Below are 57,408 nucleotides of genomic sequence, written 5' to 3' on the forward strand. Positions count from 1 at the left end.
ACAAACCCGCTGGTTAGTTGGAGAATCTCGAGTCGCGGTACACCACGGTGCGCGCCCTCGCCACCGACGCCCGGCCGCCGCTGCGGTGCTTGGAGAATCTCCAGCACCGGACGCCGCCCTCGCCTTCGGCGCTCACATCGGGGCGCCGCACGAGCGGAGAATCTCTGGACTAATACGCGTTGGCGATGGAGCATGCCGGTGGAACGCCGAGCGCCCGCTCGTTGTACGGATTGGAGAATCCCCAACCCGGCCACCGCACACCCGCCACCCCCGACACTCAATGCTCGGCCGGGAGTGCCGGGGCCCGGAGGATACCCGCACACCTGCCACCCCTGAGACTCAATGCTCCGCCGGGAGTGCGCGGGGCCTGCCTGTGCCGTCGCAGGAGCGAGCCACCGTGCTCACGCCTGGACCGTTGGGCGCAATGAAGGGCCCCAGGGGGTGGGTCGTTGGTACCCCACACCTTTTGGGTTGCGGGGCGGGGCCGGAAGGGGGTGTTCGTCGGCGAGAGCGGTCCAGCCCGGGAAAGGGGTGGACCGCACACCCCGAGGCGCCCTGATCAACCACACAGAACGCCGACGCACTCGCACCCGACCAAGACTGATGGGGGTGGCGCCGATGCGGGTTGCGGGGAGCCCCGGCCGGGCTACGCTCGACGCGACGACGAACACCACCCACCTCAACCACAGGCCCTGACCCGCAGCCGTGCCGCAGGTGTCGGTACCGCCCCACCCTCCGACGTCACCCGCAACGACTCGGGCTCAGCGTCTGTTCGGGTCCAGCGTCTGTTCGGGTCCAGCGTCTGCTCGGGTCCAGCGTCTGCTCGGGTCCAGCCTCTACTTGGGCCCAGCATCTGCTCGGGCCCAGCATCTGTTCGGGTCCAGCCTCTACTTGGGCTCAGCGTTTGCTCGGGCCCAGCGTCTGTTCGAACTCACCCGTCCACCGCCCCGGACGCGGGACCCCCGGCATACATGCGGGGCACCGCCGGGCTCCGCAGCTGTGGACCACGCTCGTCGAAGGCTTGCGCGAAGCGGTCGAAGGCCGCGGTCAGGTGCGCGCGCATGGCCTCCTCCGCCCCGTCGGGATCGCAGCGCTCGATCGCGTCGCGGATCCGCCGGTGCTCGGCCACCGTGGCGCGTCCGTCGGCATCGGCGGCGTAGAGCCGGAACGTGTGCAGGTGGCTGTGGGTCTGCTCGTAGGCCTTGCGCACCGCTTCGTTGTCCAACGCCTCCAGGATGTGCCCGTGGAAGCACATGTCGTGGCGCACCAGCTCGTGCCGGATGTCCCCGGAACCGCCCGTCCCGGCGCCGCCGACCTCCGAACCGTCTGCCCCGGAAGCGTCCGTCCCGGAACCGTTCACCGCGGCACCGCCTGCCTCCGAACCATCCACCCCGGAGTCACCCACCCCGGTACTGCCCGCCCCCGAATCCTCCACCCCGGCACTGTCCACCCCGGAACCATCCACCCCGGAACCACCAGCCCCAGCACGGCCCACCCCGGCCCCACCCATCACCGACTCGAACGCAGTGATCTCCGCGCCCATCTTCCGCGACGGGTTGCCCAGCCGGTTCACGGCCGCCGACCGGGCGGCCCACACCTCCACCAGCAGCCGGAACTCGAACAGCTCCCGCAACTGGCGCAGGTCCAGCAGCGACGTCGTGCGGTACCCCTTGCCCGGCGACTTCACCACGAGCTGGTCGCCCTCGAGCTGCCGGACGGCCTCCCGGATCGGGGTCTGGGACACCCCGAAGTCCCGGGCCAGCGCGTCGATGTTGAGCCGCTCGCCCGGGGCGATCCGGTTCTCCAGGATCAGCGCGCGCAGCCGGTCGTAGACCTCTTCGGTGGTCCGCCTGCCCCGCGGGCCCTGTTCCTCCGGCCGCGTCATCGTCCGCCCTCATCCGTCGAGCGGCGGGGCCCGATCGCCCCGCCGCAACACCGCCTGCTTGTCGTCGGGAGTGTATCGGCGCGCCCCGCCCGCGTCGGGGTCAGGCAAGCGCACCCCGCCCGCGCCCGGGTCAGTCGGGCGCACCCCGCGCGGGCGCGGGCATCCGCAGCCCTTGCATCCCGCCGTCCACCGGTAGCGACACCCCCGTGGTCGAGCCCGACCGCGGTGAGGCCAGGTGGGCCACGGCCGCGGCGACCTCCCGCGCGTGCACGAGGCGGCCGTGGGGTTGGCGCGCCTCCAACGCCCGCCGTTCCGCCTGCGGGTCCGGTGCGGCCTCCAGCAGCCGTGCCACCCACGGGGTGTCGACGGTGCCGGGGCTGACGCAATTGACCCGCACCCCCTCGGCGAGGTGGTCGGCGGCCATGCTCCGGGTCAGCGCCAGCACCGCCCCCTTGGTTGAGGAGTACAGGGCCCTCGCGGGCAGGCCGGCCGTGGCGGCGATCGAGCAGGTGTTGACCACCGACGCCGCGGACGAACGCCGCAGGTACGGCAGGGCCGCCCGGCTCACCCTGACCGTCCCGAGCACGTTGACCTCCAGCACGGCCCGCCACTCGTCGTCGCCGTTGTCCTCCACGGTGCCGCGTGCGCCCATGCCCGCGTTGTTGACCAGGATGTCGAGCCCGCCGAGCTCTCGCGCTGCCCGGTCGACCGCTTCGCGCACCGCGGTGTCGTCGGTGACGTCGCACCGCAGCACCAGGTGGCGCGGGTCGGCGCCCTCCGGTCTCGCGTCGAGCACGGCCACGCGTGCCCCCTCGGCCGCCAGCAGGTCGGCCGTGGCCGCGCCGATGCCCGAGGCCCCGCCGGTGACCAGCGCGGTCAGTCCCCGCAGTTCGTCGCCCATGTTCCCGCCTCCCTCTCAGCCCTGCTCGAATCGTTGCCGTTGGCGGCCCAGCCCCGAGATCTCGGTCTCGACCACGTCGCCTGCGCCCAGGTACGGGAACTTCCCGGACAGCGCCACGCCCTCCGGGGTCCCGGTGAGCACCACGTCGCCCGGTTCCAGCGCCATGTACCGGCTCAGGTGGTGCACCAGCACGTCCACGCCGAAGACCATGTCCGCGGTGGTGGAGTCCTGGCGCGGCTCACCGTTGACCCAGCTGCGCATCGACAGCCGGTCCGGATCCACTTCGTCGGCCGGCACGAGCCAGGGCCCCAGCGGAGTGAACCCCGGGGCGCACTTGCCCTTGGACCACTGCCCGCCCGAGTCGTCGAGTTGGAACGTGCGCTCGGACAGGTCGTTGGCCAGCACGTATCCGGCCACGTGGTCGCGGCTCTGCCACGGCCCCTCCAGGTAGGAGGTGTGGCGGCCGATCACCACACCGAGCTCGACCTCCCAGTCGGTGGTGCGCGACCCGCGGGGGATCCGCCCGGTGTCGTAGGGGCCGGTGACGGTGTTCGGGGTCTTGAGGAAGACCACCGGCGAGGCGGGCGGTTCGGCCCCCGACTCGGCGGCGTGCGCGGCGTAGTTCATGCCGATGCACACGACCGCGGAGGGCCGCTCCACCGGCGCACCCACCCGGAGCCCGGAACAGTCGGTCTCGGGCAGGGCGTCCTCCGCCAGCGCCTGCCGCGTGCGTTCCGTACCGCCCGAGGCCAGGAACGCCCCGTCGATGCGGTCGGTCAGCGGCCGCAGGTCGTAGGTACGGCCCGGTCCGGGGCCGTTGCCGGCGCGCACCACGGGCCGTTCGGCGCCGGGTTCGCCCACTCGCAGGAATTTCACGGTCGGGCCTCCACGGGGTGGTGGGTGGTCAGGTACGACAGCAGGGCGCCGACGCCGAACTCCCACCGGGGCAGGGTCTCGGCGGGGCCGACGGTGTTGCAAAGGCTGCCCAGGTGCGGGCTGCTGATGGTGACGCGGTCGCCGTCCGCGTGGGTGAACCCCTCGCCGGGCCGGTCGCGGTCCTGCGTGGGTGCGAAGAGGGTCCCGGTGTAGAGCACGAACCCGTCGGGGTACTGGTGGTGGTCCCCGGAGGCGGCCGCGACCAGTTCCTCGAAGGGGCGGCTCAGCCGGCCGACGTGGTTCTCGCCCTCCAGCGCGAACCCGTCCCGGGCGCCCTCCACGCGCAGTCGCACCTGCTCCTCGCGCACGGAGTCGAGCGTGAAGGCGTCGTCGAACAGGCGCAGGAACGGCCCCAGGGCGCTGGAGGCGTTGTTGTCCTTGGCCATGCCCAACAGCAGGGCGCTGCGGCCCTCCACGTCGCGCAGGTTCACGTCGTTGCCCAACGTGCAGCCGCGCGGCCGTCCCCGGGAGTCCACGGCCAGCACGAGCTCGGGTTCGGGGTTGTTCCACTGCGAGAACGCCGGGATCCCCACGCGCGCCCCGTACCCGACCGAGGCCAGCACCGGCGCCTTGGTGAAGACCTCCGGGTCCGGGCCCAGCCCCACCTCCAGGTACTGCGACCACAGGCCCCGTTCGACCAGCACCTCCTTGACCGCCCGGGCCCGTGCGGAACCAGGTTCGACCCCGCCGACCGCGCCGCCCACCGCCTCGGTGACGGTGGCACGCACCTTCTCGGCGCGGGCCGGGTCCCCGGCGCAGCGTTCTTCGATGACGCGCTCGACCATGCTGTCGGCGAAGGTCACCCCGCACGCCTTGACCACCTGCAGGTCGACCGGGGCCAGCAGCCGGGCCGACCCCGGCTCGTCGGGCGCCGCGGCCAGCTCCGCCAGGCTCCAGCGCGCAGGTCCCCGCACCCGCCGCAACCGCCCCATGGCCTCCTCGGATTCCAGGAGCGCCGAGACCGTCGGTACCAGGGGGAAGAGGTCGTGCACCTCGTCGCCGCGCACCAGCACCGGGCGCGGGCCCCCGCTCTCCGGGTCCCACACCCGTCCCACGAGCAGCGCCCGGTCGGCGTCCTGGGGCAGCAGGTCAGCGGCGGCGCCCGTCCCGTGTGCGCTCATCGCCCGGCCCCTTCCCGGTGGAGGCCGGACCGGTCGGCCTGCCACCCGTCCCCGTCGGGGTACTCCCACGTGTCCAGGGACTCCGCGTGCATGCCGGCGCCGATGCCGGGGGCCTCGGGTGCCGCGTACCGCCCGCCGACCACCCGCACCGGGTCGGTGAAGTGCTCGTGCAGGTGGTCGACGAACTCGATGGAACGCCCCTCCATCGACCCGCTGACCGCCGCGTGGTCGAAGAAGGAGAAGTGCTGCACGAGTTCGCACAGCCCCACACCCCCCGCGTGCGGGCACACCGGCACCTCGAACTTCGCGGCGAGCAGCAGGTTGGCGAGGTTCTCGTTGACCCCCGCCACCCGGGTCGCGTCGATCTGCATGACGTCGATCGCCCCGGCCGCGAGCAGCTGCTTGAACACGATCCGGTTGGCGACCGCCTCACCCGTGGCGACCTTCACCGGGGCCACACCCCGGCGGATCGCCGCATGGCCGAGGATGTCGTCGGTGCTGGTGGGCTCCTCGATCCACCACGGGTCGAACTCGGCCAGCGCGCGCACCCGTTCGACCGCTTCCCCGGACTCCCACCGCTGGTTGGCGTCGACGGAGATCCGCACGTCGGGTCCGACCGCCTCCCGTGCCAGGCGCAGGCGCCGCCGGTCGTCCTCGGGGTCCCCGCCTACCTTGAGCTTGATCATGCCGAACCCGTCGGCCACCGCCTGCCGGCTCAGGCGCACGAGCTTCTCGTCGCTGTACCCCAGCCACCCCGGGGTGGTGGTGTAGGCGGGATAACCCTCCCGCCGGAGCAGGCCGATGCGTTCCTCCCGCCCCTGCTGTCCCGCGCGGAGCAGGTCCAGGGCCTCCTGCGGTGTCAGGGTGTCACGCAGGTGGGTGAAGTCGACGGCGTCGACGAGCTCCTCGGGTGCCATCCGGCTGAGCAGCAGCCACAGCGGCAGGCCCTCGCGCCGGGCCCGCAGGTCCCACAGGGCGTTGACCAGGGCCCCGCACGCCATGTGCGAGACGCCCTTCTCCGGGCCGAGCCAGCGCAACTGGGCGTCGTGCACCAGCAGGCGCGAGGCCCCGCCCAGGTCGTGGATCAGGGCGTCGGTGCTGTGCCCGGTGAGCAGCTCGCCGTAACTGCGGATCGCCGCGGCCACGACCTCGTTGCCGCGCCCGCACGTGAAGACGAGCGCCTGCCCGCTCTCGCCGTCCGAGGTCGTGACGGTGACGTGGGCGGCGGAGTAGTCGGGTGCCACGTTGACGGCGTCGGAACCGTCGAGCTGCCTTGACGTGGGAAAACGGACATCGCGTACACGGACTGAGGTGATACGGGACAACGCAGGTCCTCCCTGGTCGGGGTCGGTACGGGGTCAGAGGAAACCGAGCGCGCTCGGCAGCCAGGTACTGAGGGACGGGACGAGCACCACGAACAGCAGCACCGTCACCATCGGGACGAAGAAGGGCAGCACGCCCCTGATCACCGTGGGCACGGACTCACCGGTGACCCCGGACAGCACGAACAGCACGAGGCCGACCGGGGGAGTGAGCAGGCCGATGATCAGGGTCAGGATCACCACGACCGCGAAGTGCAGCGGGTCGATCCCGTACCCGTCGGCGATGGGGGCGAGCACGGGAACGACGATGAGGATCGCCGCCCCCGGTTCCAGGACCGCGCCGACCACGAACAGCAGCACGCAGACCAGCGCCAGGAACGCCAGCGGGTGGTCGGTCAGGCCCAGCATCAGGTCGGCCGCGGCCTGGGGTGTGCGCTCGCGGGCCAGCACCCAGCCGAACAGCGCGGCGGAGGCGATGACCAGAAGCACCGCGCCCGAGGTCTCCACGGTGCGCAGCAGCACGGTGTAGAGCGCGCGCCCGTCGATCGCCCGGGTGACGAGAGCGACCACGAACAGGTAGAGCACACCCGCGGCGGAGGCCTCGGTCGGGGTGGTGACACCGCTGAGGATGCCGCCCAGGATGATCACCGCCGCACCGGCGGCGGGCAGCGCCGCCAGCAGGGCCCGCATGCGCGCCGGCCATCCGGACCGGGGCTCACGCAGGTGCTCCTTCTTGCGCATCTGCCACCAGACCATCAGGCACAGCGCGGCGACCAGCAGCAGCGCGGGCAGGATCCCGGCCACGAACATCGCCCCCACCGACACCCCCGCGGTGGTCGCGTACAGGATCGCGGGGATGCTCGGCGGGATCAGTGGGGAGATGAGCGAGGACGCCCCGGTCACGCCCAGGGTGAAGGGCGCCGGGTACCCGCGTGCGATCATCGCCGGCGCCTGGACCCGGCCCATGGCGGCGGCGTCGGCCATCGCCGTGCCGCTCATCCAGGAGAACCCGAAGCTCGTGGCGACGTTGACGTATCCCAGGCTGCCGCGGATGTGGGCGAGGAAGGCCAGGGCGGCCGCGTAGACCCGGTCGGTCATGCCCGAGGCGTTGGCCAGGTTCCCCAGCAGGATGAACATCGGCACAGCGAGCAGGGGGAAGGTGTCCACGCCCGAGACGGTCTGCTGCACCGCGATCCGGAGCGAGGCCGTCGGGTCGAACACGACGTAGGCCAGCGAGGGCACCAGGAGCGCAAAACCGACCGGGACGCGCAGGGCCAGCAGCGCCAACAGCCCCAGTGTCATCCAGAGCAGGATCATCTCAGGCCCCTTCCTTCGCCGCGGGCCCCATGGCCCCCGGTACGTCCTCGGGGTGGCGCAGGCTGACGGCGATGTTGACCAGGCCGTGCAGGGAGGTCAGCGCGAACCCGGCCACCGCGGCGGTGTGCACCGTCCACATGGGCAGCTGCGTGGCCGGGGCGCGCAGGTCCCCGCTCATGTGCGCCAGGGACGCCGCCGCCACGGCCATCACCGCGGAGGCGGCCACCGCCACGGCCGTGGCGCCCACGTCCACGGCGACGGCGGACCGCGGCCCCAACCGGGCCACGAGCAGGTCGACCGAGATGTGCAGGCGACGCGACATCAGGTACCCGGCGCCCAGGAAGGTCAGCCACACCAGCAGGAAGCGGGCGGTCTCCTCGGTCCAGGACAACGGGGTGCCGAAGACGTAGCGCGTGGTGACCTGCAGGACGAGCAGGCCGAACACGGCCACGAGCACCGCGCACAGCCCGATGCGTTCGGCGTTGACCGCGAGGCGGTAGCCCCGGCTGCGCCGCTCGAGCCGGTCCGGGGCGTCGGCGTCTTCCTCCGGGCGGGCCATCAGCGGCGCTCCAGGGCGCTCAGGTACAGCTCGCCCCAGGAGACCTGCGGCGGCAGGTGTTCGTGCACGCGCTCGGCGAAGGCCTCCCGGTCCACCTCGTCGTTGACGGTGATGCTGCCGTCGGCCCGCCAGCGCTCGAGCGTCTCGGTCTCCTGGGCCTCGATGCAGGCGCGGGCCTGTTCGGCGCCCTCGTCCGCGGCCTCGGCGAACCGTTCGCTCTGCTCCGGCCCGAGGCGGTCGGCCAGGGTGTTGGCGGTGACCAGGTGCACGGCCTGGACGATGTGCCCGGTGAGGTTGATGTATTCCTGGACCTCGAAGAGGTTGGCCGACTCGATCGTGGGCACCGGGTTCTCCTGCGCGTCGAGGGTGCCCTGCTGCAGGGCCATGTACAGCTCGCCGAGCGCCATCGGGGTGGCGGTTCCGCCCATCGCGGCGACGTTGTCGAGGTAGAGCTGGGCGTCGGGGGTGCGCACCTTGATCCCGGCCAGGTCCTCGGGGGTGTTGATCGGTTCGTCCGAGGTCAGGTGGCGGGTGCCGTAGTACCAGTGGGAGACCGGAACGAGCGGGGTCTGTTCCTCCAGGCCCTCGAAGGCCTCCACGACCGCGGGGTCCTCGAGCGCGCCGGCGAAGTCCTCCGGGCCGTCGAGCAGGTAGGCGCCGTCGAGGATCTCCGCGGGGCGGTGCCAGGTGCCCAGGAACGAGGGGCCCGCGATCGCGGCGTCGAGACTGCCGTCGGCGACCTGTTCCAGCGATTCGGCCTCGCTACCGAGCTGCCCGGCCGGATAGGTCTCGATGGTGATGCCGCTCCCGGCGAGGGCGTCGCGCATCGCGGCCAGCCCGCACGTCTCGACGGGGTGCTGGTCCTCGTAGACGTGGGCCACGCGCAGCACGCTCCCCTCGTCGGGGGTGCACGCGGTCAGGGGCAGAGCCAGGGCGGCGCCGGTCGCCAGACAGCGGAGCAACGGGTGTGGGGGACGGTACGGGGGGTCGGGGTGCATGGGCGTCCTCCCGGGGGGCGAGGGATCAGGGGTGGTGCGGCCCCACACGGTCGGTGAGGGGGACCAGACCGTGCTCGCGGGCGAGTGCGTCCAGCGACGCCACGGTCGAGGGGGCGAGGCCGGCGCGGTCTCCGGAAGCGCGGGCGGTGTCGTGTTCGACGTCGCCGGGGGCACGGACGGCACCGTCGGCGGGGGAGGAGCCGCGGATGCGCTGTTGCAGGTCGCGGACGCGCTGTTCGGTATGGGCGCGACCGGTGAAGGCGGCGGTGTCCAGGGCGACGACCAGGTGTCCGGTGTTCATCCGCGAGGACCGGTCGGCCCAGATGTCGCGGGTGCGGTGGGCGTAGGCGGCGTCGGTGAGGGAGGCGGAGAGCGCCTCCACCAGGACCGCGACCGCGGATCCCTTCGCCCCGCCGAAGGGCAGGAGCGCGCCGTCGATCGCCTCCTCGGGGTCCTCGGTGGGCCGGCCCGCGGCGTCGACCGCCCACCCGGGCGGGATCGGCCTGCCTTCGTTTCGGGCGGCCACGACCTTGCCGTAGGCGCCGGCGCTGGTGGCCAGGTCCGCGGTCAGGTGGGGCTCGTCGGAGCTGGGGACGGTGATGCTGAGCGGGTTGGTGCCGAGCAGGGTCTCGGTGCTGCCGTGGGGCGCGACCACAGGGCCGGTCGTGGAGGTCAGGACGGCGGCCAGGCCCTCCTCGGCCAGGCGGTGCGTCCAGTGCGCTCCGGCGCCGTAGTGGGTGCTGTTCTGCACCGCGACGGCGCCGATCCCGTGGTCGCGGGCCAGGCGGGACACCCGGGTGACGGCCGCCTCCATGGCGACCTGGCCCAGGGCCCCGTCCGCGTCCAGGACCGCCACGGCCTGCGACCGGTGGGTCCAGGAAAGGGTGGGACGCGGGTTGATGCCCCCGGAACGGAGGGCGGCGTCGTACAGGGGAAGGCGGAGGAGCCCGTGCGAGTGGGTTCCCCTCCGGTCGGCCTCGACGAGGGACTGGGCGGTCAGCCGCGCCGCGTCGTCGGCCACCCCGGCCCTGACCAGGACCTGGGCGGCGAAGTCGGTGAGGAGAGTGCAGGGAAGGGGGCGTGTTTCCATCAGGCCGTCTCCGTGTCCTATAGGAACATCGGTGATCGTATATGTAGCCTGTGTCACACGACAAGGGGTGGAAAGCGCAACGGGCCCCGCACCGGTGCTTGGGTTCTAGCGGTGGGTGCGGGGCCCGTTGCGTTCCCGTGGTTCCGGGGCCGGTGGCTCAGCTGCGGCCGGTCACCTGCGAGGGGATGTCGTCCAGGTCGTCCTTGCTGGTCTCGCGGCTGATGATGAGCGCCGCCAGCGTCAGGACCGCCACGAGCACCAGGTACCCGCCGACCCACGCCAGGCCGAACGTGCCCGCCAGCCAGGTCGCGATGTAGGGCGCGAAGGACGCCCCCAGCAGGCTCGCCAGGTTGTAGGCGGCCGAGGCGCCGGTGTAGCGCACCCGGGTCGGGAACAGCTCCGGCAGCACCGAGGCCATCGGCCCGAAGGTCAGCCCCATCAGGGACAGCCCGATGATGAGGAAGGCCATCACCCCGACCGTGCCGCCGCTGCCCATCAGCGGGCCCATGACCAGGCCGAAGACGATGATGGCCACGGTCACGGTGATCAGCGTGGGGCGCCGTCCGAAGCGGTCGGCCAGCAGCCCCGAGATCGGGGTGAAGAAGGCGAAGAACAGCACGCCGATCAGCAGGAACACCAGGAACTGCGAGCGCTCGTAACCCAGGCCGGTCTCGGCGTCGGTGCCGAAGCCCAGCGAGAACACGGTCATCAGGTAGAAGAGCACGTACGTGGCGACCATGATCATCGTGCCCAGCACCACGGCGCGCCAGCTGGTGCGGAACACCTCGACCATCGGGGCCTTGGAGGTCTCACCCGAGGCCACGACCTTGGCGAAGGCCGGCGTCTCGTGCAGGCTCAGCCGCACCCACAGGCCCACGGCGATCATCACGGTCGAGAGCAGGAAGGGGATGCGCCAGCCGTAGGCGAGGAAGGCCTCGTCGCTCATGGCCTGGCTCAGCACCAGGAACACCCCGTTGGCGAGGAAGAAGCCGATGGGCGCGCCCAGCTGCGGGAACGTGCCGTAGAAACCGCGGCGCCCGGCGGGGGCGTTCTCGGTGGCCAGCAGCGCGGCCCCGCCCCACTCGCCGCCCAGGCCCAGGCCCTGGCCGAAGCGGCACAGCGCCAGCAGCAGGGGGGCCCACACGCCGATCTGCGCGTAGGTGGGCAGCAGACCGATCGCGACGGTCGCGACGCCCATTGTCAGCAGGGAGGCCACCAGGGTCGCCTTGCGGCCCACCCGGTCGCCGAAGTGGCCGAAGACCCAGGAGCCCACCGGGCGGGCCACGAACGCGATCGCGAAGGTGGCCAGCGACTGCAGGCGGGCGGCCATCATGTCGCCCTCGGGGAAGAACAGCAGGGGGAAGACCAGAACCGCTGCGGTGGCGTAGATGTAGAAGTCGTAGAACTCGATCGACGTGCCCACGAGGCTGGCGGTGAGGACCTTCCGCTTGGGGTTGGTGGGAGGGTCCTCCGGCGCGGTTTGTGGCCGGCCGGCTGCCGGTGAGGGTCGGGCGACGTCCGTCATGGGATTCTTTCCAGGTCAAAGCAGGAAACGATGCGCTGGATGCTAACCCCGGTGGACACCATGTGGAACATTTGTCTCAGGATGTGGATGCCTCGGGCGTCCGTTCCGAAGCCCCTCCGGACACACCGAAGGCGCGCACCCCCCGCACCGCAGGGGCTGCGCGCCCTCATGTCTGCTTGGTCACCCCCGGTGGTCCGGACCCGCGTTCCGGCCGTCCCCCACCGGCCCGTGTTCACCCTCCCCGGCGCAGCTGCCGCCACCACCCCCGCGGTACCTGGCCCCCGGCCACCACACGGTCGCAGCGCTCCCGCACCGCCTTGACGAGCTCCCCGTTGGGCCGGTCGCTGCGCTCCACCCAGGCCCGCGCCTGCTCCGCGTCCGCGCCCCCGCGCATCTGGCGGCGCACCAGCCGGTGCTCCCGGTCGGCGTCGGGCACCTCGACGTACCAGAGTTCCGCGTACAGCCCCCGGGCCGAGGACCACGGCTCCTCCTCGGAGGCCAGGTAGTTGCCCTCGGTCACCACCAGCCGCGTGTGCGGCAGGACCACGTGCCGAGCCGCCACCGGCTCGTGCAGGGTCCGGTCGTAGTCGGGCACGTAGACCGGGTGGCCGGTCTCCACCGTCAGCCTGCGCAGCAGCGCCGTGTACCCGTGGGCGTCGAAGGTGTCGGGGGCGCCCTTGCGGTCGCGCCGGCCCAGGCGTTCCAGCTGGGCGTTGGACAGGTGGAACCCGTCCATGGGCAGGTACCCCGCGACCCCGGGGCCCAGCTCCTGCTCGACCTGGTGGACGAGGTAGCGGGCCAGCGTGGATTTCCCGGCGGCGGGCGGCCCGGTCAGTGCCAGGACCGTGCGCCGGCCCTCGCTCGAGGGGACCAGGGACAGTGCGTGAGCGACGAGGGACTCCGGCATGGACGAAAGACTACGGCCCCGGGCACACGCGTGCGCCCGGGGCCGGTCCGCGGCGTGTGAGCCTCAGGGGACCTGGCCCACGTGGGCCAGCGCCTGGCGCACCAGGGCGCCCTGGCCGCCGGTCATGTCCTCGCGCGCGGCCTCCTCCGGGGTGAGCCACACCAGGTCCAGCGCGTCCTGGCGGGGTTGGCAGTCACCGGTGACCGGAACGACGTAGGCCATCGCCACCGCGTGCTGGCGCGGGTCGTGGAAGGGGGTGATGCCCGGGGTCGGGAAGTACTCGGCGACGGTGAACGGCTGCAGCGACGCCGGGATCCGGGGCAGGGCCACCGGCCCCAGGTCCTTCTCCAGGTGGCGCAGCAGCGCGTCGCGGATGCGCTCGTGGTAGAGCACACGCCCCGAGACCACCGACCTGTTGAAGTCCCCGCTCTCGTCGGCGCGCATGAGCAGCCCGATGTGGGTGACCATGCCCGCCTCGTCGACCCGGACGGGGACGGCCTGCACGTACAGCACGGGCATGCGCCCGCGGATGCTCTGGAGTTCCTCGGCGGAGAACCAACCCGGTTGGGTGTCGGTGGTTTCGGTCATCGGGTGCGCGGCCTTCCCGGAGCGGGAACGCCGCTCCCTCCCTTCATGGGGCGCCGGATGTGCCCTACCGCTTCTATCGCACCTGTCGGGTGCGCGCACAGTGCGGGGACCGGTCCGGAGTGTCCGAGAGAGGACAGTGAGGGAACCGTGACCGTGCGCAGCCCCATGTGTCCGAGTGGTGAGACCGGCCTGACTTGCGGGCCGGAGGACTCCCGCAACCTCTCTGGAGAGGTTACGATCTCAGGCGCGGTCGCGTAGTGGAAAGGTTACGTCCAGTGAGAGGTGGCCCAGTGGCGAAGGATGGCAGGTTCTCGAGCCCGGAGCGCTTCCGCTGCACAGGGGTGACGGTGGTACCCGTCCACGGTGAGATCGACCTGGCCACCGCCGACGCCCTGCGCGACCACCTGCTGAGCACCGCCAGGGCCTGTGGACACGACTGCTTGGTCGTGGACCTGTCCGGGATCGGCTTCTTCGACGCCAGCGGTGTGCGCGCCCTGATCGCGGTCCACCACGAACTCACCCGCCAGGGCCGCCATCTCGCCCTGGCCGAGCCCACCACGGTCACCGCGCGGGTCCTGCAGACCCTGGAACTGGAACGCGTCTTCGAGGTCTACCCCGTGGTCGAGATGGCCCACTCCCACGCCGACGGGCGCCCCGTCCACCACGTGCCCGGCGGCCGCACGGTGCCGGGCACACACTGAGCGGAGCGCCCCGGCCGAGTCAGGGCAGCACCGAGCGGCCCTGACCGGAGCCCTCGTCCTCGCCCTCGACGCGCTCCACGAACGGCGCCAGCAGATCGGGCACGGACCCCTCGGCCCAGGCCACGCCCTCGCCCAGCCCCACGTCGGTCGCGGTGTAGAGGCCTTCGCCGGCCGCGGTCGTGGCCGAGACGTCGGCCAACCCCAGCCGGCGCTGGAACGGCGAACGGGTGATGCGCCAGCCGATGACCGCCGAGCGCTCCAGCGCCACCGTGGTGCGCACCGCCATGCCGCGCCGCACCACCAGATGGCGCGGGTGCAGCCCGTGGCCCAGTCCCCGGTAGGACCCGACCGCGTACCAGAACGCCACCACGCCGAAGAGCGCCGCCGCCGCGAACCACCCCCACACCGGGGCGGCCTCCGCCGTCCCGGACGTCAGAGGCACGGCCATGACGTCGATCTCCACCGAGGACAGCGTCTCCGCCCAGGCCTCGCGCACCTGGACGTGCACCCACGTCAGGGCACCGGCCACCACCACGGCCCCCAGGGTCGCGAACCCCGCCCGGGTGAACCGGCGGCGCAGCGCCGCACGCGGGTGCACGCGAGGGGCGGGAGAGAAGGGCGAGTCGGAGGTCCGCAACAGGGTCGCGGCCAGGGCCCGGGCCCCCTTGCCGGGCATGGCCGGGGACAGGCGGCTCTTCGCGGCGGTCTTCTGCTCGTCGCCGGCCGAGAGCCCCGTGGCCACCGCCCGGATCTCGGCGCCGCCCACCGAACGCAGCACGAAGGGTTCGCGCAGGGCCACACCGTTGAGGCGGCGGCCCTCCACCGACAGGGACACGCTGGTCAACAGGCCGCGGGTCAGGCGCACGGTCCCGTCGTCCTGCCGGGCCAGCCGGTAGTCCCACCAGGTCTCCACCGCCACGGCCAGCGTCACGACCACACCCAGGAGCAGCAGGGCGAACAGCGTCAGCGGGATCAGCAGCAACAGCTGCGCCAGGATGAACGCGCCGATCTCCGCGCCGCTGGGCAGCCCGAGCCACTGCGAGAGCCACTCCCAGCCCTGGCCGCCCATCTGCGCGTTGATGCCGACCAGGGTGGCGAGCACACCGAAACCGATACCGAGCGTGGCACCGGTGGCGGGCGCGTACGCGAACCAGCGCGGGTTCAGGCGGGCCAGTTCCTCCTCGCCCTCCTCGGCGGGGGCCTCCTCGCCGCTGGAGCCCGGGGCGGGGCCGCGCTGCAACAGGTCGCGCCGCAGCTCCTCACCCTGCTCGGCGGTGACGAACTGCAGCTGCAGCTGGTCGGAGCCGCCCGCACCGGCCGACTCACCGGTGCCGACGGTGACCGTGCACAGCCCGAAGACCCGCGCGTACAGGGGCGCGGCCACGTCGACGCTGCGCACACGCTCACGCGGAATGGAGCGGTGGGCCTTGGCGATGATCCCCGAGCGCATCTCCATGCGCTCGTCGGTGACCCGGTAACGGATCCTGCGCAGCCGCAGCAGGTCCACGTAGGTCGCGCCCGCGATGAAGAGCACGGCGGCCGGCACCGGCAGCAGCGCCCACCACCAGGCCATGGGAACGAGCGCGAAGGTCACCGTCACGGCGATCGCGATGGGGATGATGACCAGCGCGCCGCCGACGGTGTTGGCCCACACGCTCAGCCGGCTCAACCCCTGCCAGTGCCCGGCCTCGGTGTCCTGGGTCTCCTCGATCTCCTCGTGCCCGCTCATGTGGCGTCCCCCGGGGTGGCCTCGGTGGTCTCGGTGAGCTGGTCCACCACCTCGGTGGCCAGCGTGTGGTCCAACCCGCTGATCTCGATCGGTCCGGCCGCCGACGCCGTGGTCACCGTGACGCTCGAGAGCCCGAAGACGCGCTGGAGCGGCCCGCGCGCGGTGTCCACGGTCTGGATGCGCGACATCGGCGCCACCCGCCACTCCTGCCACAGCCATCCGCTGGAGGTGTAGACGGCGGTGTCGGTGACCTCCCACCGGTGCACGCGGAAGCGCCATTGCGGCATGACCACGGTGACGCCCAGCCCCGCCAGACCCACGACCACCGTCACGAGCAGGAGCCAGAAACGGATCGGTTCGACGAAGACCGCCGTCACGCCCGGTACCGCCGCGGCCGCCACCGCCGTCAGCAGGGACCGGGTGGTCCACCACCAGATCGCCCGCTTGTCCACACGGTGGCGGGGTGGGCGCAGACGTAGAGCGTTGCTGATCATCGTGGCCTCGTCTCCTCTCGCTGGGGCCCCGGGGGTGGGCCGTTCATTAAAAGTGATATCACAATGCTATGCTCGAGTCATCATCCGAGCGGAGGAGGAAACCGTGCCCGACACACCGTCCGTCATCAACACCGCACCCCAGTACCGCGAACGCCAGGCCTTCGGCGCCGGCGGCGTCCCGATGTTCTTCGCCTCCCTGGCCGTCACCCTGGCCGGGGCCGCGATCGCCTTCGGCCCCCTCTACGGTCTGCCCGGTCTCTTCGTCTGGGTCGGCATCGTGGTCGCCGTCATCGGCGCGTTCCTCTTCCTCGGGCTGACCATGGTCGCCCCCAACGAGGCCCGCGTCGTGCAGCTCTTCGGCCGCTACACCGGAACCGTGCGCACCGACGGCCTGCGCTGGGTCAACCCGCTCACCGAGCGCACCAAGATCTCCACGCGCATCCGCAACCACGAGACCTCCGTCATGAAGGTCAACGACGCCTCCGGCAGCCCCATCGAGATCTCCGCCGTCGCGGTCTGGCAGGTCGAGGACACCGCCCGCGCCTCCTTCGAGGTCGACGACTTCGTCGAGTTCGTCTCCATCCAGACCGAGGCGGCCGTGCGCCACATCGCCGGCAAGTACCCCTACGACTCGCACGACGCCGCCCACGACTACTCCCTGCGCGACAACGCCGAGGCCATCACCGAGGAACTGTCCGCCGAGGTCGTGGCCCGCGTGGAGTCGGCCGGCGTGCGCGTGATCGAGACCCGCTTCACCCACCTGGCCTACGCACCCGAGATCGCCCAGGCCATGCTCCAGCGCCAGCAGGCCAGCGCCGTGGTCGCCGCCCGCCGCGAGATCGTCGAGGGCGCCGTGGGCATGGTCGACCGCGCCCTGGACATCCTCGCCGCCGACGACGTCGTGGACATGGACGAGGAACGCAAGGCCACCATGGTCAGCAACCTGCTGGTCGTCCTGTGCTCCGACCGTCCCGCCAGCCCCGTCGTCAACACCGGGACCCTCTACCAGTAGAGGCGGAGGCGCCGTGCCCGAGCGCAAGAAGGTGCTGCTGCGCCTCGACCCGGCCGTCCACGACGCCCTGGCGCGCTGGGCCGGTCAGGAACTGCGCAGTACCAACGCCCAGATCGAGTTCGTCCTGCGCCGCGCCCTCGACGAGGCCGGGCGCATGCCCAAGGACGCCGGGGACGTGCCCCGCCGCGGGCGGCCCCGCAAGCGCCGCCCCGACGATGAGGAGAGCGGCCCCGACGAGCAGAACCCGAAGGAGGAAGGGCCGTCCGAGGACCGGTGAACGCCGGGCCCGGGCGGCCCCTCCGGCCCACGGGCGCGTCAGTCGCGGTCCTTCGGTGTCTCCTCGGCTGCTGTTCCGGCCGGGGTGGCCATCGCCCGCCGGGTGGAGAGCTTGGTCAGCACGATCGCGGCCACGATCACCGCCATCACCGCGATCGGGATCGGGCGGGCCAGCCAGTCCAGGCTTCCCCCGGAGATGATCAGCGACAGCCGCAGGTTCGACTCGGCCATCGGCCCCAGGATGAGCCCGATGACCATGGGCGCCAGCGGGTAACCGCCCCGGGTGAGCACGAACCCGAGCGCCCCCGCTGCCAGGGCGATCGCCACGTCCACCAGGTTCAGCCGCAGAGCGAACGCCCCCACCAGCGACAACAGCACCACCGTCGGCCACAGCACCGTGGTCGGCGCGGCGGTGAGCCGGGGCCACAGACGGATCCCCAACAGGCCGATCGGCAGCATCGCCAGGTTCATCAGCACCAGGCCGATCATCGTGCCGTAGACCAGGTCGGGCGCGCCCTCGAAGAGCTGCGGGCCCGGCTGCAGCCCGTGCACGGTGATCGCGCCGATGAGGATCGCGGTGACACTGTCGCCGGGGATGCCCAGCACCAGCGTGGGCGCCATCGACCCCGACGTGGAGGCGCTGTTGGCCGACTCCGCCGAGGCCACACCGGCGGGCTCGCCCTTGCCGAAGCTGCCCTTGCGCGACCAGCGGCGGGTCTCGTTGTAGGCGAAGTAGGAGGCCACGTCCCCGCCGGTCCCGGGCAGCAGACCGATGAGGAAACCCATGAGCGAGGACCCGCCCGTGGCCGGGCCCAGGCGGCGCAGCCACCCGCGCCCCAGGGAGAAACTCCCCACCGGCGGGCGCTCCGCCCCGCGCCGGCGCCGGTTGCCCGCGATCTGCGTCAGCGCCTCGGAGACCCCGAACAGGCCGATGAGGACCGCGATGAAGGGGATGCCCGCCGACAGCTCGGTCGTGCCGAAGGTGAACCGCGGGAACCCCTCGATCGGGTCCATGCCCACCAGCCCGATCGCGACCCCCAGGAACCCGCTGACCAGCCCCTTGGAGAGCTTGCCCGCGCTGATGGAGGCGATGACGGCCAGCGCCAGCACCGACACCATGAAGTACTCCGGCGGGCCGAAGGTCAGCGCCACCCCCGCCAGCTGCGGGGCGAACAGCGCCAGCAGCACCGTTCCGGTCAACCCGCCCACGACCGATGCCACCAACGAGATCGACAGCGCCTGGCCCGCCTTGCCCTGGCGGGTCATCGGATAGCCGTCGATCACCGTCGCCGCGGCCGAGGGTGTGCCCGGGGCCCGCAACAGGATCGCCGGGATCGACCCCGCGTACAGGGTCCCGCCGTACACACCGACCAGGAGCATCATGCCCGGCAGGGGATCCAGGGTGAAGGTGACCGGCAGCAGCAGCGCCACCGCCATCGTGGCCGTCAGGCCCGGGAGTGCACCGACCACGATGCCGGTGCCCACACCCAGCACGATCATCAGGATCGCGTCCGGGCTGAGCACGGCGTCGAGCCCGACGAGCCATCCGCTCACAGCAGCACCGCCTCCAGCGGTCCGGTGGGCAGACGCAGCTCGAAGGCCCACATGAACAGGGCGTAGACCACGGGTGGGACCAGCACGGCCAGAAGGGCGATGCGCGACCAGCGGCGCTCACCCGAGAGGAGGGCGCCGCCCACCAGCAGCAGGGCGGCGCCGAGCACGAAACCGACCCAGCTCATCGCCCAGACCGAGACGGCACCCACCGCGAGCATCCCCAGCACCGGGAGCACCGGGCCGGGTTCCTCCTCCGGGCCGCCGTCGGCCTCCGGCGGGGGAGGGGCCGACCGGACCACCAGCGGGGCGAGCACACGGGTGGCGCCCAGCACCGCCAGGACCGCGGCCAGCAGCAGCGGCAACAGGGCCGCACCCGGGTCGCCGTCCTGTTGCCCGGCGGGGAAGGTCAGCGCGGTCGCGGCGATCGCGGCCGCCAGGGCCAGGGTCGCGCCGGCGATGCCCAGGTCGGAGCGGCGTTCAGCCGTCATCGCCGCCCCCGTCCCCGCCGAAGGCCGCGAACTCCTCGGCCATGAACGTGTCGAACTCCTGCGCGCCGCGGTACTCGACGCCGAACCCGCCGGTGTCCATGAAGTCGGTGAACTGCTCGGAGCGGGCGGCCTCGGAGAAACAGGACTCCAGCTCGTCGACGGTCTCCTGAGGGGTGCCCTCCGGCAGGGCCAGACCCCGCCAGGTCCCCAAGACCCAGTCGATGCCCTCCTCGCGCAGCGTCGGCGCCTCGGGCAGGATGTCCAGGCGTTCCTCGCCCATGACGGCCAGGCTCGTCAGCTCCCCGGACTCCACCTGCGGCAACACCTCGGCGCCCGAGACGGTGACCGCGTCGACCTGCCCTCCCAGGACCGCGGTGATGGCCGGGGCGGCCCCCTCGAAGGGCGCGTAGGTCATCTCCACACCCTCCTCGGCGGCCATGCCCTCGGCGGCGAACTCCCAGACCGAACCGGCGCCCGAAGTGCCCACGATGACCCCGTCGCCGTCGCGGGCCGCGCCGATCACCTCGTCCACGGAGGAGTAGGGGCCGTCGGAGGACACGGTGAGCGCGGAGGGGTCGAAGTTGTACTGGAGCAGGCCGCTCACGTCGTCCGGGGTGACGTCGGTGACCCCCTGGTGGGCGAGCATGGCCAGCTCCACCGAGACCACACCCACGGTCGAACCGTCCGGCGGTGCGTCGGCCGCGGTCCGGAAACCGATGGCGCCCCCGGCGCCCTCCTGGTTGCTGACCACGGTGGACACCCCGCAGGTGTCCTCGGCCGCGGCCGCCAGCTGCCGGGCGGTCTGGTCGGTGCCGCCGCCCGCCGCGTAGGGGACGATGATCTCGATCGGCCCGCCGGGCCCCGTGCCGCCCCCGTCGGCGGCCGGTCCGCACGCCGCCGCCAGCAGCACGAAGGATGCGGCCAGGGCCGGTCCGCGCACGTGCATCGCCTGCACCTCCCTCGGCCGCGGGGCGGTCCGTGTGAGCTGGATCGCACAAGATTAATATGGCGTTTCAAAAGTGGTCAATGGGTTCAGGGGGACTCACATGCCGCACACCGAGAAGGTCGGGCCCAAGGCCCTGGTCAAGGGGGTCCAGCTGCTGCAGTTGCTGGCCGACCACCCGCCCGGGCTGAGCCTGGACGCGCTGTCCGAGGGCGCCGGGATGCCCAAACCGACCGTGCACCGCCTCGTGGCGGCGCTCGCCGAGAGCGGCCTGACCCGCTACGACGCCACCGAGGGGCGCTACCGCCTCGACCACGGCGTGCTGCCCCTGGCCGGCGCCTTCCTGGAGGGGGTGGACGTGCGCCGGGTCTGCCTGCCCCACCTGCGCGAGCTCGCCGAGGCCTCGGGGGAGACCTGCCACCTCGGTGTGCGCGACGGCCTGCAGATCGTCTACATCGACAAGTGCGAGGCGCGCTGGCCCGTGCGCATGTACTCCCGGATCGGCGCCACCAACCCCCTCCACTGCACCGGGCTGGGCAAGGCCGTCCTGTCCCGGTCCGACCCCGCCCTCGTCGACGAGGTCGTCGCGGCGGGCCTGACCGCCCGCACCCCGGCCACCCTCACCGACCCCTCGGAGCTGCACGCCGAACTCGAGCGCGCCCGTACCCGGGGCTGGGCCGTCGACGACGTCGAGAACGAAGCCGGTATCCGCTGCGTGGCCGCCCCGGTCCTGGACTGGGAAGGCCAGGTCGCCGCCGCGATGAGCGTGGCCGGCCCCGCGACCCGGATGGACGACGGCGCCCTCGACCGCCTGGGCCCCCTCGTGCGCGATGCCGCGCGCGCCGCCTCCCGCGACCTCGGTGCCGGGCCCTGAGGAAATCCGGCTCGATCGTCGCGCTGGTCGCGGGCGTGCATGTGGACGAACGCCGCGCCGGCCTCGGCGGCCCCCAGAGCGGCGTCGGCGATCTGGGTGGGGGTGACCGGCAGGTGGGGGCATCGACGGGGTGTGGATCGCGCCCGTCACGGCGCTGGTGATGACGACCTTGCGAATGGTGGCCACGAGGGAACCGTCCTAGTAGAGCTTCTCGGTGTTGCCGTCCACGGCGAGGGCCTGTCCGGAGACCATCGCCGCGCCCGGGCCGGCCAGGAGGAGCGCGGTGGCCGCCACGTCGTCGGCGGTCACCAGCCGCCCGAGCGAGGCCTGGCCGGTGTAGAGCGTCTCGACCTCCTCGACCGGGCGGTCGAGCATGCGGGCCTTGTCGGCGATCACCCGCCGGATCCGGGGGCCGTCCACCGCGCCGGGGCAGATCGCGTTCACCCGGATCCCTTCCGGACCGAGCTCGGAGGCCAGGGTCCGGGTCAGGCCCACCACGGCCCACTTGGAGGCCGAGTACGCGCTCCTGCCGGCCATCCCGAGCCGGCCCGCGGCCGAGGACATGTTGACCACCGACGCGTGTTCGGAGCGGCGCAACAGGGGCAGGGCGTGTTTGACCGCGTAGAACTGGCCGTGGATGTTGACGTCGAAGGTGGCGCGCCACGCCTGCCCGTCGAGTTCGCCGACCGGGCCCGTGGGCCCCGCGACCCCGGCGTTGTTGACCAGCACGTCCAGCCCGCCGAGCTCCTCACCGGCCGAGCGCATGAGCGCGGCGACCTGGTCCTCGTCGAGGTCGCCGACTGGGCAGATCGGCCCCGGCCCGCGGGCGGTGGCCCATCTCCTTGGCCAGCGTGAGGATCCGGCGGCGCAGCCCCGGCGACACCCCGGGCCTGCCGTTCATCACGTAGGAGACCGTGGCCGTGGAAACACCGGCCGCGCGTGCCACGGCCGCCGCCGAACACGCCGACCGCAACGGCGCTGCGCTGTGGTGCACGGTCCCTCCTCGAGTCCTGTTCGGAAGGGCCGACGCTAGGCGAGCGCCGAAGCGTTAAGCAATGTTAAGTACCGCGGCCGGCGGCACGGTCAGGACGGGTCCGCAGGTTGAAAGGTTGCTCCCCACCCTTTATCGTTCACACGTCACATCAATCGTTCACTGAACGATTGTCTGTGTCCCACCGTCGGACGACCCCGTTGGAGAGGAAGACATGCCGCGTTCACCGGGTGAGGAGAGGATCCCGCCACGGATCCGGCGCAGGACCGCGCTGCTGGGCGGGGCCGCAGCCGTGGGCGCGGCCACCCTGGCGGCCGGTTGCTCGCGCACGGGGGCCGAGGCAGCGCCTTCGATCCCCGAAGGGGCCGCCACCGGCACACCCGCCGACGGGGGAGTCCTGCGCATCGCCCGCCCGCCCGCGTCCCAGGCCGAGACACTGGACCCCGCCGACTCCCTGTCGGCCTACGAGTACCTCGGCGCGCTCTACAACCGCCTCGTGCGCATGGACGAGGACGGTGAGGCCGTGCCCGACCTGGCCACCGAGTGGGAGCCCGACGACGAGGGCTCCACCTGGACCTTCCGGCTCCGCGACGGGGTCGAGTTCCACGACGGCACCCGGTTCACCTCCGCCGACGCCGCCTACACCCTGCGCCGCATCCTCGACCCCGACCTCGCCTCGCCCCAGGCCACGGTGCTGTCCCCCCTGCTCTCACCCGAGGGGGTGCACACCCCCGAGCCGGGTGTGCTCCGGGTTGAACTCGACGCCCCCAACTTCGAGTTCCCCGCCCTGCTGAGCAACTACCACTGCTACGTGGTCCCCGACGGCAGCGGCGACAGCATCGGCGAGACCGGGATCGGCACCGGCCCCTTCCGCCTGGAGGACTTCTCCCCGGGAGGCAGGGGCCGCGTCGTCGCGTACGACGGGCACTGGGAGGGCCGGCCCGTGCTCGACGCCATCGAGATGTTCGCGATGACCGACATCCAGGCACGCACCAACGCCCTGCTCGCCGGCCAGGTCGACCTGCTCTCCCAGACCAACCTCGACTTCGCCACGGCGCGTGTGGTGGCCGCCTCCGGCAACGCCACCATCGCCCGGTCGGTCAACGCCCAGTGGTACGTGCTGCCCATGCTCACCACCGCCGAGCCCTTCACCGACAGCCGGGTGCGCCGGGCGATGAAGCTCGCCTACGACCCCGTGCACCTCCTCGAGGTCGCGCTCCAGGGCACCGGCGTCGTCGGTGAGGACAACCCCGTACCGCCCGACACCCCTTACTGGACCGACCACACCCTCGAACGCGACCCGGACCGGGCCCGCGCCCTGCTCTCCGAGGCCGGCCACGACGGACTGCAGGTGGACCTGTACACCTCCACCTACGACCCCGTCTTCACCCCCATGGCCCTGGCCTACCGCGACTCCGTCGCCGACGCCGGCATCGACGTGCGCGTGCGCAACGCCTCCGCCGACTCCTACTACACCCAGGTCTGGATGCAGCAGCCCCTCATGGCCACCTACTGGTACACCGGACGCCCCGCGGACCAGCTGCTCAACCAGATCTTCCGGACCGGTTCCTCCTACAACGAGACCGCCTGGTCCGACCCCGACTTCGACGACCTGCTGGACTCGGCGCGGGGCACCGCGGACGAGGACCGGCGCCGCCGCCTCTACCAGGAGGCCCAACGCCTGGTCGTGGAGGAAGGGGGCGCGATGACACCCATGTTCGCGGACCGCCTGGTCGGGCTCTCCCGAGAGGTCCTCAACTACCGCGAGTCCGGGTTCGAGTTCGACTACCTCAACATCGGATTGAGGCCCTGATGCTCCTCTACACCTGCCGGCGCCTGGCGTCGGCGGTCCTGACCGTCCTGCTGTCCGCGGTGCTGGTCTTCGCCGCCGTGCAACTGCTGCCCGGGGACGTGGCCACCCAGGTCCTGGGCCAGGACGCCACCCCCGAGGCGGTGGCCGCGCTCAGGGACCAGATGGACCTCAACCGCCCCGCCGTGGTGCGTTTCCTCGAATGGATCGCCGGCGCCGCGCGCGGCGACTTCGGCCTCTCACCGGTCTCCGGTGAACCCGTCGCCGACACGCTCTGGCCGCACCTGCGCAACACCATGCTCATCGCCGTGTCCACCGTCGCGGTCGCCGTGACCGCCTCCGTCGTGCTCGGCGTGGTGGCGGGCCTGTACCGCGACCGCTGGCCCGACACGATCATCTCCACGCTCACGCTCATCGGCATGAGCGTCCCGGAGTTCGTCATGGCCACGCTGCTGGTGCTGCTGCTGTCCATCACCGTGCCCGTGCTCCCCGCCGTGGTGCTCGACGAGGCCACCGCGCCCGTGGCCGACCTGCTGCCGGCGGTGGTCCTGCCCACCATCGCCCTGTCCGTGGTCATGACCGCCTACATCGTGCGTATGACCAGGACGAGCGTCATCGACGTCATGGCCGGCGAGTTCGTCACCACCGCGCGCCTCAAGGGGATCAGCACCCCGCGTGTGGTGGTGCGCCACGCACTGCCCAGCGCACTGCTGCCCACGCTCAACGTCATCGCCATGAACGTGGCCTGGCTCGTCGGCGGCGTCGCGGTGGTCGAGAACGTCTTCAACTACCCCGGGATCGGTCAGCTCATGCTGGAATCCGTACACAACCGCGACCTGCCCGTCCTGCAGGCCATCGCCGTGATCAGTGCGCTGGTCTACGTGCTGTGCAACCTGGCCGCCGACCTGGGGGCCATGGCGCTCAACCCGCGCCTGCGCACCGGTGGGGGGAGCCGGCGATGAGCGAGCTCGAACGCGGCAACCCCTCCACCCCGAGCCGGGCCCGCGCGCAACACCCCGTGGGCCGGACCGTGCGAACCCTGCTGCGCTCACGCACGGCCTGCGTGGGCCTGGGCCTGGTCGTGCTCCACCTGGCCGTGGCGGCGCTCGCCCCACTGCTGACCTCGGCCTCACCCACGGCCAACGCGCCCGACGAGGCCCTGCTGGGCCCGAGCGGCGAGCACTGGCTCGGCACCGACGCCCTCGGACGCGACGTCCTGACCCGCGTCGTGTACGGCGGCCAGTACGCCCTGACCGTGTCCTTCGCCGCCACCACCTGCGCCGTCGCGCTGGGGACCGTCCTGGGGTGCGCGACCGCTCTCAAGGGCGGCCGCCTCGACGGGGCGCTCATGCGTGTCCTGGACGCGGTCCTGGCCATCCCGCCGATCCTGGCGCTCCTGGTGGTCGTCACCGTGCTCGGCGCCGGACCGGCCGTCATCGTCCTCGCCGTCACCCTGGTCTACACACCCCAGGTCGTGCGTGTGGTCCGTGCAGCCGCCCTCGGGGTGGTCCCGCTCGACTACGTCACCGCCGCACGGGCCCGCGGTGAACGCACGCTGCCGATCCTGCTGCGCGAGGTCCTGCCCAACATCGTGCACGTGGTCGCCGTCGAGTTCGCCATGCGCGCCTCGTGGGTGGTCCTGCTCATCAGCTCACTGTCGTTCCTGGGCTTCGGCGCCGATCCGCCCACCCCCGACTGGGGCCTCATGATCTCGGAGAACCGCACCGCCATGGTGGTCCTGCCCTGGGCGACCCTCGCCCCGATCATCGCCCTGGCCACGCTCGTCGTGGGCCTGAACCTCTCGGCCGACGGCCTGTCCCGGCTCTGGAACGTGGACCGAACCGAGGAGGCCTCGTGAACACCGAGAGCAACGACAACACCGGGAGCACCGACCCGCTGGTGAGGGTCGAGAACCTGTCGGTGGCCTACACCTCCGAGGGCCACGACGTCCCCGTCGTGCGCGGGGTCTCCTTCGAGGTCGAGACCGGACGCACGCTGGCCGTGGTCGGCGAGTCCGGCAGCGGCAAGTCCACCGTCGCCGCCACCCTCCTCGCCCACCTGCGCCACGGCTCCCGGATCACCTCCGGCCGGGTCGAACTCGCCGGGCAGGACCTCTTCGGCCTCGACCGGGCCGGTGTGCGCCGGTTGCGCGCCCACGACGTGGCCCTGGTCGGGCAGAACGCGGGCCACTCCCTCACCCCCTCCATGCGGGTGGGCGCGCAGATCGAGGAGTCCCTGCTGCCCCAGCGCCTGCCGCGCCGCGAACGCCGCGCACAGGTCCTCACCCTGGCCGAGAAGGTGGGGCTGCCCGACCCCGAGCGCCTGCTGCGCCGCCACCCCCACCAGCTCTCCGGCGGACAGCAGCAACGCGTCGCGATCGCCATGGCCCTGGCCGCACGCCCCCGCGTCCTGGTCCTGGACGAGCCCACCACCGCCCTGGACGTGGTCACCCAGGCGCGCATCCTGGACCTGGTGGCCGGCCTGAGCCGCGAACTCGGCCTGACCTCGATCCTGGTCAGCCACGACCTGGGCGTGGTCTCACGCATGGCCGACGAGGTCCTCGTCATGCGCGACGGAGCCGTGGTGGAACAGGGCCGCGCCCAGCAGGTCCTGACCGCCCCCGAGCACCCCTACACTCGGCTCCTGCTCGCCTCCGTGCCGCGCCTGGAGGACCGCGGGCTCGCCGAGGTCGACCAGGACGGAACCCGCACCGTGCGCCCCCGCACACCGGTGCCCGAGGACGCGCCCGACGCGGTCTCCCTGCGGGACGTGACCGTCGACCACGGATCCACCCGCGCCGTCGACGGTGTCACCCTCCGCCTGCGCCGCGGCGAGGTCCTGGCCCTGGTCGGAGAATCGGGCAGCGGCAAGTCGACCCTGGCCTGGTCCCTGGCCGGGCTCCACGCCCCCTCGGGCGGACACATGCTGCTGCACGGCGGTACCGAGGGGGACCTGGCCGCCACCGCACGGCGGCGCCCCCTCGACGTGCGCCGCCGTGTCCAGCTGGTCTTCCAGAACGCCGACACCTCCCTCAACCCGCGCCGCATCGTCCGGGAGGCGGTCCGCCGCCCGCTGCGCTTCTTCGGGGGCCGCTCCCGCCGCGACGCCGACCGGGACGCCCGCACCCTGCTGTCCGACGTCGCCCTGGACCCCGACCTGTCCGGACGGTTGCCCGGACAGCTCTCCGGCGGCCAACGCCAGCGGGTCGGGATCGCCCGCGCCCTGGCGGGGGACCCCCAGGTGGTCGTGGCCGACGAGGTCACCACCGCCCTGGACGTGTCGGTGCAGGCCTCGGTACTGGCCCTGCTCGAACGGCTGCGCGAGGAGCGGGACCTGGCCTTCGTTTTCATCAGCCACGACCTGGCGGTGGTCCGCGGCATCGCCGACCGGGTCGCCGTCCTGCGCCACGGCCGTGTCGTGGAGGAGGGCCCGGTGGAGGCGGTCTTCTCCGGACCCAACCACCCCTACACACGGAGCCTCATCGACGCGGTCCTCGACCCCTCCGACCCCTCCGACACCGGCGGCCACGGACCCGCCCGGTCGCAGCGGCCACCGGACCCGCCTTCGGACACCGGAGACGACCCCGTATGGCACGACCTGGGCGGGGGCCACCGCATCCGCCGGTGGGAGACCGGGCCCGAGACGGCCCGGGACACCTGAACACCGCAGCACCGACACACACCGGCACCGACAGCACACACCACGAACGGGGGGCCATGCGCCACAGAGAACACTTCGACAGAGACGTCGAGGTGCACGAGACCTGGATCCCGATGAGCGACGGCACCCGTCTGCACGCGCGCATCTGGGCACCGGCCGACGCCGAGGCCCGGCCCGTCCCGGCGCTCCTGGAGTACCTGCCCTACCGCAAGGGCGACTGGACCGCGCCCCGCGACGCCCAACGCCACCCCTACTACGCCGGGCACGGCTACGCGTCGGTGCGCGTGGACCTGCGGGGGTCGGGCAACTCCGAAGGGGTCATGCTCGACGAGTACACCGAACAGGAGATCCAGGACGGGATCGAGGTCGTGCACTGGCTGGCCGCCCAGACCTGGTGCACCGGCCGCGTGGGCATGTTCGGGATCTCCTGGGGCGGGTTCAACTCGCTGCAGATCGCCGCGCGGCGCCCCGAACCCCTCGAGGCGATCGTCACCGTCTGCTCCGCCGACGACCGCTACGACAACGACGTCCACTACATCGGCGGCTCCGTCCTGGGCATCGACATGGCCGGCTGGTCGGGGACCATGCTCGCCTTCACCGCACGCCCGCCGGACCCCACCGTGGTCGGGCCGGACTGGCTGCCGATGTGGCGAGACCGACTCGACTCCCTCGAACCGTTCATGCACACCTGGCTCGCACACCAGGAACGCGACGACTACTGGCGCCACGGCAGTGTGTGCGAGGACTACACGGACCTGGACGCCGCGGTGCTGGCCGTCGGCGGCTGGGCCGACCCCTACCGGGACACCGTGCTGCGCCTGGTCGAGCACCTGCCCGGGCCGGTGCGCGGGATCCTCGGCCCCTGGGCGCACCAGTACCCCGACATCGACCTGCCGCCCGGCCCGCACATCGGCTTCCTCCAGGAGACCCTGCGCTGGTGGGACCACTGGCTCAAGGACGCCGACAACGGCGCCATGGACACCCCGCGCCTGCGCTCCTACGTGCAGGAACCCGTCGCCCCCGCCACCGCCTACACCGAGCGGCCCGGGCGCTGGACCTCCGACGACGCCTGGCCCTCGCCCCGGACGGAGTGGACCGGCACACCCCTGGGTGAACAAGGGCCGGTCACCGTGCACAGCCCCCAGCACACAGGGGTGGACGCCGGACGGTTCTTCCCCTACGGCAACGCCACCGACCTGCCCCCCGACCAGCGGGAGGAGGACGGGCGCTCCACCTGCTTCGACGGGCCCGTGCTCGAACGGCGCACGGAGATCCTCGGCCGCGCCCGCGTGCGCCTGCGCATGGACGCCGACCACCCCCGAGGCACCGTCGTGGTCCGCGTGTGCGACGTCGCCCCCGACGGGAGCTCCACCCTGGTCACCCGTGGCGTGATGAACCTCAGCAGCCGCCACGGCAGGGACCGGTCCGTGCCCTGGGAACCGGGCACCCCCGAGGACGTCGAGGTCGAGCTCACCGGGACCGGGTACGCCTTCCCGGCCGGCCACCGCATCCGGGTGGCCCTCTCCACCGCCTACTGGCCCTGGGTCTGGCCGCAGCCCGACGACACGGCTCTGACGGTGTGGCCCGACCGGAGCACCCTGTTGCTGCCCGAACTGCCCGAGGGCGCCGACCGGGACCGCGACCCCGTGGTCTTCGACGCCCCCGAGCAGGCACCCCCGCTCCCGATCGTGCGGGGGACCGCCGAGGCCCGGCCCGAACGCCGCGTCAGCCACGACGTGGGCACCGGTGAGTGGCTCCTGGACGTCGACCCCAACTACGGGGGATCGCGCACCTACCCCGACGGGCTCGTCTACACCGAGAAGGCCCGCGAGCACTACCGGATCCGGGTCGACGACCCGTTGTCGGCTGTGGCACGATCCGAATGGCAGATCAGCATGGAACGAGAGGGATGGGACGTCCTGGTGCGCACCTCGAGCGAGCTCAGCGCCACCGCCGACCACTTCCACGTGCACAGCCGGGTCGAGGCCCTCACCGGCGGCGAGGTCGTGGCGGACCGCACCTGGGAGCGCCGCATCCCCAGGACCGCGGGGTGAGCGCCGCCGACCAGGGCACCGCCCGCGCCGACGGCCCCCGCCGCAGGGCCGTCTCGCCCGACCGGCGCACCCGCCAGCCCACCGAGGTGCGGCGCCGCCTCATCCTGGAGGCCGCCGTCCCCCTCGTCCTCGAACACGGCGTGAGCGGGGTGGGCCTGCGCGACATCGCCCGTGCCGCCGGGGTCTCGGTCGGGACCGTCACCTACCACTTCGGCGGGATCGGCGAGATCATCGGCGAGGCCGTCTCCATCGAGATCGACGCCTACTACCGGCCCCTGGGGGAGCGGATGCTCTCGGCCCCCTCGGCGGTCGAAGGGCTCGACGTGCTCGTCACCGGTGTGTTCAACACCGAGACCGACCAGCACTGGCGCCTGTGGTTCGAGAGTTGGGCCGCCGACGCCGTACGCGCACCCGACACCCTCCAGCGCCGCCGCTACGAGGACTGGTCGGACCGCATCGCCGAACTCGTCGAGCGCGGCCGCAGCAGCGGGGAGTTCCTCTGCGACGACGTCGCCGAGACCACCGTCCGGTTCAGCGCCCTGGTCGACGGCCTGGCCCTGAGGCGCCTGCGCGGCGCCCCGCCCCTGAGCATCGACCGGGCCCGCGCCCACCTGCGCCGTTTCCTGGCCTCCGAACTGGGGCTGGCAAGCACACCCTGAAGGTCCCCGGGGGCCGGTCCCGAGGGGCCGGCCCCCGCCGTTCAGCCGAGCGCGGCGGCCGCGGCGCGACCGGCCGTGCGGCCGGAGAACATGCACCCGCCCAGGAACGTGCCCTCCAGGGCGCGGTAACCGTGCACCCCGCCGCCGCCGAACCCGGCGGCCTCGCCCGCGGCGTACACACCCGGCAGCGGGCTGCCGTCCGAACGCAGCACCCGCGCGTCCAGGTCGGTGTGCAACCCGCCCAGCGTCTTGCGTGTGAGCAGGTGCAGACGCACCGCGATGAGCGGGCCCGCCTTCGGGTCCAGGACCTGGTGCGGGGTGGCCACCCGGCCCAACCGGTCGCCCCGGTAGGAACGCGCGTTGTGGATCGACATCACCTGCAGGTCCTTGGTGAAGTCGTTGACCATCTCCCGGTCGCGCGCCACCACCTCGCGGGTGACCGTGTCGGCGTCCAGGACCCCGTCGCCGGCGATCTCCTGCATCTTCCGGATCAGCGCCGGGAGGCGGTCGGCCACCGCGAAGTCCACCCCGTGCTGCTTGAAGGCCTCGACCGGGCCCGGCGCGCCCGGCAGCACCCGCTGCAGCACCAGCTTCAGGTCCTTGCCGGTGATGTCGGGGTTCTGCTCCGAGCCCGACAGCCCGAACTCCTTCTCGATGATCTTCTGGGAGAGCACGAACCACGTGTACTCGTGGCCGCTGCCCATGATGTGCTCGAGGGTGCTCAGGGTGTCGAACCCGGGGAAGTTCGGTGCGGGCAGGCGTCGGCCCGTGGCGTCCAACCACAGCGACGACGGCCCCGGCAGGATCCGGATCCCGTGGCGCTTCCAGATCGGGTCCCAGTTGGTGATGCCCTCGGTGTAGTGCCACATCCGGTCGCGGTTGATGATCTGCGCACCGCTCTTCTCCGCGATGCCCAGCATCCGCCCGTCCACGTGCTCGGGCACCCCGGACAACATGTGCTTCGGGGGCTCGCCCAACCGCTCGGGCCAGTTGCTGCGCACCAGGTCGATGTTGCCGCCGATACCGCCGGAGGTGACCACCACCGCCTGTGCCGACAGCTCGAACCCACCGGCGGTGTCCCGGTTGCTGGCCTGACCGCGCTCGATGTCGCTGGGCGCCAGGACCGTGCCGCGCACCCCTGTCACCGTTCCGCCCTCGACCACCATCTCGTCGACCCGGTGGCGGAACCGGAACTCCACCAGCCCCCGGTCGGCGGCCGCACGCACCCGGCGCTCGAACGGGGCCACCACACCCGGCCCCGTGCCCCACGTGATGTGGAACCGCGGCACCGAGTTCCCGTGCCCACCGGCCAGGTGCCCGCCGCGCTCGGCCCACCCCACCACGGGGAAGAAGGCCATCCCCATCTTCTTCAGCCAGGTGTACTTCTCCCCGGACGCGAAGTCGACGTAGGCCTCGGCCCACTTGCGGGGCCAGGCGTCCTCGGGCCGGTCGAACCCGGCCGTGCCCATCCAGTCCTGCAGGGCCAGCTCCGCGGAGTCGCGCACGCCCATCCGCCGCTGCTCGGGCGAGTCCACCAGGAACAGCCCTCCCAGCGACCAGTGCGCCTGCCCGCCCAAAGACTGCTCCGGTTCCTGCTCGACCAGCAGGACACGCTTACCCGCCTCGGCCAGCTCGGCCGTGGCCGCCAACCCGGCCAGACCGGCGCCCACGACGATCGCGTCGGCCCGCTCTGCTCCCTCGCTCATCCGCTTCCCTTCGTCTTTCGACCCGTGCCCCGGGCCGGGTGGGCGCGCCTGCATCGACTGTGGCGCCCGCCGGGCCGCGGCCACAAGGGGCCGGTGTGCCGCGGCGGGCATCGGTGACCGGAGTGTGATGCGCGCCCGGGCGGGGACAGGGCCCGGGCGCGGGCTCAGGCGCCGAAACGCACGAGCGAACGCCCGCCCTGGCCGCGGCGCATGCGTTCGAAGGCCCCGGGCAGGCCCTCCAGGTCGATCTCGTCGGTGATCATCGTGTTCAGGCGCAGCTCGCCCGAACGCACCAGCTCGGCGACCGCGGGGATGTCGCGCTCGGGGTCGCTGGAGCCGTAGACGCACCCGCGCAGGGTCCGCGCCTGGTGGAAGAGTTCCAGCGCGTTGAAGGAGACCTCGTCCTGGACACTGCCCACCCCCACGACGGTGACGGTGCCCCCGCGCCGGGTCGCGTTCCAGGCCGAACGCACGACCTTGGCCGAGCCCACGACCTCGAAGGCGTGGTCGACCCCGCGCCCCTCGGTCAGCCCGCGCACGTTCTTGGTCAGCCCGTCGTCGGCGAGCACGAAGTCGGTGGCGCCCAGCGACCGCGCGAGCTCCTCCTTGTCGGCGGACACGTCCACGGCCACGAGCGGGTCGGCGCCGGCCAGGCGGGCCGACTGCAGCACCGACAGGCCCACGCCGCCCAGCCCCAGCACGGCCGCGGACTGGCCCGGGCGCACCTGGGCGGAGTTGTTGACCGCGCCCCACCCGGTCAGGACCGCGCACCCCAGCACGGCGGCCACGGCCGGGTCGACCCCGTCGGGCAGGGGAACCACGGCGTTGGCGGGGACCACGGTCGCCTCGGCGAAGGCGCCGATGTTGAGCCCGGGGTGCAGCGCGGTGCCGTCGGGGAGCTCGGCGTAGGGGCGGGCCGCACCGTCCAGGGCGTGCTCGCACAGGTGGGGTTCGTCCTGACGGCAGTGCCAGCACTCGCGGCAGGCCGGCTCCCAGTTCAGGACCACACGCTGGCCGGGGGAGAGGCCCTGCACGCCCTCGCCGACGGCCTCGACGGTCCCGGCGCCCTCGTGGCCCAGGACGGCCGGCCACTTCTGTTGGGGCAGGGTCCCGTCGGAGAGCGACAGGTCGGAGTGGCACACCCCCGCGGCCGCCAGGCGCACACGCACCTGGCCGGGCCCGGGGTCGGGAAGGACGATCTCGCTGATGCGCGGGTCGGCGTTCTGACCGTCGAAAACGGCGGCCTTGACGGTGGTGGGCATCGGGGGGAGCCTCCAATCGCGGACTGCCGCGACTGTAACAATACCGACCAGTCGGTCAAGTCCCCGGGTGCCGGTCACGCGGGACGTGTCCACGATGTGGTCTTCATGCGGCTCTGCCCCGGGTATACCTTCTTCGTTCACGAGCAGGAGGCAACGGAGCCGACTGGAGGTCCCATGGTCCGAACAGGTGCCGGCCAGGCACGACACCCACGCCACTTCCTCATGTGCCCGCCCGTCCACTTCGCGGTCGAGTACGCCATCAACCCCTGGATGGACCCCTCGGTGGGAGTGGACCGCGAACGTGCCCTGGGCCAGTGGCGCCGACTGCGCGACCTGTACCGGGAGCTGGGCCACCGGGTCAGCGAGATCGACCCCATCGAGGGCCTGCCCGACATGGTCTTCGCGGCCAACGGGGGCCTGGTCGTGGACGGCCGGGTCTACGGAGCCCGCTTCGCCAGCGCCGAACGCACCCCAGAGGGACCCGCCTACCTCGACTGGTTCCGCAAGTCCGGGTACACCGAGACCCTCGACCCCAAGCACGTCAACGAGGGGGAGGGCGACTTCATCACCCTCGAACACCTCGTCCTGGGCGCCACCGGGTTCCGCACCGACGCCGCCGCCCACCAGGAGGCCGAGCGCTTCCTCGGCCGCCCGGTGGTCACCCTGCAACTGGTCGACCCGCGCTTCTACCACCTGGACACCGCACTGTTCGCCCTGCCCGGCGACAACGTGGCCTATTACCCCGGCGCCTTCTCCCGCGGCAGCCTGCGTGTGCTCGAGGCCCTCTTCCCCGACGCCCTCCTGGCCACCGAACGCGACGCCGCCACCCTGGGGCTGAACTCGGTGTGCACCGGCGAGGACGTCGTCATGGCCGCCGAAGCCACCGACCTGGCCGAACGCCTGCGCGAGCGCGGGCACACCGTCCACCCCGTGCACCTGGACGAACTCCGCAAGGCCGGCGGCGGCGCCAAGTGCTGCACGCTCGAGCTACGCCCCGCACCGCGCTGACCCCGCGCACCCCGGCGCTCAGGCCGACGAGCCGCCCCACAGGTGCGGCAGAACGGCCCGCTCCACACGTTCAGCGGCCGCGACGACCGCGCCGCCGACCTGAGCGCCGATGCTCTCTGCGTGCACGCGCGCCAGCGGGGCCGAGACACACACCGCCGCCACGGTCTCCCCCTGCACCACCACCGGTGCACTCACCGAACCCAGGCCCGGGGTCCGCTCGGAGATGCTCTCCGCCCAAGTGCGGCCCCCGTCGGCCCTTTCCGGCGGGCCGCACGCTCCGCTCAGGACCCGAGCCGCCGAACCCAGATCGGTCAGCGGCAGGAGGGTCCCCGCCGGGAGCGCGGCGCGCAGTTCTGCGTGGGACTCCACGCTGAGCAGGCACAGCCGGTGGTCGCCGCGGCGCACCCAGAGCTGGGCGCTCTCGTCCGTCTGCGCACGCAGCTCCTCGAGCACCGGGGCGGCGGCCGAGGCGATGCCCGACGACAGCAGCCGCTGCCCCGGGTGGTGGAGCCCGCGGGCGTCACGCCGCAGCAGGCCGTGCGAGACCATCGCCGCCACCAGGCGGTGGGTGGTGGGTACCGACAGACCCAGGTGCCGAGCGAGCGCGCTCGCCCCCATCGGGGTGTGTTCGACGGTGTCGAGGATGGTCATGACCCGGTCGAGCACACCCACCCCGGTCACGTGAGCCACAGCTGCCACCCTCTCCCGGTCTGATGATCCGGCGGTCGGTCCGTTCGGCGCTCCCACGCGGGTCCGTCCGCTCAGGGCGGCGTGGCCGCCGGCATCACGGACACCAGAAGTGAGATCACCAGCAGCGTGAACATACCTCCGATACGGGTGCTCAGCTGAGCGAAGGGCATGAGGTGCATGCGTTCGGCCGCGCTGAGCACGGCCACGTCTCCGCTCCCGCCGCTGTCGGCCATGGCCAGGCCCGGCGTGATGGAGGCCTCCACGAAGTTCATCCGCACCAGCCACCCGACGGCGCCCGCGGTGAGTGCGGACAGCAGCACCGCGCTGAGGATGAGCAGTGCCAGCCTGGGGTCCTTGACCGCGGCCAGCACCTCGCCGATGTCCACGTAGGCGAAACTGACCCCGACCAGCAGCCCGGGCAGCCAGACCGAGGCCACGAAGTCGCTCCACGACGACGAGGCCTCCTCCAGGTGCTGCGGGAGGAGGCCGAAGATCTTGATCACCGCGGCGAGCACGATCGTCCAGGCGTAGGCGTGCACGACCGGCAGCAGTCCGCTCAGAGCGCTGCCCGCCGTGAACAGCACGCAGGCGATGAGCAGGCCCTGGGCGAAGGCCGTGAACGTCCCCTCGGTCGTCGCGCGCGGGATCGGCAGCCGCTCGTTCTCCTTGAACCTGAGCAGCTGCCCGCGTCCGTCGAAACCGACGAAGAGCTGGCGGCGCTTGCCCAGGCCGTTGTAGAACCCGGCGATGAGGATGCACAGTGCGTTGGCCAGGAGCACGGCCGACATCAGCGTCGGCATGTAGTCGCCCGAGCCGCCGCCGAACTCCGAGGCGTACATCTCCGACATGGGGATCGCCCCGAGCCCGAGACCGCCGCCCATGGTCGGTCCTGCGACGTAGAACACGGCCTCCCGGAACCCGAACCCGACGGCCTGTCCGATCGCCCCGGTCACCACGAGGGTTGCGGAGATGCACGCGACCAGGGGGAGCACGAAACGCGGCCCGGCCTTCAACAGCACCGTGCGGGGCATGCCCAGGATGCTCCCGGAGATGACCGCTACCACGAAGAAGTCGAGGAAACCGACCCCGTCGACGAAGTCGGTGATCAGCGCCGTCAGGGGTTCCGGGACCACTCCGGTGAAGCCCAGCACCGCCGGCGCGAACAAGCACAGGATCGTGGCCAGGCCGAAGTCGCGCACGACGGGCACCAGGCCGCCCACCCAGGTGAGCAGGCCGCCGACGAGCATCGTGACGGCGAAACCGGTGATCAGCAGGTCGGGGAGGCGTTCGGTCGCGGCCGCGGCGGCGACGATCGCCGAGGCCGCGAGGAAGTAGCCGACGGGCAGCCCGGCGATGGTCGTAGACCGGCGGGGCGGGCGTGGACCGGCGCCCGGACCCGGGCGTGGTTCACCTGAGGGGGCGTTCGGGTCGTGGTCTGACTTCGAGGTAACCATGGCCGTCCTTGGAAGGGGGTGGGTGCGAACGCGTCGAAGCCGTCGGGGGCTGGGGCGGCCGGTGCACTCCGGGCCGGTCATTTCAAATATTGAGAATTAATGCTTGATTAACGAGAAAGTAATGCTGCGTGATCCTAGAGCGCCCCTGGGTGCTGCGCAAGAGGTGGTGCGGGGATCGATTCGGTCCCGACCGGGTGGGTCGGTTCGGGCGTCGTGCACCCCTTGTTGCGACGCCGGGTGCGACCTACGATCCGGCGTACATCTTCTCGCAAAATGATCATGTGCTCTCAAAATATGAGAGTCATGGGTGTGCACCGAAGGGACGAACCTGGATGGACACCAACGATCGGGCCCCACTCACCGGGATCCGAGTCCTCGAACTCGGCAGTTTCGTCGCGGCCCCGTTCGCGACCCGCCTCCTCGCGGACTTCGGGGCGCAGGTCGTCAAGGTCGAACGCCCCGGAACCGGCGACGAGATGCGCGGATGGCGGCGTCACCGCGGCGGGACCTCGATGATGTTCCGGACCATCGCACGCAACAAACACACCATCACCCTCGACCTCAGGACCGACGAGGGACGCGAGGTCGCCCTCGACCTGGCGCGCACCTGCGACGTGGTGGTGGAGAACTTCCGACCCGGCACCCTCGAACGCTGGGGCCTGGGCCCCGACGAACTCAACGGCGCCAACCCGGACCTCGTGCTGGTCCGCATCTCCGGCTACGGGCAGACCGGCCCCCACAGGGACCGCACCGGGTTCGGCGGCGTCGCCGAGGCGGTCGCCGGCCTGCGCCAGGTCACCGGCCACCCCGACCGCGAACCGGTGCGCCCCGTCGCCCCCGTCGGGGACACCCTCGCGGGGCTTTACGGCGCCGTGGGGGCCCTGATGCTCCTGCTGGCCAGGGAACGCGGCCGCGAGCACCACGGGAGCCGGGTCGTCGACGTCGCGCTGTACGAATCGGTCTTCATGGCCATGGAGTCCTTGGTCCCCGAGTACGACGCCTACGGGGTCGTCAGACAGCGCACCGCGGGCAACCTGCCCGGCTTCGTGCCCGGCGGCAGCTATCCCACGGGCGACGGGCGCTCGGTGATGATCGCCGGGAACTCCAGCGGGGTCTTCCGCCGCCTCATGCACCTGGTGGACCGGCCCGACCTGGCCGAGGATCCGGACCTGGCCGACGCCGACCACCGCGACCGGCACGAGGAGGAGATCGACCGCGCGGTCGCCGCCTGGGCCGCGCGGCACACCGCCCCGGAAGCCGTCGACCTCCTCAGCGGGGCCGGGGTCCCCGCCGGCCCCCTCCACGATGCCCGCTCCATCACCGAGGACGAGCACTACCGGGACCGCGGCATGCTGCTGCCCTTCGACGTCGAGGTCGACGGCGCACCCGAGCAGGTCCGCTTCCCCGGGGTGGTGCCCGCCCTGCCCGGATCGCCCGGTTCCGTGCGATGGCTCGGCCCGGACCTCGGGGAGCACACCGAGGAGGTGCTCTCCGGACTGCTGGGATACCCCGACGCACGCATCGAGGAGCTGCGCGGACGGGGGGTGATCTGACATGGCCGCCGCCGTCACCCTCACCGACGTCGTGCTCAGGGACGGGCTGCAGGACGAACCGGTCGTCGTCCCCGTGCCCGACCGCGTGGCCGTCGCCCGGGCCCTGGCCGAGGCCGGCGTGCCCTGCATCGAGGCCGCCTCCTTCGTCGACCCCGCCCGAGTGCCCCAGATGGCCGGGGCGGAGGAGCTCGTGGCCGCCCTGCCGACGACGCCCGGCGTCCGCCACAGCGGCATCGCCCTCAACGCACGCGGGGCCCGCAGGGCGATCCGATCCGGGTTGCAGGAGGTCACCCTGGTCGTCTCGGCCGGCCAGGGTCACAGCCGCGCCAACGCCGGCCGCGACACCGCCGCCGCTCTGGCCGGGTTCGAGGGCCTCGCCGCGGCCCACCCCTCCATCACCTTCACCGCCGGGGTGGCCACCGCCTTCGTCTGCCCCTTCGACGGCCCGGTCCCGCCCGAACGCCTGCAGGGCATCGCCCGTAGCTGTGCCGACCTCGGTGTGGAGCGCATCAACCTGGCCGACACACTGGGCACCGCCACCCCCGAACACGTCACGGAGTCCCTCGAGGCGGTCCGCGCCGTGCTGCCCGCCACCGAACTCGCCCTGCACCTGCACGACGCCCACGGCCAGGCCTTGCGTACCGTCGACCGCGCGCTCGCCCTCGGTGTCACACGCTTCGACAGCGCCCTGGGGGGATACGGCGGTTGTCCCTTCGCGCCCGGCGCACACGGCAACCTCGCCACCGAGGGCCTCGTCGCCCACCTTCACGCACGCGGCGTGCGGACCGGGATCGACGTCGAACACCTTTCCCGCGCGGCCTCACTGGTCCGGGAGGTGATCGCCGCCGCACCCGCCTGCCCCCGGTGAGCGGGGCCCGCACGGCCGCCGGGCCCGGTGTGTGCAAGACCATGCCGGGCCCGCGGCGCCGTCGCCACTGGTCACGCACGTGCGTGTACGCGTGCCCGTGCACGCGGTCCCCGACAGTGACGAGAGTCCCTGGAAAAACAGTGCCCGTCCCATAGGGTCTCGGAGGGTGAGGACCAAACATCGCCGACCACCCCGCGGCGTCCGCCGCCAGCAGATGATCGACGCCGCCGTCTCCGTCTTCTCCCGGGGCGACTACCACAACGTCCGCGTGGACGAGATCGCCCGGGCGGCCGGGACCTCCAAACCGACCGTCTACCACCACCTGGGTTCCAAGGAAGGCATCTTCACCGCCTGCGTGCGTCGCGAGGCCGAACGCCTCATCGAGCACCTGCGTGCCGCCGTGCACGACCCCCGTGCCCCCGGCGGTGAGGACCCGCTCCACCGCGGCATGCTCGCCTTCTTCACCTTCGTCACCCACAACCGCGACAGCTGGACGGTGCTCTACCGCCGCGCCGCGGGCCAGGGCGAGCCCTTCGCCGGCGAGATCGCCCGCACCCGGGACCGGGTCACCGCGGAGGTCGCCGACCTCATCTCCACCTGCACCGCCGCGTCGGCCCCCGCCCGGCGCGAGGCCGAACTCCTGGCACGCGTGGCCGTCAGCACCGCCGACGCCTTCGCGGACTGGCTCCTGGACCATCCCGAGGAGACCCCGCACACCATGGCCGGCCACGTCACCGCGCTGACCTGGTCGAGCCTGGCCCCGGTCCCGGCCGGTGAGCCCGCGGCGCCCTGAAGCCGCCCAGGCCCGTTCGTCCCCCACGCGAACGAATCGTGCGCAGTTCGTCCGATTCGCTTCCGAAACACGGGTCCGTGCCGGTTCGGTCGCCCGCCGCGGCCACGACGTACGACACTGGTGTATCCACAGCGAAGGTGAGGTCAGGGGACCCATGTCTATACCCTCCTTGGACACGGCTCTGCCGGCGGGTGTCGACGCCCGCGAACACGCACGGCTCCTGCGCCGTGTGCACGACGCGGCCCTGAGCGGACGGCCCACCCCGGCCTCGCTGCGGCCGGTCGTGGAGGACTCCTGGGCCCGCGTGCGCCGCCTGGGCATCGACCCCGACAGCGGTCCGCCCCCGCGCACCGCACGCCTGGACGAGCTCCACCGCGACCGCACCGCCTCACCCATCGCCGAGGTCCTGCCGCTGATCCGCCGGGCCCTGGTGCCGGTCGCCGACCAGGCCGACCACATCATGCTCGTGACCGACGCCGCCGGGCAGATCCTGTGGCGCGACGGCTCCCACCGGGTGCGGTCGGTGGGCGACCGCGTCGGGCTCGTCGAGGGTGCCTTCTGGAACGAGGCCAGCACCGGCACCAACGCCATCGGCACCGCCCTGGCCGTGGGCAGGCCGGTGCAGATCTACTCGGCCGAGCACTACGTCCGCAATCTGCACACCCTCACCTGCGCGTGCGCCCCCGTGCACGACCCCCGGGACGGACGCCTGCTCGGCGCCGTCGACGTCACCGGCCCCGTCTCGACCGTGCACCCCTCCACCCTCGCCCTGGTCCACACCGTCGCCCGCCTGGCCGAGGCCCACCTGCAGAGCATCCACCACACCCACCTGGAACGCCTGCGCTCGGTGGCCGCACCCCTGCGCGCCGGCCTCAACGAACCCGCCCTGGTCGTGGACGAGTCCGGCTGGACCGCCGCGGCCGTGCACATGGAACCGGTCCGCCGGATCCTGCTGCCCCGCCACCGCGGCGGCACCGGGGCCTGGCTTCCCTCCCTGGGGGAGTGCTCCCTGGAGCCGCTGCCCGGCGGGTGGCTGGTGCGTCCCAGACCCAGCGGGGAGCGCACGCCCACCTCCGTCACCGTGGACCTCTCGGGCCCCGAACCCTCGGTCTCGGTGGCAGGCGACAGCGGCGAATGGACCCACCGGCCCTCCCCGCGCCACGCCGAGATGCTGTTGCTGCTGGCCGTGCACCGCGGCGGACGCACGGCCCGTCAGCTCTCCCAGGACCTCTTCGGTTCGCCCGACCATGTGGTCACCGTGCGCGCCGAGCTCTCGCGCGTGCGCCGCCAGCTCGGCGGCATCATCGAGAGCCGCCCCTACCGGTTCAGCGACGCGGTGCGCGTGCGAGTGCACGCGCCCGGCACACCGGAGGGGCTGCTGCCCGGTTCGACGGCGCCCGCGGTGCTCGACATGCGGGAGGGCCGTGCCGAGACGCCCGCCGGAATGACAACGGGCTACTGACCGGCAACCCGCTGCAACCGTTGCTGTGGGCGTGCAGGTGCGTTGGACTGTGGGTGCGCGGCCCGGGCGGGGCCGGATTCCGAGCCGGTCCCGTCGACGGGACGGGTGCGTGCCCGACCGGACCATGAGGGGGGTCCGTGGGAGGGACGAAGCGCCGCGCACCCGTGCACGCGGTGCCCCCGGGGTCGACCCGGTGCGTCCCGCGCGCGGGGGAGCCCGGAGGCCAGGCCTCCGGGCTCCCGATGTCCGTGCCGTGGCGGCGGGCGCGGCCGTCAGGTCTCCGCTTCCTCGTCCTGAGCCTCGTCCTCGGTCTCACCCTCGTCCTGCGCCTCGGCCTCGGGCGCGCACTGCAGGCAGTCCATGGTGAAGACCTCCTCCTCGCCCACGCGGCCGGTGAACTCCCCGGGCAGGGCGTCGTCGCCCTCGTCCCGTGCGGCCAGCGCCTGGCGCGGCAGCATCGCCTCGAAGGAGGCCTCGTCACCGTCCTCGGTGTCGCCGGTGCAGACCACCATGAGGTAACCCTCCGCCTCTTCGTCGGCCTCCTGGTCGGGGGCCGCGGTGAAGGTCGGACCCAGATCGGGCGCGGCGGTGAAGGTCGGAGCCGCCACGCCGGGGCCCTCGGCGCGCGCCTCGGTACCTTCCTCCTCCTCGGGCGCATCGGAGGGGGAAGGTGCACCCGGCGCCTGGGTCGAGCACACCAGCCCCTCGGGCAGGGGATGGCCGTTGCGGGCGAAGGCGCGTTCGGCGGCGGGACGCAGGGCCGTGGCGGACAGGTTCCCGGCGGCCTTCTCCAGTTCGGCCATCGCCTCGTCGGCCTCGTCCTGGCCGTTCGAGCACGAGACCAGGGCACCACACAGCAGGGTCGCGGCCAGCGGTGCCGTGACGGCGGTCGAGCGCACTCCCATGACGTTCCTCCCGGGTGATCGCTGTGGGGCGCTGCCCGGCGGGCACGCGCACCCTCGGGGCCCAATCTCGCCGATCAGCGCATTGCGCAATATGTCCGACTCGGGGGAAAAGGGTGAAAAGTGGCTCATGTTCTGGTCATGCCGTATGGGAACGCGGGGGCACGGGTAGACCAGCCGATGCCCTAGACTCGATCGCATTTACCGGACCGTGTTTTCCACGCACGGCCCATACCTGCAAGCACACCGTTCACCCCGTGCCCACCACCCACACGGGCACCGGGTGAACCACGGCCCCGCGGCGGGCGTCTCACCGGGTGTCAACGCCGACCCCGGCCAGTCGGCCCCAACCGCGACGGCCCCACAGACCGTCCTTCCTTCGGAGGTGGATCGTGTCCGCTGACCACCGAGAGCAGCAGCCCGGCCAACAGGGTTCGCGCATCGACCCGCACGTGGGCCGGTACGCACACCGAGCACAGGGCATGGTCGCATCGGAGGTCAGGGCACTCTTCGCCGTCGCCTCGCGCCCCGAGATCGTCTCCCTGGCCGGCGGCATGCCCAACGTCGCCGCCCTGCCCCTGGAACAGATCGGCGACCTGGTCAAGGACGTCGTCTCCGAGGAGGGCACCGCCGCCCTGCAGTACGGCTCCGCCCAGGGCGACCCCGTCCTTCGCGAGCAGATCTGCGACTACATGACCCTCGAGGGCATCGACGCCGCCGCCGACGACGTCATCGTCACCGTCGGCTCCCAACAGGCCCTCGACCTCATCACCCGCGTCTTCGTCGACCCGGGCGACATCGTGCTGACCGAGGCGCCCACCTACGTCACCGCGATCAACACCTTCGCCGCCTTCCAGGCCGACATCCGCCACGTGTCCATGGACGACGGCGGCGTCGACGCGCAAGAGCTCGACGAGGCCCTCACCCGCGCCGCGCGCGAAGGGCGCACCGTCAAGTTCTTCTACACGATCCCGAACTTCCAGAACCCGGCCGGCATCACCATGACCGCCGAGCGCCGCGCCGCCGTCATGGAGGTCTGCGAGCGCCACGACGTGCTCGTGATCGAGGACAACCCCTACGGACTGCTGCGCTACGACGGCGAGGCCCAGCCCACCCTGTACTCCATGGGCCACGGCAACGTCATCTACCTGGGATCGCTGTCCAAGACCCTCTCGCCCGGCCTGCGCATCGGATGGGCCCTGGCCCCGGCCGCCGTCCGCGCCAAACTCGTGCTGGCCGCCGAGTCCGCGATGCTCAGCCACTCCACGTTCAACCAGCTCGTGGTCAGGCGCTACCTCGACACCTTCCCCTGGCGCGAGCAGATCAAGACCTTCAACGCCATGTACGGCGAACGCCGCGACGCCATGCTCTCGTCGCTGTCCGCGCTCATGCCCGAGGGCTGCACCTGGACCGAACCCGAGGGCGGCTTCTTCGTCTGGGCGACCCTGCCCGAGGGCATCGACGCCAAGGCCATGCTCCCGCGCGCGGTCACCGAACGTGTGGCCTACGTGCCCGGAACCGGCTTCTACGCCGACGGCCGCGGCCGCTCCTCCATGCGCCTGAGCTTCTGCTATCCCACACCCGAGCAGATCCGGGAGGGCGTGCGCCGCCTCGTCGGAGCCATCGAGGGCGAGCTCGACCTGCGTGATACCTTCGGCTCCACTCTCACCCCGTCGGCCGAGGGCAGCCACGCACCCGCCCCCGACCTGCCCTGATCCCCTTTCTGCAAGGGCACCCAGCACCATGACAGCAGCACAGAAAGAGGTCCCCGCCGTGGCCGACCTGAGCCGGGTTCTCGTCCTCGCCGGAGGACTGTCCCCCGAACACGAGGTGAGCCTGCACTCGGGGCGCAGCGTCGCCGAGGCCCTGCGCCGCCTGGACGTGGAGGTCCAGGTCACCGACGTCGACTCCGGGCTCCTGGACCGCCTGGCCCAGGACCCGCCCCAGGTCGTCTTCCCCGTCCTGCACGGCTCGGCCGGCGAGGACGGCGCCATCCGCGAGGTCCTGGAACTGGCCGGGGTGCCCTACGTCGGCGCCCGACCCCAGGCCTGCCGCCTGGCCTACTCCAAGCCCACCGCCAAGACCCTGCTCGCCGAGCAGGGCGTGAGCGTGGCACGCGGGGCCACCCTGCCCAAGTCGCTCTTCCACGACCTGGGCGCCCCCGCACTGCTGGACCGCCTGGCCGACCGGCTCGGGCTGCCCCTGTTCGTCAAGCCCGACCGCGGCGGCTCGGCCTTCGGCGCAGCACCCGTGGGCTCTGCCCAGGACCTCTCGGCCGCCCTGGTCTCCTGCTTCGCCTACAGCGACGCCGCCCTCATCGAGGAGCAGGTCCAGGGCACCGAACTGGCCGTGGGTGTGCTCGACACCGGCCAGGGCCCCGAGGCGCTCCCGGCCGTGGAGATCGTGCCCGACGGCGGGGTCTACGACTACGCCGCCCGCTACACCGCCGGGCGCACCGAGTTCTTCTGCCCCTCCCGCCTGGACGGGCAGGTGCTGGAGGCCGCCTCCGAGGTCGCCCTCACCGCCCACCGCACCCTGGGCCTGCGGGACTTCTCCCGCACCGACCTCATCGTGCGCCCCGACGGCGAGGTCGTCTTCCTGGAGACCAACGTCGCCCCCGGGCTGACCGAGACCTCCACCTTCCCGATGGCCGCCTCCGCGGCCGGAGCGGACTTCGCCCTGCTGTGCCGCGAGCTGGCCCAGCAGGCGCTCTCGCGTTCCTGAGAACGCCCCGCGACAACACGGGTCGGGTCGGCCGCCACGCCACGGCGGCCCACCCGACCGTCGCCGCCCCGTCGACCCCGGGCCCGTGTCATCGGCCCGGGTCGGCCAGGGCCTCCTCGATGACACCACGGACCGCTGCACCGAGCAAGGCCACCTTGTACCCGGTCAGCGGCAGCGGGGTGCACCCCTGCTGCACCTGTGCGACGGCCCGCTCGACACCCTCACCGATGCCCTGCTCGGTCCGGCTGCCGACGAGGGCCTTCTCCACCTGGGGCAATCGCAGCGGTTCGCGCGCGACGGCGCCCACCGCGATCCGGGCCCGTTCGACGGTGCCGCCGGCCACGTCCAGGCGGGCCACCGCCTCCACCAGCGGCCACTCCGCGTGCGAGCGCGAGGCGGCCCGCAGGTGCCCGACCCGCTCACCCGCGAACGGGCCCGGAAGGTGCACCGCGACCACCAGTTCCGAGGGGGCCAGCACATGGTCCCCGGCCCCTCCGTCGGGGGCGAAGAGCTCGTGTGCCTCCACCCGGCGCCGCCCCTCGGCACAGGCCAGCTCCACCTGCGCCTCCTGAGCCAGCAACGCCACCGCCAACGACGAAGGATGCGGCTCCACGCACCCGCCGGAGTCCATCACCACCCCGCGCGCGTGGTCGCCCCCGCGCGCAGGACACCCGTGCCCGCCGTCCTGCAGGCACGAGAACGCCGGGTTGCGCAGGTAGGAGCACCGGTTGCGCTGCAGCAGGTTGCCTCCCACCGTCGCGCTCGCCCGCACCTCCGGGGTGGCCAACGCCCCGGCCGTGCGCACCAGCGCCGGGTGGGAACGGGCCAGTCCCGGATCGGCGGCCAGCTCGGCCACGGTCGTGGCAGCACCCACACGCACCGACCCCTCCGGTCCGGGATGCACACCGTGCAACCCGTCCACCCCGGTCAGGTCGACCACGTCGGCGCCGGCCGGGGGCTCCGGCGGCGCCGCACCGGTGTGCCCGGCCCTGGCCAGGGCGCCCGTGCCCAGGTGGGCCAGGGCCTCGTCCACATCCACGGGTCGAAGGATCAACGCAACCCCTCCAGAAGTCGGTCGGGACGCACCGGCAGGGCGTGCGGACGCCATCCGGTCGCATCGTGCACGGCGTTGCCCACGGCCGCGGCCACCCCGACCGCGCACACCTCGCCCAGGCCCACACCGGAGCCCGGAACGTGTTCGAAACCCTCCTGGTGGAAGTGCACCCGGGTCTCGGGAACGTCACCCGGGCCGGGCAGACGGTAGTCCTCCAGGTCGTCGCTGAGCACCGTCCCCGTCACCGGGTCGTGGCGGCGCTCCTCGAACAGCGCGTAGCCCACGCCCTGGACCACGGCGCCCTCGACCTGGTTGCGGGCCATGCGCTCGGAGTAGACCCGGCCCACACCCAGCCCTGCCCAGCAGCGGGTGGGCCGCACCCGCCCCAGCAGGGTGTCGACCTCCACCTCCATCACGTGCACCGCTCCGCTGAGCCCGCGGCCGACCGCCAGGTCCTCGGCCATGCTCGGGGTGAGCTGCCCCCACCGGTCGGTGCGTCGCTCACCCACCACGCTCACGCCCTCGGCGGCGGTCAACGCCTCCTTCAGCGTGTGCTCGTCCACCGGGCCGGACGCCGGGAGCTCGGGGACCCGCTCGCGCAGGGCCGCGCGCAACCGGTCGGCGGCCTGGGCCGCAGCAGGGCCCATCGACGGCGTCGAACGGCTGCCGAACGCGCCCGTGCCGTGCACCGCGTCGCTGTCACCGATCTCCACGTGCACCCACGCGGCCGGCGCCCCCAACCGGTCGGCGACCGTGCTGCCCACGACACCGCGGATGCCGGTGCCGATGTCCTGGGTGGCCGAACGCGCCACCACCGCACCGTCGACCACCCGCAACTCCACCCGGGCCTGCGGGGCCAGCATGTACATCCAGGTGGAGGCGGCCAACCCCACCCCGCGCCGGAACCGGCCGGTGCGCGCCCCGCGGGGACGGTCGCGCCACAGCGGCAGGTCGGCCACCGTCCGGTACAAGGCCCGGCGCTTGGGGTTTCCGTCCCAGCGCCGCCGAAGCGTCAACGGATCCTCCCGCAGGCGTTCGGCCATGGTGTCGACCGCCTGCTCCAACGCCCAGGCCAGCGGCGGGCCGCCCGGAGCCCGCATCGGGGCGCCCGGCGGACGGTTGGTGACCACGTCGAAGTCGCGCAACCGGCGCGGTGTCTTGCCGTACATCAGCGCACCCAGCGCCGCCACGTTGGAGCCCACCGAGACCCCGCCGTCGCCCTCGGAGTCCACCGCCATCGCCCGCAGCCGGCCCCGCCGGTCGGCCAACAGCGCCACCTTCGTGCGGGTCCCGGGGCGGTGGCCGCCGTCGATCAGCTCCTCGGACCGGCTCAGGCGCACCCGCACCGCGGTCCCGGCGACCCGGGCCAGCTCCCCGGCGGCCAGGACATCGGTGGTCAACCCCTGCTTGGCGCCGAACCCGCCGCCCACGTGGCCCGCGCGCACGTGCACCTGGGCGGGCTCCAACCCCCAGTGCGCCGCGGCCTTGGCGACCACCTTGCGCACCGTCTGGGTGGAGACCTCCAGCGACAGGGAACCGTCCTGTTCCCACCGGGCCAGCGCGGCATGCGGCTCCAGTGCCGAGTGCACCTGCGCGGCGGTGGTGTACTCCTGGGCCACCAGCAGCGGGTCCTCGGTGCGGTGCGCGCGGCGCAGGCGGTCCACGGCCGTGGCACCGCGCCGACTCACCACGCCGGGCCCGCGCACGTTGCCGTTCCAGGGCGCCGGCGGGGTGGGCGCCTCACCGTAGGCCGGGGCGCCGTCGCGCTCCTCGGCGGTGGGGTAGAGCTGCGGGGCACCGGGCCGCCGGGCCTCCTCGGAGCCGATCACCGCCGGCAGGGGGTCGTAGTCCACCTGCACCTGGCCGGCCGCGCGGTGCGCCGCCTCGGCGGTGGGCGCGGCCACCGCCGCCACGGGCTGGCCCACGTAGCGCACCACACCGTCCGGCACCGCGAGCGGCACCATGACGGGTTCATCCGGCCCTCCGGCGCCCGGCTCGGTGCGGGCCCGGCCGGCGGCGACCTTCAGGACCCGGGCGTGCGGCTCGGTGGAGCGCACGATCACGCCCTCCCACGTGTCGGTGCCGCCCAGGTCGGTGGTGAACCGTGCCCGGCCCGCGGCCTTGTCCGGGGCGTCCGGGCGCGGGGGAGCGGGCTGTTCCTCGCCGTCGTACTCCCCGGCGCAGGCGGCCGCGACCGCGGAGAAGATGCCTTCGTAGGCCCCGCAGCGGCACAGGTGGCCGCTGAGCGCCTCGGCGATCTCCGCCCGGCCCGCGGGCACGTCGCCGTGCTCGGCGCGCCACCGGTCGGTGAAGGCGGCCGCCGCGACCACGAACCCGGGGGTGCAGAAACCGCACTGCATCGCGTCGTGACCGGCGAAGGCGCGCTGCACGGGATGGTCGCCTCCCAGGCCCTCGACGGTGGTGACCGTGCGTCCGGCCAGGCGGTCGGCCGGGAGGAGGCAGGAGGCGGTGGGGGAGCCGTCGACCAGGACGGTGCAGGCGCCGCAGACCCCCGATCCGCAGGCCACCTTGGCCCCGGTCAGGCCCAGTCCTTCGCGCAGGTGCTCGGCGGCCGTGCCGGATTCGGGCACCGGGCAGCGCCGCCCGTTGACATCGGTGTCCATGGGGAGGTCCTCGGGGCAGGGGTGATGTGGACACCGTCAACATAGAAGCGCCGCGTGCTCGCTGTCAACGCACTTCCTGCGACCGGCCCGAAGGTCGGATCATCTGACCCCATTGTCGGGTGTGACGTGGTGCACTAATCTGCGGAAGACTGTTTTCGCTATGAGGAAACAGGATTCCAAAACCCCCTGACGTGCGGGAGAACCCATGGCCGTCCGCTCCGGCAACAAACCCCCCGATCGCCGCCCCCGCTTCTACCACTCCCTCCTCTTCCAGGTCCTCGTCGCCGTCGCGGTCGGTGTCGCCATCGGCCACCTGTGGCCCTCGTTCGGCGAGAGTCTGCGCCCGCTCGGGGACGGCTTCATCCGCCTCATCAAGATGCTGATCGCGCCCCTGATCTTCTGCGTGATCGTCACCGGGATCGCCAAGGTCGGCGACATGGGGTCGGTCGGCAGGATCGGCGTCAAGGCCCTGGTCTACTTCCAGGCCGTCACCGCCTTCGCCCTCTTCTACGGGATGGTCGTGGCCAACGTCCTTCGCCCCGGCGACGGGTTCGACGTCGACACGGCCGACCTGGATACCGCGGCGCTGGACGAGGCGACCGGGGGAGAGGAGATCCCCGGTATCGCCGAGTTCTTCCTCGACGTGATCCCCGAGAGCGTCGTCGGGGCCTTCGCGGAGAACGAGCTGCTCCAGGTGCTCTTCTTCGCCGTCTTCACCGCCCTGGCCCTGACCAAGATGGGCGAACGCGGCAAACTCGTGCTCGATCTCGTGGAGCGCTTCACCGAGGTCATCTTCACCTGCATCGGGTGGATCATGCGCGTGGCGCCGCTGGGTGCCCTGGGCGCCATGGCCTTCGTCATCGGCGCCTACGGCCTCTCCTCGCTCCAGAGCTTCGGCATGCTCATCTTCGCGTGTTACGCCGCAGCGCTGGTCTTCTTCTTCGTCCTGGTCGTCATCGCCCGCACCCTGGCCGGGGTCAACCTGTTCAAGTTCCTGCGCTACACCAAGGAGGAGTTCGTCCTCGCCGTCGGTGCGGCCTCCTCCGAGGCCGTGATGCCCCGCATCATGCAGAAGCTCAACAACGCCGGCTGCTCCAAGGCGACCACCGGGCTGGTCGTGCCGACCGGGTACTCCTTCAACCTCGACGGCGCCGCGATCTACCTGCCCATCGCCGCCCTCTTCCTCGCGCAGGCCTTCGGAGCGGACCTGACCGTGGCCGACCAGCTCATGATGATGCTCGTGCTGCTGCTGACCTCCAAGGGCATGGCCGGCGTCCCGGGCTCGGCCTTCCTCGCCCTGTCGGCCACCGCCACCGCCGTGGGCGCCTTCCCCGCCGCGGGCGTGGCGCTGCTGCTGGGCGCGGACCGGATCATGGACAGCATGCGGGTCTCCATCAACCTGCTCGGCAACTGCGTCGCGACCTTCGTCATCGCCCGCTGGGAGGGCCAGCTCGACACCGAGCGCATGCGCGCCGTCCTGGACCGCAAGGAGGTCCCCCAGGAGGAGGCCGGGGCCGAGCCACCCGCCGACCGGGCCGAAGGGACCGGGGACGGCGAGGTTGCGGAACCGGCCGCGGGGACCGACGCCCCGCCCCGTTCCCGGGACTGACCGGACCCGTCCGCACCCGGCCGCGGGTCAGGCCGGCTGCGGACGCGGCGTCAGCGGGCCCACGTCCGAGGCGTGCACGACGAACGGGTGGGTGTCGGCCCGGCCCCGCGCCCGCACCAGCGCCGTCAGCTCGCGGTGGAAACGCTCACCCTCGGCGCGGAACGCCCGCGTGTACCCCGGACGCCACCGGCCCAGCTCCATCCACGGCGGCCGGCGCACACCCACCCGGCCCCGGTGCATCCCCCAGTACGCCAGGTACACCCACAGCGGCAACAGGCACACCAGCACGTACAGCACCACCCGCGCCGTGGTCCCCGCCGTGGGCACCAGCGCCAGGCACAACCCCACCGACGCCGCGCTCGCCAGGATCCCCGCGGCCACGTGCACACCGAACCGGCGGTGATGGGCCTCCCACTCCTGCAGCCGGTCACGCAGGCGCTCCTCGCACGAGGCCAACCGCTCCAGGACCCCGCACACCGTGACCGTCACGAACCCCATGCCGGCCGCGGCCGCGCGCGCGGTGTCGCGGTGCCCGTGCGGGACCAGGTGGCGCCAGGCCCGCGGCACGCGCTCCACCGCCCGCTCCACCTGGGAACGCGCACGGTCGGGGGCCAACAGCACCGTCAGCACCCAGTCCGTGGCCGGGGCACCGGTCAGGTCCACCCTCTGGGGTTCCTCCACGAGCTCGTCGAAGGCGGCCAGCCACAGGTTGTGGTTGGCCGCCGACTGCCCCGCCGCGGTCAGCGATTCCCACAGGTCGCCCACCAGCGTGCGGTACCCGGAGCACCGCCCGCCCGAACAGGTGTGCTCGGCCTCCACACAGTGGTGGTCGGCCATGACCCGCATGACCTCCACGTCGGCCCGGGCCGCCACCGGTGCCGACCCGCTGCGGGCCCGCGCCGCCATCGCCGGCAGGCTCATCTCCCACCCGCGGAAGACCGGCGGCAGGTCGGGCCGCGCCTGCGCCACGAACCGGGCCACGGCCAGGTCGGCGTCCAGGGGAGGGCGGCGCAGGAGCTCGGTGTCGACCGCCGCCGAGGGGTGCTCCTCCTTGAGCCAGGAGGCCAACGCCAGCCGCTCGGCGTGGTCGGTGAACTGCTGGCGCGCGTCCACCCAGCGCCGCTGCATCGTCTCGGCCAGGTCGCCGGGGGTGCTGTGGTAGCGCCCGGCGAACAGCAGCGCCCCGGTCGGGTGGCTGGGACGGCGCCCGGGCGGGGTCGGGGTCACCTCGGCCGGGGTGTGCTCCGGGGACGCGGTCCCGTTCGGCGTGTACTCCGCGGGTGTGTGCTCGTGGGGCGTGTGCCCGCCCGGGGTGTGGTCGGCCGGCGTGCGCTCACCGGGGGAGGGGCGGGGCGCGGGCACGGTCGGCAGCGGCTCGGTCGCGGTCGGATCGCCCCCGTCCTCGTCCCCGCCCTGGGTCTCGGGATCGGGCGGGTCCACGGTGAGCAGGTCGATGAGCTCGCGTGCGGTGGGCCGGCGTGCGGGGTCCTTGCGCAGGCAGCGGGCGACCACCGTGCGCAGCGGTTCCTCCAGCACCGAGCAGTCGGGCACGTCGCACAGGATCGCCTTGATCAGCGCGCTCTGCCGGGTGGCCTCGAAGACCGGGCGCCCGGCCGCGGCGAAGACCATGACCGCGCCCCAGGAGTAGACGTCCAGGGCGGGGGTGAGCTTGGTGTCGGACTCCAACTGCTCGGGTGCCATGTAGTGCGGGGTGCCCAGGATCCCGCTCGCGGTGAAGGCGGTGGCCTCCTCGAAGGCCCGCGCGATCCCGAAGTCGATCACCCGCGGCCCGTCCGGCCCGATCATGATGTTGCTGGGCTTGAGGTCGCGGTGCACGATCCCGGCGGCGTGGATGGCGGTCAGCGCGGTCGCGGTCGCCACCGCCAGGCGTTGCAGCGAGGCGCCCGAACGCGGCCCCTGTTCCCGGATCTCGGTGGACAGGCTCGGCCCGTCGATGTACTCCACCGCGATCCAGGGCTGTTCGGCGTGGGGGTCGGCGTCCAGCACCTGTGCGATGCAGAAGGGGTTCACCTTGCGGGCCGCGTCCACCTCGCGGGCGAAGAGCGTGAAGAAATGGGGGTCGGTGGCCGGGGTGGTGTGCAGGAGTTTGACCGCGGCGCGCCGACCGTCCTCGCGTTCACCGAGATGGACCGAACCGAAACCTCCGCGTCCGATCTCCCGGACCAGTCGGAATCCGCCGATCTCGCTGATCTTCGGCCGCATGTTCGCCCTTCGCCGCTCGGGGGTGTACTCCCAGACCTACCCAGCACGGTGGCGGTTTCCCGGCCCGCGTGCATCGAACCGGTGACCGTGTGGGAGGGGTCGCTCTGTTCTGATGAGACCAGCCTGGACGTGGTTCGCACGCCGGGAAGGGTGAATCGGCGATCTTCGTTCGCTTGTTGTTGCACGAGCAGGGCATATTGTCGGCCGATATGGACAACAGTCCTATTCACGGCGTTCGCACGAAGGGCCGGTGATGACCGTATTTCTTCGGTCATCACCGGCCCTTGGCCGTTTCCGGTCAGTTCCCGGTCACAATCCCATTGCGTGCATGGAGAAATGGAAGGTGAACACGAGGGTGAGGATCCACATGAGCCACCCCACCTCCTCCGGGCGCCCCTGGGCCGAGCGCAGCACCGTGTAGGCGATGATGCCGATCCCGATCCCGCTGGCGATGTCGAAGGCGAAGGGCATCATCACGATCGTCAGGAACCCCGACACCGCGATCGCCGGGTCCGACCAGTCGATCTGGCCGACCTGGGTCATCATCAGCGCGCCCACCATGACCATGGCCACCGAGGCCGCCTGGGACGGAACCATGGTGAACAGCGGCGAGAACAGCAGCGCCGCCAGGAACAGCGTCCCGGTGACCACGCTGGCCAGACCCGAACGGGCGCCCTCGCTCACACCGGCGGTGGACTCCACGAACACCAGCGTGGCCGAGGAGCTGGTCAGGCCGCCCACGACCGCGCCGGTCCCGTCGGTGGCCAGGATCTGGTTGGTGCGGGGCATGTGCCCGTCCGAACCGGTCAGGCCGGCCTTGCTGCCCACGGCCAGGATCGTGCCGACCGCGTCGAAGAACCCGGCCAGCACCAGCGTGAACAGGATGACCCCGGCGGTGGTGACCCCGGCCGAGCTCCAGGCCCCGAACAGGTCCACCTGGAAGAGCAGTCCGAAGTCGGGCCAGGAGATGATGCTCTCGGGCAGGCTCGGCACGCCCCCGCCCCAGTCCTCCTCGCTCAGGCCGGCGGCGTAGTGCACGCCCACGGCCACCACGGTGGCGGCCACGATGCTGTAGAAGATCGCGCCCGAGACCCCCCGGGCCAGCATCACCCCGGCCAGGACCAGACCCAGGACGAAGACCAGCAGCGGCCACCCCACCAGGTTCCCGTCGCCGTCGGCGGGGCCGATCTGCAGCAGGGTGCCCTCGCCGGCGCTGACGAACCCGGCGTTGTCCAGGCCGATCAGGGCCACGAACATGCCGATGCCCACGCCGATGGCCAGCTTGAGCTGGTGGGGGAGCGCGTTCATCACCGCCGTGCGGATCCCGGTGACGACCATCAGGACGATCGCCACGCCCTGCCAGACCACCAGGCCCATCACCTCGGGCCAGCTCATCACCGGCGCCGCCTGGTAGGCGACCACGGCCATCACACCAAGCGCCGCGGCGCAGGCGATGGGGGCGCGGCCCACAACGCCCATCATGATCGTGACCAGGCCCGCGGCCAGGGCCGTCATGGTGGTCAGCTGGGCCTGGGAGAGGAAGTCGCCGTTGGCGTCGGGTACGCCGCTCAGGATGATCGGGTTCAGCACGATGATGTAGGCCATCGCCATGAACGTGGTCAGCCCGCCGCGCACCTCGCGCCCCATCGTGGAGCCGCGTTCGGTGATGCGGAAGAAGCGGTCGATGCCGCCCGGTCTCGGTGGTGCAGACGCGCCGCCCGCCTCTTGCTCTGTACTCATGTCCACTCCTCGGGGGAACCGGAAAAACTACTGAATGCAATTGCAGAACTACTCTGAGTAGCACATGAGGGTGTGTGCAGCGACGGCGCGCACGCCCCTTCGTAGGGGGGAACCCGCCAACGTTAAACGATCACGGGCGGTGCCACGGGATCCCCGGGCACCGCCCGTGCGTGCGGCCTGCTACACCTCGATGCCGACGATGTCCTCGGGACGGACCGGGGCGTGCGTGAGCGGGCGCCCCGTCGCGTCCCGCACCGCCGCCACGATCGCCGGCGTGGACGACAGCGTCGGCGGCTCACCCGCGCCCCGCAGCCCGTAGGGCGCGTGCGGGTCGGGCCGCTCCAGCACGTCGATGCGCATCGGCGGGGTGTCCAGGATCGTGGGGATCAGGTAATCGGTGAAGGAGGGGTTGCGGATCTCACTGGCCTCGACCTGGACCTCCTCCATCAACGCCAGCCCCAGACCCTGCGTCGACCCGCCCTGGATCTGGCCGGCCAACTGCTGGGGGTGCATCACCTTGCCGACGTCCTGGACCGCGTCCAGGGCCACGACCTTGACCAGCCCCAGATCCACGTCCACGTCCACCACGGCCCGGTGCACACACATCCCGAACTGCGTGTGTGAGTCACCCTGGCCCAGCTCCGGGTCGAGCATCTCCGTGGGCCGGTGGTGGAACTCGCGCGTGTGCTCGACCACCGCACCGCCCTCGGCCGCCTCGCCCAACAGGTCCGGCAGCGCCACCAGCGCCCCGGCCGTGGCCGAGACCACCTTGCCGCCAGAGAGCGACAGGTCGGTGTCCTCGATCCCGTCGGGCACCAGTCCCTTGCTGCGCGCCAGCGAGAAGACCTCGTCGCGCACCGACGCACACGCGACCTTCACCGCGCCGCCGGTCATGTACGACTGGCGCGAGGCCGAGGAGGAACCGGCCGACCCCACCTGCGTGTCCGAGGGGGCGATCACCACCTTCTCCACACCCAGCTCGGTGCGGGCGATCTGCCCCTTGACCGTCACCAGGCCCTGGCCGACCTCGGCGGCCGCGGTGTGCACCAGCACCACCGGCTCGCCGCCCACGACCTCCATGCGCACCCGCGCCGTGGAGTAGTCGTCGAAGCCCTCGGAGAAACACAGGTTCTTCAACCCGACGCCGTAACCCACACCGCGCACCACGCCTTCGCCGCGCGTCGTGCCGGCCACACCGCCGGGCAGTGTGCGCTGGTCGGAGGGGTCCGACAGCTGCGCACGCTCGGGCGGCATCGGCAGGTCCCGGCACCGCTCCAGCATCTCCGCCATCGGCAGGGGCATGTCGATCTCCTGCCCCGTGATGACCTTCGAGCCCTGCGACATCGCGTTGCGCACCCGGATCTCCACCGGGTGCAGCCCCAGCTCCGCCGCGAGCTTGTCCATCTGCGACTCGTAGGCGAAACACGCCTGCACCGCGCCGAAGCCGCGCATCGCACCGCACGGCGGGTTGGTCGTGTACACCCCGTAGGCGTCCATCAGCGCGTTGGGGATCTCGTAGGGGCCCAGCCCCAGCGAGGAGGCCACACCCACCACCGCCGGGGTCGCCGACGCGTAGGCACCCCCGTCCACGATCACCTCGCCCGCGGCGTAGAGCAGGCGCCCGTCGGCCGTGGCACCGTGCTCGTAGCGCATCTTGGCCGGGTGCCGGTGCACGTGCCCGTAGAAGGACTCCTCGCGGTTGTAGACGAACTTGACCGGCTTGCCCGTGTGCAGCGCCAGCATGCACGCGTGGATCTGCATCGACAGGTCCTCGCGGGCCCCGAAGGCACCGCCCACACCCGCCAGTGTCAGCCGCACCTGCTCCTGGTCCAGGCCCAGCGCCGGGGCGATCTGGCGCTGGTCCACGTGCAACCACTGCGTGGCCACGTACAGGTCCACACCGCCGTCCTCGGCCGGGACCGCCAGACCCGACTCCGGCCCGAGGAACGCCTGGTCCTGCATCCCCACCTCGTACTCGGTGGTGACCACGGCCGCCGCCTCGGCACGCAACCGCTCCAGGACCCCGTTCTCGCGCTCGGCCGAACCCGCCGTCCCGGAGAACTCACCCGTGCGGATCGGCTGGTACCGCAGCCGGTTGCCCCGCGGGTTGTACTCGGGGTGGTGGGGGAGCTCGTGCGGCTCGTGCACCAGCGGGCAGTCCGGGTCCATCGCCGCCTGCCGCGAGTCGCTCACCGGCTCCAGGACCTCGTAGTCCACCCGGATGCGCTCCATCGCCCGGCGCGCCGTCTCCGGGTGGTCGGCCGCCACCACGGCCACCGGCTCACCCTTGTAACGCACCTTGTCGAAGGCCAGCACCGGCTGGTCCTGGTACTCGAGCCCGTACCGCTTCTCACCCGGAACGTCCTCGTGCGTGAGCACCGCCTGCACACCGGCGACCTTCAACGCCTCGGTGATGTCGATGCCCAGGATCCGCGCGTGCGGATGCGGACTGCGCAGGCTCGCGCCCCACAGCATGTCCTCCATCCACATGTCCGACGAGTAGGCGAACTCACCGGTCACCTTCAGCGTCCCGTCCGGGCGCCGCGGGCTCGTGCCCACCCCGTCCCGGGTCGTGCTCGACAGATCCGTCACCCGTGTCGTCGCCGCCATCAGCGGCTCACCTCCTTGGTCAGAGCCCGATGGGCCGCCCGCCCGCGGGCCGCGGCCTTGTCCGCGGACACCGTGCGCAACTCGCCCCGGTCCACGACCGTGCGGCCGCCGACCCAGAGGCGCTCCACCGGCGGCGGGCTGCCGAAGACCAGCCCCACCACCGGGTCGTCGATCACGTCGTGACCGAACCCGTCCACACGCCACAACGCCAGGTCGGCGACCTTGCCGACCTCGACCGTGCCCAGTTCCTCCTGGCGCCCCAGCACCCGGGCCCCGCCCGCGGTCGCCAGTTCCAGCGCCCGGCGCGCGCTCAACGCCGTGGGCCCCATGCGGGCCCGTGCCATCAGCACCGCCTGGTGCATCTCGCCGGCCATCGTGCTCATCTCGCTCGAGGCCGGGCCGTCCACGCCCAGCCCCACCGGGGCACCGGCCTCCAACAGCTCGGGGACCCGGCAGATGCCCGCGCCCAGGCGCCCGTTGGAGGTCGGGCAGTGCGCGACGCCGGTGCCCGTCCTCGCGAACGTCTTGATCGCGCCGTCGGACAGGTGCACCGCGTGCGCGAACCACACGTCCTCGCCCAACCAGCCCAACGACTCGGCGTACTCCACCGGGGTGCAGCCGAACTCGGCCAGGCACTGCTCCTGCTCGTCCAGCGTCTCGGCCAGGTGGGTGTGCATACGCACCCCCTTGTCCCGGGCCAGCTCCGCGCCGCGCACCATCAGCTCCCGCGAG

The 57,408-nt window shown here is 72.4% G+C and carries 48 protein-coding genes and 1 pseudogene (1 of these 49 only partly in view); 18 read left to right on the plus strand and 31 right to left on the minus strand.

Features of this window, described 5'->3' with window-relative positions:
* Positions 1 to 931: 931 nt before the first annotated feature.
* The 12 genes from IDM40_RS28620 to IDM40_RS11795 all read right to left on the minus strand — a co-directional run bounded on the left by IDM40_RS28620 (position 932) and on the right by IDM40_RS11795 (position 13,149).
* Positions 932 to 1,885 (minus strand): GntR family transcriptional regulator, encoded by a 954-nt coding sequence (locus IDM40_RS28620; protein WP_216630690.1) that lies wholly within the window; start codon positions 1,883 to 1,885, stop codon positions 932 to 934.
* 130 nt (positions 1,886 to 2,015) lie between these two features.
* On the minus strand, positions 2,016 to 2,786 hold the full coding sequence (locus tag IDM40_RS11745) for an SDR family NAD(P)-dependent oxidoreductase (RefSeq protein ID WP_193122009.1): 771 nt from the start codon (positions 2,784 to 2,786) through the stop codon (positions 2,016 to 2,018).
* Between the two features lie 15 nt (positions 2,787 to 2,801).
* Entirely contained in the window at positions 2,802 to 3,662 is an 861-nt protein-coding gene (locus IDM40_RS11750; protein ID WP_193122010.1) for a fumarylacetoacetate hydrolase family protein, read from the minus strand.
* Positions 3,659 to 4,843, minus strand: coding sequence for a fumarylacetoacetate hydrolase family protein (locus IDM40_RS11755; RefSeq protein WP_193122011.1), 1,185 nt, complete (start codon positions 4,841 to 4,843; stop codon positions 3,659 to 3,661). The genes IDM40_RS11750 and IDM40_RS11755 overlap by 4 nt, the downstream gene beginning before the upstream one ends.
* Positions 4,840 to 6,087 carry an enolase C-terminal domain-like protein gene (locus IDM40_RS11760; RefSeq protein WP_328807001.1) on the minus strand — a complete coding sequence of 416 codons (1,248 nt, stop codon included), beginning with the start codon at positions 6,085 to 6,087 and terminating at the stop codon, positions 4,840 to 4,842. Before IDM40_RS11760 ends, IDM40_RS11755 begins: the two co-directional genes overlap by 4 nt.
* Positions 6,088 to 6,201: 114 nt before the next feature.
* The gene (locus tag IDM40_RS11765) at positions 6,202 to 7,482 is read right to left on the minus strand and encodes a TRAP transporter large permease (RefSeq protein ID WP_193122013.1); all 1,281 of its coding nucleotides are present in this window, start codon (positions 7,480 to 7,482) and stop codon (positions 6,202 to 6,204) included.
* A 1-nt stretch (position 7,483) separates the two neighbouring features.
* Entirely contained in the window at positions 7,484 to 8,041 is a 558-nt protein-coding gene (locus IDM40_RS11770; RefSeq protein WP_193122014.1) for a TRAP transporter small permease, read from the minus strand.
* Complete coding sequence (gene dctP / locus IDM40_RS11775; RefSeq protein WP_193122015.1) at positions 8,041 to 9,039, minus strand: TRAP transporter substrate-binding protein DctP; 999 nt, start codon at positions 9,037 to 9,039, stop codon at positions 8,041 to 8,043. The genes IDM40_RS11770 and dctP overlap by 1 nt, the downstream gene beginning before the upstream one ends.
* A gap of 25 nt (positions 9,040 to 9,064) precedes the next feature.
* Entirely contained in the window at positions 9,065 to 10,129 is a 1,065-nt protein-coding gene (locus IDM40_RS11780) for an Ldh family oxidoreductase (RefSeq protein ID WP_193122016.1), read from the minus strand.
* Positions 10,130 to 10,286: 157 nt separating this feature from the next.
* The gene (locus IDM40_RS11785; RefSeq protein ID WP_193122017.1) at positions 10,287 to 11,654 is read right to left on the minus strand and encodes an MFS transporter; all 1,368 of its coding nucleotides are present in this window, start codon (positions 11,652 to 11,654) and stop codon (positions 10,287 to 10,289) included.
* 232 nt (positions 11,655 to 11,886) lie between these two features.
* Positions 11,887 to 12,561 (minus strand): nucleoside/nucleotide kinase family protein, encoded by a 675-nt coding sequence (locus IDM40_RS11790; protein ID WP_193122018.1) that lies wholly within the window; start codon positions 12,559 to 12,561, stop codon positions 11,887 to 11,889.
* 63 nt (positions 12,562 to 12,624) lie between these two features.
* Positions 12,625 to 13,149, minus strand: coding sequence for an NUDIX hydrolase family protein (locus tag IDM40_RS11795; RefSeq protein ID WP_193122019.1), 525 nt, complete (start codon positions 13,147 to 13,149; stop codon positions 12,625 to 12,627).
* Between the two features lie 341 nt (positions 13,150 to 13,490).
* Here IDM40_RS11795 and IDM40_RS28115 point away from each other — a divergent pair, with 341 nt between their 5' ends.
* A complete protein-coding gene (locus IDM40_RS28115) occupies positions 13,491 to 13,850 on the plus strand; it encodes an STAS domain-containing protein (protein ID WP_328807002.1) in 360 nt (119 codons plus the stop codon).
* A 19-nt stretch (positions 13,851 to 13,869) separates the two neighbouring features.
* Here the strand turns inward: IDM40_RS28115 and IDM40_RS11805 are convergent, their stop codons facing one another.
* Both IDM40_RS11805 and IDM40_RS11810 read right to left on the minus strand, forming a co-directional pair.
* Entirely contained in the window at positions 13,870 to 15,579 is a 1,710-nt protein-coding gene (locus tag IDM40_RS11805) for a PH domain-containing protein (protein ID WP_193122021.1), read from the minus strand.
* Entirely contained in the window at positions 15,576 to 16,073 is a 498-nt protein-coding gene (locus IDM40_RS11810; protein ID WP_193122022.1) for a PH domain-containing protein, read from the minus strand. Before IDM40_RS11810 ends, IDM40_RS11805 begins: the two co-directional genes overlap by 4 nt.
* A gap of 103 nt (positions 16,074 to 16,176) precedes the next feature.
* Between IDM40_RS11810 and IDM40_RS11815 the strand changes: the two genes are divergently transcribed.
* Both IDM40_RS11815 and IDM40_RS11820 read left to right on the plus strand, forming a co-directional pair.
* Positions 16,177 to 17,085 carry an SPFH domain-containing protein gene (locus tag IDM40_RS11815; RefSeq protein WP_193122023.1) on the plus strand — a complete coding sequence of 303 codons (909 nt, stop codon included), beginning with the start codon at positions 16,177 to 16,179 and terminating at the stop codon, positions 17,083 to 17,085.
* 13 nt (positions 17,086 to 17,098) lie between these two features.
* Positions 17,099 to 17,362: a hypothetical protein gene (locus IDM40_RS11820; protein ID WP_193122024.1), complete on the plus strand. Its 264-nt coding sequence runs from the start codon at positions 17,099 to 17,101 to the stop codon at positions 17,360 to 17,362.
* Positions 17,363 to 17,400: 38 nt separating this feature from the next.
* Here the strand turns inward: IDM40_RS11820 and IDM40_RS11825 are convergent, their stop codons facing one another.
* Genes IDM40_RS11825 through IDM40_RS11835 form a run of 3 tightly spaced genes read right to left on the minus strand, consistent with a single transcriptional unit; the run spans position 17,401 to position 20,349 of the window.
* Entirely contained in the window at positions 17,401 to 18,915 is a 1,515-nt protein-coding gene (locus tag IDM40_RS11825) for a tripartite tricarboxylate transporter permease (protein WP_193122025.1), read from the minus strand.
* Positions 18,912 to 19,403: a tripartite tricarboxylate transporter TctB family protein gene (locus IDM40_RS11830; protein WP_193122026.1), complete on the minus strand. Its 492-nt coding sequence runs from the start codon at positions 19,401 to 19,403 to the stop codon at positions 18,912 to 18,914. The genes IDM40_RS11825 and IDM40_RS11830 overlap by 4 nt, the downstream gene beginning before the upstream one ends.
* Positions 19,393 to 20,349: a tripartite tricarboxylate transporter substrate binding protein gene (locus tag IDM40_RS11835; protein WP_193122027.1), complete on the minus strand. Its 957-nt coding sequence runs from the start codon at positions 20,347 to 20,349 to the stop codon at positions 19,393 to 19,395. The genes IDM40_RS11830 and IDM40_RS11835 overlap by 11 nt, the downstream gene beginning before the upstream one ends.
* Before the next feature lie 100 nt (positions 20,350 to 20,449).
* On the opposite strand from IDM40_RS11835, the gene IDM40_RS11840 reads away from it, so the two are divergent.
* On the plus strand, positions 20,450 to 21,220 hold the full coding sequence (locus IDM40_RS11840) for an IclR family transcriptional regulator (RefSeq protein WP_193122028.1): 771 nt from the start codon (positions 20,450 to 20,452) through the stop codon (positions 21,218 to 21,220).
* 20 nt (positions 21,221 to 21,240) lie between these two features.
* Here the strand turns inward: IDM40_RS11840 and IDM40_RS28625 are convergent.
* The 3 genes and pseudogenes from IDM40_RS28625 to IDM40_RS28945 all read right to left on the minus strand — a co-directional run.
* Positions 21,241 to 21,348, minus strand: a pseudogene (locus IDM40_RS28625) (3-keto-5-aminohexanoate cleavage protein); the annotation flags it as partial.
* Between the two features lie 70 nt (positions 21,349 to 21,418).
* A complete protein-coding gene (locus IDM40_RS11850; RefSeq protein ID WP_235997533.1) occupies positions 21,419 to 21,985 on the minus strand; it encodes an SDR family oxidoreductase in 567 nt (188 codons plus the stop codon).
* Positions 21,969 to 22,214 (minus strand): helix-turn-helix domain-containing protein, encoded by a 246-nt coding sequence (locus tag IDM40_RS28945; protein WP_235997558.1) that lies wholly within the window; start codon positions 22,212 to 22,214, stop codon positions 21,969 to 21,971. Before IDM40_RS28945 ends, IDM40_RS11850 begins: the two co-directional genes overlap by 17 nt.
* A gap of 211 nt (positions 22,215 to 22,425) precedes the next feature.
* Here IDM40_RS28945 and IDM40_RS11860 point away from each other — a divergent pair, with 211 nt between their 5' ends.
* The 6 genes from IDM40_RS11860 to IDM40_RS11885 are packed head-to-tail and all read left to right on the plus strand — an operon-like array spanning position 22,426 to position 30,394.
* Complete coding sequence (locus IDM40_RS11860; protein ID WP_193122029.1) at positions 22,426 to 24,024, plus strand: ABC transporter substrate-binding protein; 1,599 nt, start codon at positions 22,426 to 22,428, stop codon at positions 24,022 to 24,024.
* Positions 24,024 to 24,983 (plus strand): ABC transporter permease, encoded by a 960-nt coding sequence (locus tag IDM40_RS11865; protein ID WP_193122030.1) that lies wholly within the window; start codon positions 24,024 to 24,026, stop codon positions 24,981 to 24,983. Before IDM40_RS11860 ends, IDM40_RS11865 begins: the two co-directional genes overlap by 1 nt.
* Positions 24,980 to 25,879 carry an ABC transporter permease gene (locus IDM40_RS11870; RefSeq protein ID WP_193122031.1) on the plus strand — a complete coding sequence of 300 codons (900 nt, stop codon included), beginning with the start codon at positions 24,980 to 24,982 and terminating at the stop codon, positions 25,877 to 25,879. The genes IDM40_RS11865 and IDM40_RS11870 overlap by 4 nt, the downstream gene beginning before the upstream one ends.
* Entirely contained in the window at positions 25,876 to 27,681 is a 1,806-nt protein-coding gene (locus IDM40_RS11875) for a dipeptide ABC transporter ATP-binding protein (RefSeq protein ID WP_193122032.1), read from the plus strand. Before IDM40_RS11870 ends, IDM40_RS11875 begins: the two co-directional genes overlap by 4 nt.
* A 56-nt stretch (positions 27,682 to 27,737) precedes the next feature.
* Positions 27,738 to 29,735: a CocE/NonD family hydrolase gene (locus IDM40_RS11880; RefSeq protein WP_193122033.1), complete on the plus strand. Its 1,998-nt coding sequence runs from the start codon at positions 27,738 to 27,740 to the stop codon at positions 29,733 to 29,735.
* Positions 29,732 to 30,394 (plus strand): TetR/AcrR family transcriptional regulator, encoded by a 663-nt coding sequence (locus IDM40_RS11885; protein ID WP_193122034.1) that lies wholly within the window; start codon positions 29,732 to 29,734, stop codon positions 30,392 to 30,394. The genes IDM40_RS11880 and IDM40_RS11885 overlap by 4 nt, the downstream gene beginning before the upstream one ends.
* 41 nt (positions 30,395 to 30,435) lie before the next feature.
* Here the strand turns inward: IDM40_RS11885 and IDM40_RS11890 are convergent, their stop codons facing one another.
* A complete protein-coding gene (locus tag IDM40_RS11890; RefSeq protein WP_193122035.1) occupies positions 30,436 to 32,100 on the minus strand; it encodes an FAD-binding dehydrogenase in 1,665 nt (554 codons plus the stop codon).
* A 164-nt stretch (positions 32,101 to 32,264) separates the two neighbouring features.
* The gene (locus IDM40_RS11895) at positions 32,265 to 33,362 is read right to left on the minus strand and encodes an alcohol dehydrogenase catalytic domain-containing protein (protein WP_193122036.1); all 1,098 of its coding nucleotides are present in this window, start codon (positions 33,360 to 33,362) and stop codon (positions 32,265 to 32,267) included.
* 174 nt (positions 33,363 to 33,536) lie between these two features.
* Here IDM40_RS11895 and ddaH point away from each other — a divergent pair, with 174 nt between their 5' ends.
* Positions 33,537 to 34,370: a dimethylargininase gene (gene ddaH, locus IDM40_RS11900; protein WP_193122037.1), complete on the plus strand. Its 834-nt coding sequence runs from the start codon at positions 33,537 to 33,539 to the stop codon at positions 34,368 to 34,370.
* Between the two features lie 18 nt (positions 34,371 to 34,388).
* Here ddaH and IDM40_RS28635 read toward each other — a convergent pair whose 3' ends face one another.
* Both IDM40_RS28635 and IDM40_RS11910 read right to left on the minus strand, forming a co-directional pair.
* Positions 34,389 to 35,060: an IclR family transcriptional regulator gene (locus tag IDM40_RS28635; protein WP_216630692.1), complete on the minus strand. Its 672-nt coding sequence runs from the start codon at positions 35,058 to 35,060 to the stop codon at positions 34,389 to 34,391.
* A 71-nt stretch (positions 35,061 to 35,131) separates the two neighbouring features.
* On the minus strand, positions 35,132 to 36,514 hold the full coding sequence (locus tag IDM40_RS11910; RefSeq protein WP_193122038.1) for a 2-hydroxycarboxylate transporter family protein: 1,383 nt from the start codon (positions 36,512 to 36,514) through the stop codon (positions 35,132 to 35,134).
* Positions 36,515 to 36,846: 332 nt separating this feature from the next.
* Between IDM40_RS11910 and IDM40_RS11915 the strand changes: the two genes are divergently transcribed.
* From IDM40_RS11915 to IDM40_RS11930, 4 genes are all read left to right on the plus strand, one after another.
* A complete protein-coding gene (locus tag IDM40_RS11915; protein ID WP_193122039.1) occupies positions 36,847 to 38,067 on the plus strand; it encodes a CaiB/BaiF CoA transferase family protein in 1,221 nt (406 codons plus the stop codon).
* A gap of 1 nt (position 38,068) precedes the next feature.
* Entirely contained in the window at positions 38,069 to 38,935 is an 867-nt protein-coding gene (locus IDM40_RS11920) for a hydroxymethylglutaryl-CoA lyase (protein ID WP_193122040.1), read from the plus strand.
* Between the two features lie 166 nt (positions 38,936 to 39,101).
* Entirely contained in the window at positions 39,102 to 39,728 is a 627-nt protein-coding gene (locus IDM40_RS11925; protein ID WP_193122041.1) for a TetR/AcrR family transcriptional regulator, read from the plus strand.
* Between the two features lie 154 nt (positions 39,729 to 39,882).
* Positions 39,883 to 41,190, plus strand: coding sequence for a GAF domain-containing protein (locus IDM40_RS11930; protein ID WP_193122042.1), 1,308 nt, complete (start codon positions 39,883 to 39,885; stop codon positions 41,188 to 41,190).
* Positions 41,191 to 41,462: 272 nt separating this feature from the next.
* Here the strand turns inward: IDM40_RS11930 and IDM40_RS11935 are convergent, their stop codons facing one another.
* Positions 41,463 to 42,095, minus strand: coding sequence for a hypothetical protein (locus IDM40_RS11935; RefSeq protein ID WP_193122043.1), 633 nt, complete (start codon positions 42,093 to 42,095; stop codon positions 41,463 to 41,465).
* 389 nt (positions 42,096 to 42,484) lie between these two features.
* On the opposite strand from IDM40_RS11935, the gene IDM40_RS11940 reads away from it, so the two are divergent.
* Complete coding sequence (locus tag IDM40_RS11940; protein ID WP_193122044.1) at positions 42,485 to 43,807, plus strand: aminotransferase-like domain-containing protein; 1,323 nt, start codon at positions 42,485 to 42,487, stop codon at positions 43,805 to 43,807.
* A gap of 28 nt (positions 43,808 to 43,835) precedes the next feature.
* On the plus strand, positions 43,836 to 44,816 hold the full coding sequence (locus tag IDM40_RS11945; RefSeq protein ID WP_216630693.1) for a D-alanine--D-alanine ligase family protein: 981 nt from the start codon (positions 43,836 to 43,838) through the stop codon (positions 44,814 to 44,816).
* Positions 44,817 to 44,904: 88 nt separating this feature from the next.
* Here the strand turns inward: IDM40_RS11945 and IDM40_RS11950 are convergent, their stop codons facing one another.
* Together IDM40_RS11950 and IDM40_RS11955 are read right to left on the minus strand one after the other, a co-directional pair.
* Entirely contained in the window at positions 44,905 to 45,849 is a 945-nt protein-coding gene (locus IDM40_RS11950) for an FAD binding domain-containing protein (RefSeq protein ID WP_193122198.1), read from the minus strand.
* Positions 45,850 to 45,866: 17 nt separating this feature from the next.
* The gene (locus IDM40_RS11955) at positions 45,867 to 48,494 is read right to left on the minus strand and encodes a molybdopterin-dependent oxidoreductase (RefSeq protein ID WP_193122045.1); all 2,628 of its coding nucleotides are present in this window, start codon (positions 48,492 to 48,494) and stop codon (positions 45,867 to 45,869) included.
* A gap of 205 nt (positions 48,495 to 48,699) precedes the next feature.
* Here IDM40_RS11955 and dctA point away from each other — a divergent pair, with 205 nt between their 5' ends.
* The gene (gene dctA / locus IDM40_RS11960; protein ID WP_193122046.1) at positions 48,700 to 50,103 is read left to right on the plus strand and encodes a C4-dicarboxylate transporter DctA; all 1,404 of its coding nucleotides are present in this window, start codon (positions 48,700 to 48,702) and stop codon (positions 50,101 to 50,103) included.
* Positions 50,104 to 50,130: 27 nt separating this feature from the next.
* Here the strand turns inward: dctA and IDM40_RS11965 are convergent, their stop codons facing one another.
* The 4 genes from IDM40_RS11965 to IDM40_RS11980 all read right to left on the minus strand — a co-directional run.
* Positions 50,131 to 52,326: a serine/threonine-protein kinase gene (locus IDM40_RS11965; RefSeq protein WP_193122047.1), complete on the minus strand. Its 2,196-nt coding sequence runs from the start codon at positions 52,324 to 52,326 to the stop codon at positions 50,131 to 50,133.
* A 309-nt stretch (positions 52,327 to 52,635) separates the two neighbouring features.
* Positions 52,636 to 54,066 (minus strand): NCS2 family permease, encoded by a 1,431-nt coding sequence (locus tag IDM40_RS11970; protein WP_193122048.1) that lies wholly within the window; start codon positions 54,064 to 54,066, stop codon positions 52,636 to 52,638.
* Positions 54,067 to 54,246: 180 nt separating this feature from the next.
* Positions 54,247 to 56,676 carry a xanthine dehydrogenase family protein molybdopterin-binding subunit gene (locus IDM40_RS11975; RefSeq protein ID WP_193122049.1) on the minus strand — a complete coding sequence of 810 codons (2,430 nt, stop codon included), beginning with the start codon at positions 56,674 to 56,676 and terminating at the stop codon, positions 54,247 to 54,249.
* Positions 56,676 to 57,408, minus strand: the 3' portion of a protein-coding gene (locus IDM40_RS11980; protein ID WP_193122050.1) for an 8-oxoguanine deaminase. Its footprint extends 626 nt past the window's final position; 733 of the gene's 1,359 nt are visible here — the last part of the coding sequence; its start codon lies off the right edge, out of view — the gene reads right to left on this strand; it ends in the stop codon at positions 56,676 to 56,678. Before IDM40_RS11980 ends, IDM40_RS11975 begins: the two co-directional genes overlap by 1 nt.

The sequence above is a fragment of the Nocardiopsis coralli genome (assembly GCF_014892575.1).
Lineage (GTDB): Bacteria > Actinomycetota > Actinomycetes > Streptosporangiales > Streptosporangiaceae > Nocardiopsis > Nocardiopsis coralli.

Excerpts from the sequence above, each read along its gene's own strand:
- IDM40_RS11810 (WP_193122022.1), bottom strand. The coding sequence starts at position 16,073 with ATGATCAGCAACGCTCTACGTCTGCGCCCACCCCGCCACCGTGTGGAC.
- IDM40_RS11795 (WP_193122019.1), bottom strand. The coding sequence starts at position 13,149 with ATGACCGAAACCACCGACACCCAACCGGGTTGGTTCTCCGCCGAGGAA.
- IDM40_RS11785 (WP_193122017.1), bottom strand. The coding sequence starts at position 11,654 with ATGACGGACGTCGCCCGACCCTCACCGGCAGCCGGCCGGCCACAAACC.
- IDM40_RS11975 (WP_193122049.1), bottom strand. The coding sequence starts at position 56,676 with ATGGCGGCGACGACACGGGTGACGGATCTGTCGAGCACGACCCGGGAC.
- IDM40_RS11755 (WP_193122011.1), bottom strand. The coding sequence starts at position 4,843 with ATGAGCGCACACGGGACGGGCGCCGCCGCTGACCTGCTGCCCCAGGAC.
- IDM40_RS11805 (WP_193122021.1), bottom strand. The coding sequence starts at position 15,579 with ATGAGCGGGCACGAGGAGATCGAGGAGACCCAGGACACCGAGGCCGGG.
- IDM40_RS11830 (WP_193122026.1), bottom strand. The coding sequence starts at position 19,403 with ATGACGGCTGAACGCCGCTCCGACCTGGGCATCGCCGGCGCGACCCTG.
- IDM40_RS11945 (WP_216630693.1), top strand. The coding sequence starts at position 43,836 with ATGACAGCAGCACAGAAAGAGGTCCCCGCCGTGGCCGACCTGAGCCGG.
- IDM40_RS11850 (WP_235997533.1), bottom strand. The coding sequence starts at position 21,985 with ATGCGCTCGGCCGGTGAGGAGCTCGGCGGGCTGGACGTGCTGGTCAAC.
- IDM40_RS11920 (WP_193122040.1), top strand. The coding sequence starts at position 38,069 with ATGGCCGCCGCCGTCACCCTCACCGACGTCGTGCTCAGGGACGGGCTG.
- IDM40_RS11840 (WP_193122028.1), top strand. The coding sequence starts at position 20,450 with ATGCCGCACACCGAGAAGGTCGGGCCCAAGGCCCTGGTCAAGGGGGTC.
- IDM40_RS11865 (WP_193122030.1), top strand. The coding sequence starts at position 24,024 with ATGCTCCTCTACACCTGCCGGCGCCTGGCGTCGGCGGTCCTGACCGTC.
- IDM40_RS11910 (WP_193122038.1), bottom strand. The coding sequence starts at position 36,514 with ATGGTTACCTCGAAGTCAGACCACGACCCGAACGCCCCCTCAGGTGAA.
- IDM40_RS11890 (WP_193122035.1), bottom strand. The coding sequence starts at position 32,100 with ATGAGCGAGGGAGCAGAGCGGGCCGACGCGATCGTCGTGGGCGCCGGT.
- IDM40_RS11935 (WP_193122043.1), bottom strand. The coding sequence starts at position 42,095 with ATGGGAGTGCGCTCGACCGCCGTCACGGCACCGCTGGCCGCGACCCTG.
- IDM40_RS11860 (WP_193122029.1), top strand. The coding sequence starts at position 22,426 with ATGCCGCGTTCACCGGGTGAGGAGAGGATCCCGCCACGGATCCGGCGC.
- IDM40_RS11870 (WP_193122031.1), top strand. The coding sequence starts at position 24,980 with ATGAGCGAGCTCGAACGCGGCAACCCCTCCACCCCGAGCCGGGCCCGC.
- ddaH (WP_193122037.1), top strand. The coding sequence starts at position 33,537 with ATGGTCCGAACAGGTGCCGGCCAGGCACGACACCCACGCCACTTCCTC.
- IDM40_RS11835 (WP_193122027.1), bottom strand. The coding sequence starts at position 20,349 with ATGCACGTGCGCGGACCGGCCCTGGCCGCATCCTTCGTGCTGCTGGCG.
- IDM40_RS11970 (WP_193122048.1), bottom strand. The coding sequence starts at position 54,066 with ATGAGTACAGAGCAAGAGGCGGGCGGCGCGTCTGCACCACCGAGACCG.
- IDM40_RS11915 (WP_193122039.1), top strand. The coding sequence starts at position 36,847 with ATGGACACCAACGATCGGGCCCCACTCACCGGGATCCGAGTCCTCGAA.
- IDM40_RS11895 (WP_193122036.1), bottom strand. The coding sequence starts at position 33,362 with ATGCCCACCACCGTCAAGGCCGCCGTTTTCGACGGTCAGAACGCCGAC.
- IDM40_RS11780 (WP_193122016.1), bottom strand. The coding sequence starts at position 10,129 with ATGGAAACACGCCCCCTTCCCTGCACTCTCCTCACCGACTTCGCCGCC.
- IDM40_RS11745 (WP_193122009.1), bottom strand. The coding sequence starts at position 2,786 with ATGGGCGACGAACTGCGGGGACTGACCGCGCTGGTCACCGGCGGGGCC.
- IDM40_RS28620 (WP_216630690.1), bottom strand. The coding sequence starts at position 1,885 with ATGACGCGGCCGGAGGAACAGGGCCCGCGGGGCAGGCGGACCACCGAA.
- IDM40_RS11965 (WP_193122047.1), bottom strand. The coding sequence starts at position 52,326 with ATGCGGCCGAAGATCAGCGAGATCGGCGGATTCCGACTGGTCCGGGAG.
- IDM40_RS11955 (WP_193122045.1), bottom strand. The coding sequence starts at position 48,494 with ATGGACACCGATGTCAACGGGCGGCGCTGCCCGGTGCCCGAATCCGGC.
- IDM40_RS11770 (WP_193122014.1), bottom strand. The coding sequence starts at position 8,041 with ATGGCCCGCCCGGAGGAAGACGCCGACGCCCCGGACCGGCTCGAGCGG.
- IDM40_RS11880 (WP_193122033.1), top strand. The coding sequence starts at position 27,738 with ATGCGCCACAGAGAACACTTCGACAGAGACGTCGAGGTGCACGAGACC.
- IDM40_RS11765 (WP_193122013.1), bottom strand. The coding sequence starts at position 7,482 with ATGATCCTGCTCTGGATGACACTGGGGCTGTTGGCGCTGCTGGCCCTG.
- dctA (WP_193122046.1), top strand. The coding sequence starts at position 48,700 with ATGGCCGTCCGCTCCGGCAACAAACCCCCCGATCGCCGCCCCCGCTTC.
- IDM40_RS11930 (WP_193122042.1), top strand. The coding sequence starts at position 39,883 with ATGTCTATACCCTCCTTGGACACGGCTCTGCCGGCGGGTGTCGACGCC.
- IDM40_RS11790 (WP_193122018.1), bottom strand. The coding sequence starts at position 12,561 with ATGCCGGAGTCCCTCGTCGCTCACGCACTGTCCCTGGTCCCCTCGAGC.
- dctP (WP_193122015.1), bottom strand. The coding sequence starts at position 9,039 with ATGCACCCCGACCCCCCGTACCGTCCCCCACACCCGTTGCTCCGCTGT.